At 39.0% G+C, this 48,067-nt stretch carries 39 protein-coding genes and 2 pseudogenes (1 of these 41 running past the window's edge); 7 read left to right on the top strand and 34 right to left on the bottom strand.

Annotation, left to right across the window (positions count from 1 at the left end; genetic code table 11):
* The 3 genes from IEX12_RS08170 to IEX12_RS08160 form a co-directional block, all read right to left on the bottom strand.
* Nucleotides 1–1,153, bottom strand: a 1,153-nt coding sequence (locus tag IEX12_RS08170; protein ID WP_371871287.1) for a DUF6792 domain-containing protein, incomplete at its 3' end; no start/stop codon positions are given.
* Nucleotides 1,153–1,770, bottom strand: a complete 618-nt coding sequence (locus IEX12_RS08165) for a YvcA-related protein (RefSeq protein ID WP_102415622.1) — start codon at nt 1,768–1,770, stop codon at nt 1,153–1,155. The genes IEX12_RS08165 and IEX12_RS08170, both read right to left, overlap by 1 nt.
* Before the next feature lie 213 nt (nt 1,771–1,983).
* Nucleotides 1,984–2,592 (bottom strand): YvcA-related protein, encoded by a 609-nt coding sequence (locus IEX12_RS08160; RefSeq protein WP_188724937.1) that lies wholly within the window; start codon nt 2,590–2,592, stop codon nt 1,984–1,986.
* 493 nt (nt 2,593–3,085) lie between these two features.
* On the opposite strand from IEX12_RS08160, the gene IEX12_RS08155 reads away from it, so the two are divergent.
* Together IEX12_RS08155 and IEX12_RS08150 are read left to right on the top strand one after the other, a co-directional pair.
* Nucleotides 3,086–4,000 carry a class I SAM-dependent methyltransferase gene (locus IEX12_RS08155; protein WP_088049474.1) on the top strand — a complete coding sequence of 305 codons (915 nt, stop codon included), beginning with the start codon at nt 3,086–3,088 and terminating at the stop codon, nt 3,998–4,000.
* Nucleotides 4,001–4,752: 752 nt separating this feature from the next.
* Nucleotides 4,753–4,914, top strand: coding sequence for a cysteine-rich CWC family protein (locus IEX12_RS08150; RefSeq protein ID WP_188724940.1), 162 nt, complete (start codon nt 4,753–4,755; stop codon nt 4,912–4,914).
* Between the two features lie 206 nt (nt 4,915–5,120).
* Here the strand turns inward: IEX12_RS08150 and IEX12_RS08145 are convergent, their stop codons facing one another.
* Nucleotides 5,121–8,411: an efflux RND transporter permease subunit gene (locus IEX12_RS08145; RefSeq protein ID WP_188724936.1), complete on the bottom strand. Its 3,291-nt coding sequence runs from the start codon at nt 8,409–8,411 to the stop codon at nt 5,121–5,123.
* Between the two features lie 354 nt (nt 8,412–8,765).
* Between IEX12_RS08145 and IEX12_RS08140 the strand changes: the two genes are divergently transcribed.
* Nucleotides 8,766–9,653: a TetR/AcrR family transcriptional regulator gene (locus IEX12_RS08140; protein ID WP_088049472.1), complete on the top strand. Its 888-nt coding sequence runs from the start codon at nt 8,766–8,768 to the stop codon at nt 9,651–9,653.
* Between the two features lie 284 nt (nt 9,654–9,937).
* On the opposite strand, the gene IEX12_RS08135 is transcribed toward IEX12_RS08140, so the two are convergent.
* Nucleotides 9,938–14,851, bottom strand: a complete 4,914-nt coding sequence (locus IEX12_RS08135; protein ID WP_188724935.1) for a 5'-nucleotidase C-terminal domain-containing protein — start codon at nt 14,849–14,851, stop codon at nt 9,938–9,940.
* 1,003 nt (nt 14,852–15,854) lie between these two features.
* On the opposite strand from IEX12_RS08135, the gene IEX12_RS08130 reads away from it, so the two are divergent.
* Nucleotides 15,855–16,739 carry a fructose bisphosphate aldolase gene (locus IEX12_RS08130; RefSeq protein ID WP_102415627.1) on the top strand — a complete coding sequence of 295 codons (885 nt, stop codon included), beginning with the start codon at nt 15,855–15,857 and terminating at the stop codon, nt 16,737–16,739.
* 250 nt (nt 16,740–16,989) lie between these two features.
* Here the strand turns inward: IEX12_RS08130 and IEX12_RS08125 are convergent, their stop codons facing one another.
* The 4 genes from IEX12_RS08125 to IEX12_RS08110 all read right to left on the bottom strand — a co-directional run bounded on the left by IEX12_RS08125 (nt 16,990) and on the right by IEX12_RS08110 (nt 22,560).
* Nucleotides 16,990–18,891, bottom strand: coding sequence for a PTS fructose transporter subunit IIABC (locus IEX12_RS08125; RefSeq protein WP_188724934.1), 1,902 nt, complete (start codon nt 18,889–18,891; stop codon nt 16,990–16,992).
* Between the two features lie 35 nt (nt 18,892–18,926).
* Entirely contained in the window at nt 18,927–19,796 is an 870-nt protein-coding gene (locus IEX12_RS08120; RefSeq protein ID WP_188724933.1) for a ketose-bisphosphate aldolase, read from the bottom strand.
* Nucleotides 19,797–19,814: 18 nt separating this feature from the next.
* Nucleotides 19,815–21,668, bottom strand: coding sequence for a BglG family transcription antiterminator (locus tag IEX12_RS08115; protein WP_371871286.1), 1,854 nt, complete (start codon nt 21,666–21,668; stop codon nt 19,815–19,817).
* 466 nt (nt 21,669–22,134) lie between these two features.
* Nucleotides 22,135–22,560: a MarR family winged helix-turn-helix transcriptional regulator gene (locus IEX12_RS08110; protein ID WP_088049466.1), complete on the bottom strand. Its 426-nt coding sequence runs from the start codon at nt 22,558–22,560 to the stop codon at nt 22,135–22,137.
* A 161-nt stretch (nt 22,561–22,721) separates the two neighbouring features.
* Between IEX12_RS08110 and IEX12_RS08105 the strand changes: the two genes are divergently transcribed.
* Complete coding sequence (locus IEX12_RS08105) at nt 22,722–23,759, top strand: LLM class flavin-dependent oxidoreductase (protein ID WP_088049465.1); 1,038 nt, start codon at nt 22,722–22,724, stop codon at nt 23,757–23,759.
* Nucleotides 23,760–24,068: 309 nt separating this feature from the next.
* Here the strand turns inward: IEX12_RS08105 and IEX12_RS08100 are convergent, their stop codons facing one another.
* The 4 genes from IEX12_RS08100 to IEX12_RS08085 form a co-directional block, all read right to left on the bottom strand.
* Nucleotides 24,069–25,556 carry a sodium:solute symporter family protein gene (locus IEX12_RS08100; protein WP_188724931.1) on the bottom strand — a complete coding sequence of 496 codons (1,488 nt, stop codon included), beginning with the start codon at nt 25,554–25,556 and terminating at the stop codon, nt 24,069–24,071.
* A gap of 3 nt (nt 25,557–25,559) precedes the next feature.
* Nucleotides 25,560–25,811 (bottom strand): hypothetical protein, encoded by a 252-nt coding sequence (locus IEX12_RS08095; protein ID WP_088049463.1) that lies wholly within the window; start codon nt 25,809–25,811, stop codon nt 25,560–25,562.
* Between the two features lie 65 nt (nt 25,812–25,876).
* Nucleotides 25,877–26,782 carry a hydroxymethylglutaryl-CoA lyase gene (locus tag IEX12_RS08090; RefSeq protein ID WP_088049462.1) on the bottom strand — a complete coding sequence of 302 codons (906 nt, stop codon included), beginning with the start codon at nt 26,780–26,782 and terminating at the stop codon, nt 25,877–25,879.
* Nucleotides 26,783–26,798: 16 nt separating this feature from the next.
* Nucleotides 26,799–27,995: a CaiB/BaiF CoA transferase family protein gene (locus IEX12_RS08085; protein WP_088049461.1), complete on the bottom strand. Its 1,197-nt coding sequence runs from the start codon at nt 27,993–27,995 to the stop codon at nt 26,799–26,801.
* 229 nt (nt 27,996–28,224) lie between these two features.
* Here IEX12_RS08085 and IEX12_RS08080 point away from each other — a divergent pair, with 229 nt between their 5' ends.
* Nucleotides 28,225–28,896, top strand: a complete 672-nt coding sequence (locus tag IEX12_RS08080; RefSeq protein ID WP_188724930.1) for a GntR family transcriptional regulator — start codon at nt 28,225–28,227, stop codon at nt 28,894–28,896.
* 281 nt (nt 28,897–29,177) lie between these two features.
* On the opposite strand, the gene IEX12_RS08075 is transcribed toward IEX12_RS08080, so the two are convergent.
* Together IEX12_RS08075 and IEX12_RS23800 are read right to left on the bottom strand one after the other, a co-directional pair.
* Nucleotides 29,178–29,948 carry an SDR family NAD(P)-dependent oxidoreductase gene (locus IEX12_RS08075; protein ID WP_188724929.1) on the bottom strand — a complete coding sequence of 257 codons (771 nt, stop codon included), beginning with the start codon at nt 29,946–29,948 and terminating at the stop codon, nt 29,178–29,180.
* 317 nt (nt 29,949–30,265) lie between these two features.
* Nucleotides 30,266–30,473 (bottom strand): annotated as a pseudogene (locus IEX12_RS23800) (spore photoproduct lyase family protein); the annotation flags it as partial.
* Between the two features lie 308 nt (nt 30,474–30,781).
* Here IEX12_RS23800 and IEX12_RS08070 point away from each other — a divergent pair.
* On the top strand, nt 30,782–31,108 hold the full coding sequence (locus IEX12_RS08070; RefSeq protein ID WP_188724928.1) for a DUF378 domain-containing protein: 327 nt from the start codon (nt 30,782–30,784) through the stop codon (nt 31,106–31,108).
* Between the two features lie 116 nt (nt 31,109–31,224).
* Here the strand turns inward: IEX12_RS08070 and IEX12_RS23795 are convergent.
* From IEX12_RS23795 to IEX12_RS07990, 19 genes and pseudogenes are all read right to left on the bottom strand, one after another.
* Nucleotides 31,225–31,323, bottom strand: a pseudogene (locus IEX12_RS23795) (DUF3813 family protein); the annotation flags it as partial.
* A gap of 210 nt (nt 31,324–31,533) precedes the next feature.
* Complete coding sequence (locus IEX12_RS08060) at nt 31,534–31,935, bottom strand: DUF2383 domain-containing protein (RefSeq protein ID WP_286171020.1); 402 nt, start codon at nt 31,933–31,935, stop codon at nt 31,534–31,536.
* Nucleotides 31,936–32,018: 83 nt separating this feature from the next.
* Nucleotides 32,019–32,189, bottom strand: coding sequence for an asparagine synthase (locus IEX12_RS08055; RefSeq protein ID WP_188724926.1), 171 nt, complete (start codon nt 32,187–32,189; stop codon nt 32,019–32,021).
* Between the two features lie 465 nt (nt 32,190–32,654).
* Complete coding sequence (locus IEX12_RS23790) at nt 32,655–32,729, bottom strand: integrase core domain-containing protein (RefSeq protein WP_371871289.1); 75 nt, start codon at nt 32,727–32,729, stop codon at nt 32,655–32,657.
* Between the two features lie 91 nt (nt 32,730–32,820).
* Nucleotides 32,821–33,063 (bottom strand): DDE-type integrase/transposase/recombinase, encoded by a 243-nt coding sequence (locus tag IEX12_RS23785; protein ID WP_371871288.1) that lies wholly within the window; start codon nt 33,061–33,063, stop codon nt 32,821–32,823.
* A gap of 154 nt (nt 33,064–33,217) precedes the next feature.
* Nucleotides 33,218–33,454: an IS3 family transposase gene (locus tag IEX12_RS23780; protein WP_371871285.1), complete on the bottom strand. Its 237-nt coding sequence runs from the start codon at nt 33,452–33,454 to the stop codon at nt 33,218–33,220.
* A 41-nt stretch (nt 33,455–33,495) separates the two neighbouring features.
* Nucleotides 33,496–33,765 carry a transposase gene (locus IEX12_RS23775; RefSeq protein WP_371871284.1) on the bottom strand — a complete coding sequence of 90 codons (270 nt, stop codon included), beginning with the start codon at nt 33,763–33,765 and terminating at the stop codon, nt 33,496–33,498.
* A gap of 31 nt (nt 33,766–33,796) precedes the next feature.
* Nucleotides 33,797–34,636, bottom strand: a complete 840-nt coding sequence (locus IEX12_RS08045; protein ID WP_188724925.1) for a PfkB family carbohydrate kinase — start codon at nt 34,634–34,636, stop codon at nt 33,797–33,799.
* Nucleotides 34,637–34,689: 53 nt separating this feature from the next.
* Nucleotides 34,690–36,432 (bottom strand): hydantoinase B/oxoprolinase family protein, encoded by a 1,743-nt coding sequence (locus tag IEX12_RS08040; RefSeq protein ID WP_155554677.1) that lies wholly within the window; start codon nt 36,430–36,432, stop codon nt 34,690–34,692.
* The gene (locus tag IEX12_RS08035; RefSeq protein WP_155554676.1) at nt 36,416–38,503 is read right to left on the bottom strand and encodes a hydantoinase/oxoprolinase family protein; all 2,088 of its coding nucleotides are present in this window, start codon (nt 38,501–38,503) and stop codon (nt 36,416–36,418) included. The genes IEX12_RS08040 and IEX12_RS08035 overlap by 17 nt, the downstream gene beginning before the upstream one ends.
* Nucleotides 38,504–38,608: 105 nt before the next feature.
* Nucleotides 38,609–39,592 (bottom strand): SIS domain-containing protein, encoded by a 984-nt coding sequence (locus IEX12_RS08030; protein ID WP_155554675.1) that lies wholly within the window; start codon nt 39,590–39,592, stop codon nt 38,609–38,611.
* A 204-nt stretch (nt 39,593–39,796) separates the two neighbouring features.
* Nucleotides 39,797–40,531 carry a GntR family transcriptional regulator gene (locus IEX12_RS08025; protein WP_155554674.1) on the bottom strand — a complete coding sequence of 245 codons (735 nt, stop codon included), beginning with the start codon at nt 40,529–40,531 and terminating at the stop codon, nt 39,797–39,799.
* A gap of 235 nt (nt 40,532–40,766) precedes the next feature.
* The gene (locus tag IEX12_RS08020) at nt 40,767–41,753 is read right to left on the bottom strand and encodes an ABC transporter ATP-binding protein (RefSeq protein WP_188724924.1); all 987 of its coding nucleotides are present in this window, start codon (nt 41,751–41,753) and stop codon (nt 40,767–40,769) included.
* Nucleotides 41,753–42,736 carry an ABC transporter ATP-binding protein gene (locus tag IEX12_RS08015; RefSeq protein WP_188724923.1) on the bottom strand — a complete coding sequence of 328 codons (984 nt, stop codon included), beginning with the start codon at nt 42,734–42,736 and terminating at the stop codon, nt 41,753–41,755. The genes IEX12_RS08020 and IEX12_RS08015 overlap by 1 nt, the downstream gene beginning before the upstream one ends.
* A 144-nt stretch (nt 42,737–42,880) precedes the next feature.
* A complete protein-coding gene (locus tag IEX12_RS08010) occupies nt 42,881–44,509 on the bottom strand; it encodes an ABC transporter substrate-binding protein (protein ID WP_155554671.1) in 1,629 nt (542 codons plus the stop codon).
* Nucleotides 44,510–44,532: 23 nt separating this feature from the next.
* The gene (opp4C, locus tag IEX12_RS08005; protein WP_188724922.1) at nt 44,533–45,399 is read right to left on the bottom strand and encodes an oligopeptide ABC transporter permease; all 867 of its coding nucleotides are present in this window, start codon (nt 45,397–45,399) and stop codon (nt 44,533–44,535) included.
* Nucleotides 45,400–45,415: 16 nt separating this feature from the next.
* Nucleotides 45,416–46,369, bottom strand: coding sequence for an ABC transporter permease (locus IEX12_RS08000; RefSeq protein WP_188724921.1), 954 nt, complete (start codon nt 46,367–46,369; stop codon nt 45,416–45,418).
* 68 nt (nt 46,370–46,437) lie between these two features.
* Nucleotides 46,438–47,691: a metal-dependent hydrolase family protein gene (locus IEX12_RS07995; protein ID WP_188724920.1), complete on the bottom strand. Its 1,254-nt coding sequence runs from the start codon at nt 47,689–47,691 to the stop codon at nt 46,438–46,440.
* A gap of 43 nt (nt 47,692–47,734) precedes the next feature.
* Nucleotides 47,735–48,067: the 3' end of a M20 family metallopeptidase gene (locus IEX12_RS07990; RefSeq protein WP_188724919.1), read on the bottom strand. Its footprint extends 870 nt past the window's final position; the window shows 333 of its 1,203 coding nt (coding positions 871–1,203); the start codon falls outside the window, past its right edge — the gene reads right to left on this strand; it ends in the stop codon at nt 47,735–47,737.

The raw sequence follows: 48,067 nt of genomic DNA, 5'->3' as shown, positions 1-48,067 counted from the left end.
GAATGTTGGTAAGTTCGGTGACGATTAAATCCTTTTGATCAACACTGATATATCCGGCATCTACAAATCGCTGAAAGATTACATCAGCATTCGTTGTGACCGTTTTTATTTGTGCGAGTAGTCCGGGAAGCTTATCATTTACATCACGAATCATTGTATCAATCTCGGACTGGTTTGTCGCATATATCTTTGCCACACTCCAAATTCCATCAAATTGGTTAACGACATCCATGTTTACGCCCAACAAATCCTGAATAGCAGCATTTGTCCCGCCATTTTGGGATGAGACAGTGTATTGAATAGCAAGCTCCTGCAGATCCTTCACTACATCATCCGGAATGTCATCCATGATGGAACGCAAGCCTGGATAGTCTGGAATAGTATCAATAGGTCTCACATCACCAAGAGTGAAGAATCCGCGTACACCGCTGACGGCGTATAGTGGGTCATCCTCTGAAATAATTTGGTGGATGTTTTTGGCTTTGTCTTTGTAAAAGTCTTCAGCGAATGTGCGTAATTTATCTGGGTCGATGTCATAAATAGCGTCCGGATCTGTTTTGGAGATCGAAAATTCCCTATTTACAGCTTCTTCAAATCTAAAATCGGCATTATAGATCTGATAATAATTCGTCTGTGCACCATTTACACTATACACCTCATCGAATGTATCGTATAATAAATGGGCTGTTGTATTATTATTATGTGCTAATGAATGTGATAAACCAATAATAGGTGTGGAATTTTCATCTTTTTTTCCATTTTCAACTTCGTGAATATTAAAATGGTTCTTGACATCTTTTACAAATTCAGCCGCATCTTCTGCCTGACTAACATTTTGCCCTGCTAACATTGCTTCCAAATTATATTCCCAATCCTCCATGCCCCTGCTTCCTTGTGATATAACATATAATTCTTCAATATTCTTTTCCATGGAATCTAAATATAATGCAGTACCATCATACCCAGATTCAGAACCAATATTAGCCTCTTCTGACGTGCGTACCTTAATATCTGCCTTCAGTTCCTGTCCCGTTTCTTCTAAATATATCCTCTTGACTTTCTTTATGACTTCGGCCTCAGATAAGTCATCGTCGTACCCTAATTGGATCAACCTTAAGCGCATTTCAGGCGAATTTATAATTGTATCGCTCATTAACCACTCACTTCCTCATCTCCATTTATAAATTGAATTGATTTCATCCATTCAATAATACGATCTTTGACAGCCTTTTTGTTTTCTTTACATACTTCTTCTTGGCGTCCACCACAATCGATTTGATAAACGGCCTGAATTCCGCCATGATTTTTTTCATTTTGCAAATAGCCTGCATACGTATAAAACCCATTCCGCTCAAAATAAGCGTAATAAAGTGATTGTTGGTCATCTTCAATTTCCAACTTTTTAAATTCTACTTCTTTACCTAGTCTATCTTTGAGATTATCCAAATAAGATTCCACATGATCCTTTATTTTAAAGGAATCATAATTGATTGTAATTGACGATCCCGTACCATTTTCATTTTCAATGCCAACTAAATATCCTTCTTTTTTCTTTTTTATGCGTCCGTACCCTTTTTCACCAACAATCCCACCAGCTGGAAAATCCATCTTATAAGCTCCTGTCCCTGACAAAAACGGATAATACCCTGGTCTTGTTTCCTCCGTGGATTGCAAAAACCCTCGAGTAAATTCATCATGAAACGCTCGCACATCCGGCAAGTCTTCCGGATTCATTTCGGATGGTTTTGTATTTGTTTTATCATTATCCATTTGACAACCTCCCAGCAGTATAATCGATATGGATAATAAGACATGAATCCAATATTTCACAATTTCAGCCTCCAATATCCTTCTAGTCGTATAGCTATCATTTCTACACATACCTAATCTTAGTATACATAGAGGCACAGAAGAAGTGTAGTTCTGGCATGAATATTCGTAAAAATAATTCTATTGACGCAGGAATTTTGATCTATGTATTGATTAACCACTGTTGGCATCTTTATTTACAAACCGGATTGATTCCATCCATTGAATGATACCTTCTTTATCCTTCTGTTTATTTCTTTTACAAATTTTTTCTAATTCCCCTCTGCAATCTTTATTATAAATTATCTTAATTCCTCCATTATTTATTTTATTTTGCACATAACCGGCATACGTATAAAATCCATCTCCTTCATAGTTGGTATAATAAACAGATTGCGAATCTCCATTGATTTTTTTAAAGTCAACATTCTCCCCTAATCTGTGCTCCAAACTATCCAAATAAGAGTCCACATTTTCAGTCCTGTGATAAGAATAATAATTAATGTTAACCATTGATCCAGTACCATCCTCATTTTCAATGTGAACAGGATACTCCTCATAACCTTTTTCCTTTATTGCATATGCCCTTTCACCAATAACCCCACCAGCTGGAAAATCCATCTTATAAGCCCCTGTCCCTGACAAAAACGGATAATACCCTGGTCTTATTTCCTCCGTGGTTTGTAAAAAATCTCGGGTAAATTCGTCATTAAATACTCTTACATCCGGCAAGTCTTCCGGATTCATTTCGGATGGTTTTGTATTTGTTTTATCATTATCCATTTGACAACCTCCCAGCAGTATAATCGATATGGATAATAAGACATGGATCCAATATTTCACAATTTCAGCCTCCAATATCCTTTCCGTTGTATAGCTATCGTTTGTAAACATACCTAGTCTTAGTATACATAGTGGAGTAAAAGAAGCGTAGTCCTTGAATGAATATTCGAAAAAATAATTCTATTGTCATAGAATTTTTAGATCTAGATACGAATTTCCATTGTTGGTATCATCATCTATGAACTGGATTGATTTCAACCATTCAATGACTCGATTTTTATCATCCATTTTACTTGACGGTCACATGAGGAAACCTATCTAATATAACGAAATAAATACAAACACAATTGATCATTCAATTTGGGGTGCATTTTAATTGACAAAAAATTTTATTTATGCTATAATTTACAATTAACATAATAATGTATATAATAGGATTCTCCTGGCCAGGGGAATCCTATTTTTTTTGATATAAATGAAGGAGTGTGTTTGCATGAAACAAGACGAGTCCAGTATCACTTCACTAATCTCTGCTTTTGGCAGAGCTTATCACAGCCAATTCGATACACCTAAAATTTTTAATGACTTTATCGCTAAAGATTTAATTTCAGAAGAGGAATTCAACGATGTTAAAGAGAATATGGTTGGGGGTATACAGTTCTTCAACAAAGATATAGCAGAAAAATTCAAAGGAAACAAAGAAGAAATATTGAAATGGATTACCCAAGTTCAACTTTCTCCAACGCCCTTGGCACGTGCTGCATATTGCGAACAAGTATTACGTAATGAGGTCCGGTTAGGTTTAAAACAATACGTCATACTTGGTGCCGGATTAGACACTTTTGCTTTTCGACATCCGGAATTGGAGAAAGTCTTGGAAATCTTTGAAATTGATTATCCCGCTACTCAGGAATTTAAACAAAAAAGATTGGATGAAGCTAATTTCAAGATACCGAATAACCTTCATTTTGTTTCGATGGACTTCACCGAGCTCTTTTCCTACAAGAATCTATTAGATGAAGGGTTTGCCAACAAAAAGACATTTTTTAGCCTTCTAGGAGTTTCCTATTACTTAACGAAAGAAGATCTTTCCGGCTTGATCGATCATTTAATTTCCAACGTTCCAACAGGTAGCTCTATCGTTTTTGATTATGCAGACGAACAACTATTTGAAGAAAAAGGGCTATCCAATAGAGTGGAAAACATGGTAAAAATGGCTGCAGCAGGCGGAGAGCCAATGAAGGCTTGTTATTCCTATTCGGAAGTAGAAAAGCTGTTGGAGAAATCAGGTCTATTAATTTACGAACATTTATCACCCGCTGACATTAATAAACGTTATTTTAGCGATCGAAATGATTACCTGTCAGCCTTTGAAACGATTCATTATATTCATGCTGTGAAAAAATAACACGCTGCAGAAGCACGATATGCTAAAACTGAGCATGTAGAACGGCCGAACAACCTTTTACCTGGGGTTGTTCGGTTGTTTTTTAAGATAAATACACATAGGATCCTGGCGTCCTCTTAATATGTCAGCCCGCCTGCATCAGCACGAATGACATCCCCATTAACAAAACAGGAATCGTCCGAAACAAGGTAATAATGCAATACTTGCTACTTCCTCCGGCTCTCCGTTTCTTGGTAATTTGGAAAGGGGGATCTCATGCAATCAAGGTATCCTGTTTGTAATAAACCTAGCATCTGCGGAATAGGCGTCGGGAAAAGGATTGCAGATGCGCAACGATCATTTTCCTGTAGGGGTTTTTTCGAAAATTCCTAGAAGGATCTTAGAAAGGTATGTATATGCTGGAATGTGTAAGGAAGACTGAAAATAAATAACTAAAGGGCCGCATCTTCCCCCATAATAATCTCATCCACCACCTTCTTAATACCCCCGTAAGATGTTGGCTTACAAACTTCTCTTAATGAAACCCGTTTCGCCGACCCAAGGGGATATCTAAGAAGTTCAAATTGAAGAAATATACTAAAATACTATTACTATTTGCCTGTTATTATACTAGAATGAATGTTCTTGCCAACAACAAATTTCGCTATTTTTCTAACTTTTATTAAGTCTTGATTTTGATCCAAAACATGGTAAATTAAACTTGAGTACTAAAATCGACTGGAAGTGAGTATTCTCATGCAAAACGTTGCCCCATTTGCCATAAACCAAATAACTGTGGAGTAAATAATCAGGAAAAGGATTGCTGGTGCACAACTGTCGATTTCCCAACCGAGCTATTTTCGAAAATTCCTGAGGAAGATCTCGGGAAGATATGTATATGCATGGATTGTGTGAGGAAGGCGGGTGAGGAATAGTTATTGAAAGGTTCCTCCACTTCATCGAGACTCATTATCCCTTTCCCTCATCCGACATTCAGAGTTACCTCTGCCCCTCCAAGACTCGCTATAAGGTGAATAGCTAGTTCTTTACTGTTGTGGTTCCCATCCATTATTGGATATAACCTAAGATCTTTCTTATCTTTAGAAAAAGGCAGCCGGTCACATAACCAGCTGCCTTTTTTTTACATTTCTTTCTTTCGGAACTTGGCAAGTACTTCGTAAACAATTGGTACGATGACAAGTGTTAATAGCGTTGAACTTATCAAGCCACCGATAACGGTAATGCCTAATCCTTTGGAAATCAGACCACCGCCTTCTGCGCCAATGGCCAGTGGAATCAGTGCACCAATCGTTGCAAGTGCTGTCATCAGGATTGGACGCAGCCTTGTAGCGCCTGCTTCCAGTAACGCTTCTCTTGTCGTAAGTCCCTCTTTTTCTTGATGGATGACACGATCAATCAACACAATCGCATTTGTCACGACAATACCGATTAGCATCAGCGCACCGATCATCGCCGATACGCTCAATGGCTCACCCGCAATCCATAAAGCGACCAGACTACCGATAACCGTAAACGGCAGCGAGAACAAAATGGCAAATGGAGCCAGTGCGCCATGGAAGGTCACGACCAGCACAAAGTACACAATTGCAATTGCCGCAAGCATCGCCAGACCAAGTTGTGAGAAGGATTCATTGATTTGTTCTGTTATCCCACCAAAATCTACGCTAACACCACTTGGCAGGTCAAGTTTGTCAATTTTCTCCTGCACCTGATTAGATACCGCTCCTGCATCATCGGTCTTGATGTCTGCTGAGACGGTGGCGACCATTTTATTGTCTCGACGCTGGATGGTCTCCGGAGATTTTCCTTCCTTGACATCCATCACGTCGCCTACTTTAATGGTTGTTCCCAGTGGTGTCTGGATCTCGACGTCAGTTAAATCCTTGACATTCTTGTAATCTTTTTTCTCTACTTCCACATAGACGTCCACATCCTCCCCATCATGTTTTACCGTGGTGAGCGGAGAATTGTCGCTCGTCTCACCTAAACTCATGCCGACTTGCGCTGCAGTCAAGCCATATTTGCTCAATTTTTTCTGATTGGCCACAAGCGTATATTGATCATAAGCTTCGGTAATACTGGAATCCACTTTCTCCAGATCTTTATTATCTTTCATGATGGATACAACGTCATCAGCACCTTTTTGGATGTCCTCAAGATTATCCCCATAGACATACAACTCCATTCCGCTGCCCATGCTCGAAAAGTCCATGCTCTTCCATTCGCCGATATCCGTTTGTTTGTTGAGATCTTTGATGATCTTGGAACTTTCCTCATCGAAGTTTTCATAATCCTTGTCATATTCGATGAAAAATAGTGCAGCATTATCTCCGCCACCCATTCCCATCATCGACAATGGACTATCTCCGCCGAGTGAATATTGATAGGTAGTAATACCGTCGCGATTACTAATTAAATCTTCGGCATCAGCAGCAATATCTTCGGCTTCTTCATGGGTTTGACCAGGTTCTGGTGTATAGGTTGCCATGACCATTTTTTGTTCTTGGTCAGCCAGAAAATTGACGCCGATGACTGGGAGCAAGAACAAACTCAACACAAGTACGACAACTGCACCACCAAAGGTGATCACTTTATGGTTCAAAGCCCATTCCAAAATACCCTTATAAAAATGAGCCAGTCTGCTCGGTTTCTTCTCCTGTTTTGGTTTGCCAGCAGCCGTGCCATTGTTTAATTGTTTTTTAAACAAGGAATGGGCCAGCATCGGAACAACCGTAATTGCCACAAGCAATGATGCAGCTAGTGCAAATACGACAGCGAGCGCGAATGGCATGAACAATTCGCCCACTTGCCCTTGTACCAAGCCCATTGGCAAGAACACGGCAATCGTGACGATGGTCGAAGATAGGATCGGGATGAACATTTGCCGTGTTGCTTCCCTAATCAATTCTTTGCCATGCTGTTGCTCATTTGGCAAGGCCATACGCCGGTAGATATTTTCCATCACAACGATCGAGTCATCGATGACACGCCCGATTGCGACGGTCAACGCGCCAAGCGTCATGATATTCAACGTGATGTCCATATAATGGAGCACGAAAATCGCAATCAACAGTGATAGTGGAATCGATACAATCGAAATCAGTGTCGTTTTAAAACTCCGCAAGAACAGCAAAATGATGATAACGGCAAAAAGGATACCGAACAATGCCTTATCCAGCATTGTGCTGACCGACTCTTCAATTGGTTCACCCTGGTCAAATGTGGATACAGAGGTGATCCCCAAGTCGTCTTCAAATTCATCTATCTGATCTTTTACTGCATTGACCACATCAACCGTATTCGCATCCGCCCCTTTGACAACTTGAACACCGATCGAATCTTCACCATTTGTTCTGGAAATCGATTCCGATTCGTTTACGAGTTTGATGTCAGCCAGTTTATCCAGTGTAACAGTTGGGATTTCAGGCGTCATTTGTGCTTGGCCGGCTTGATCCGCGTTAGGCATCTCGCCTTGTTGTGCTGATCCTTGTGCCTGAGCACCTGCATCCGGCATTTGTCCTTGCTGCGCGGCGCCTTGTTCGGATGCATTGCCTTGTTGCCCATCACCGCCAGGCATCTCGCCTTGCATGTTTTCCATTTGTCCTTGACCAGCCTGGCCTTGTTCCATTTGACCTTGTCCCGCAGCCGATCCTTGTCCTGCTTGTGGAGGGGTGTATGGTATTTTCAATTTCTTTAGATCCTTGGTACTAGCAACGTTGCCGTCAATTATGAGGTTTTTCACCTCGTCATCAAAATTTGTCAGCCCTAGCGGATAGGTGATATCTGATCCTTGGATCAATTGTTGCACGGTCTCTTCCGTCAATCCGTACTTGTCCAGTTTCTTTTTGTCAAAATCGATGGTTACTTTTTGCAATTGCTGTCCGGTTACCTGGACATCGGACACCCCGTCGATACCTTTTAATCCAGGCACGACATCATTTTCCACTGTATTTGTCAATTCCTCCAGTGACTGATCCGGGTTGCTAATGCTTAACGCGATGACCGGAAAAGCATTGATACTCAGACGTGATACATCCGGATCTTGTGCACCATCAGGCAGATCTGCTTTTGATACTGCCTCTTTGACGTCGTTGACCGCATTATCCATGTCGGTGTCAAAGTCGAATTCCAACTGGACGGAAGATGCGTTCTCCATGGAAGAAGAGTTAACCGTTTCCACTCCCTGTAGATTTTGCACGACTTGCTCAATGGGTTCTGATACTTTTTCCGCCACTTCATTCGGTGCCGCACCCGGATAAGTCGTCACAATCGATATGTTTGGCATGGTAATATCTGGCATGGTTTCCTGCTTCATATTCATGCCGGAATAAAGTCCTGTAACAACAACCAGTATGGTGAGAATCCATATAGCAAACTTGTTGTTCAGGGCAAAGTTGATGATGCTTTTCAAATTTCCCACTCCTCCATACGTACATTATGTTTTTATCTGCATGATTCATTTTTTCTCTATGATTCAGCTTATTTTCCAAAAAGGTGACAGCCAAAACCCGACTAGTCGGTCAAAAATATGGCGTAATTCCAAATACCTTTTGAAAAGCAATACAAATCCAAAGCATATGCGGATAATTAAAAATCACATTCCCTATATTAACCGACTCGTCAGTCTAAATCAAGTGCCAAGCACCATATTTTTTATCTTTTTGTTGACAGGATATGACTGATTGGTCATAATAAATGCAATGAGAAAAAATGTACGTACCTACAGGCTCTGAGCTTGGAATGAAACGAAACGGGTGAGGATAAAATGAAAAAAGATAAACGACAGGAAATCATTGAATCATCCATCAGGCTGTCTGCTGAAAATGGATTTTTTAACACGTCCGTTCAAGACATTGTCGATGTTTGCGGCATCTCCAAAGGGGCATTCTATCATTATTTTTCATCAAAAGAAGCGTTACATGTCGCGATTTTCCAATATTATTTTGATCAGATGAACGAAGCAATCCTGGCAATCGATCAAGCTGGCTTAGAGCCACGAGAAAAAATGAAACAGCAGTTGCGTGTACCATTTGAACAGCTGAAGAAACAGCGTGCGTTTTTCATCGTCTATTTGCGTGAACAGAATTTTTCCATCAATAAGGAACTGCGCAATGTGATAGAACAATCCAGAAAAGACACGATTGCCTGGTACTACCGGAATTTAATGGAAACCTATGGCGAGAAAATCAAACCCTACATCGCTGACATCATTATGCTGACGGAGGGCATGCAAAACAGCTATCTGGGAGCGATGTTATTTCACGATTTGAACTTGGACACCGATCGTGTTGCGGGATTTTTACTGAACCGGATTGATGATATCGTCCAAGCCTTTGAAAATGGGGAAAAATCCATCATCCATCCAAGCAGTTTCCAGCATTTGCTGCCGGAGCAAACATTTTCGCCTGTGGATGCAAAAAGCCAAGTTGCCGCCTTGCTGACAGACATGGAGGAAAAGCTGGCAGCAATGCCTCTTTCCAAAGTGCAAAAGAATGGGCTTCATCATGTAGTGCATTTTCTTCAAAACGAACTGGAGAAGCCCGAATTGGATCGGTATGCGTTTCAAGGGATGCTGGCTAATTTAAAGGAGGTTGGGGAGTTTGATCGTTATCGGGGAAAAATAGCTGGTCTTTTGGGACTACAGCTTTTGTGAGTGTATTTATTGAATACCCAAGAATCTGACGTAATATGTTACAACAGATTCTTGGGCTATTTATTTTTTCCATTAGTTAAAGTCGTATATTTTCCCTACCCTTTACCTTTATAAAGAACGAGCACCGGACCGGAAGATAAACATTAGGAACAGCCCCCTCCGTAAGGGGCTGTTCTAATCTTATCTGCCGCTGATCTATCAATGTTCAGCTTACATCAAATACTTATTCCAATTTTTCAAAAGAAATTCGTTTACTGTCTGTTAATGGTGAGCTCTTCAAACCTTTATCGGAAAAGCCGCCGTCTGTAAAGCAGGATCACACCGCCTGCTGCAATAAGTACACTCCCAATAAGCAAGTACATAAACATGTTCGTAGCTGTATCTGGCAAAGCTGCACCATTCCCGGAATGATCTTCAGGTGATGTGCCGTTTCCAGAATGATTCCCTGGTGGTGTGCCGTCCCCGCCTGAATTATTTCCATTATGATCTCCAGGTGGTGCACCATCTCCGTCTGAACCATTTCCTCCAGGCGTTGTTCCACCCTGATCAGAACCGGGATCTTCCCCATTACCATCACCAGGGTCCTCGTTATCACCCGGATCTTCAGGAAGCCCCTCACCCATCAAATCGACAATCCGCCCTTCTCTTTCAGGGTCGACAATGCCACCCAGATATTTTTCTTCGACCATGTAATCAACCAATTGCTGCCAGTCACTTTCACCAATGTCTTTGACGCGCCCTTCTTCATAGGCCTTTTTAAACGTTTCAAATCCATCACCGCCCTGACCGGTAAAAGCATTCGTTGTAACAAGATATTCTTGATCGAGCTGAATTTCTTCCAGTTCCCCGTCATTCTCGACATACATTTGAACAATACGGCTGCCCGGTTCTTTTTCACTGTCATAATAGAAACGCATCCCGGAAACGTGCAGGAATCCACCGTTTTCAGCCGGGGCCTGACGGACACTGTGTTCCAAAATATCCTTGATTTCCTGACCGGTTAATGTCGCAATGACCGGATTATTGCCAAACGGCAGGACACTGATGACTTCTCCGGAGGTAATCGGCCCTTTATCAATTGACGTGCGGATACCACCGCCATTTTGAAAGGCAATGACCGTTTCGGGATACTTTTCTTTTGCCTTGGCGAGCATGGCATCTGTGACCAAATTTCCAAGCTCGGTTTCATTAGCTCTGACACTGTCATCGCCCGGAGCATTCTGGCGCGGGTTCGTCAAATCCTTCATAGCCTCTGCGCCGATTTCTTCGTTCATTTTTTCGTCAACTTGATCTTTAAACGGTTTAAGCACTTCTGTCGCTTCCGGATCTTCCTCAAAACCATCTACCTCAAGCAATTCGCCTTGATAACCGGTAACGACACCGTTCTCGTCAAATGTCACATCAAGTGTGCCAAGATATTCCGCATATTGACCTGCCTGAACAATCACGGTTGGTTCTTTGTCTTTCCCGTCTCCATCGACAACAACCGGTTCTTCCAGCACGGTGTGAGAATGACCGCCGACAATAACATCAATCCCATCGACTTCTTCAGCCAGGCGCAAATCATTGCCCACTTCTGGTGCACTGTCATAACCAAGGTGTGTGAGCGCGACGATCTTATCAATGCCGGCATCTTCAAAGGCCTCCACTGTCTGCTCGGCTGTCTCCTTAAAATCGGCAAATGTGACGTCTTCAGCATTTGAAACATTTTGCGTATCCTCGGTTGTCAAGCCGAAGATCCCCACTTGTTCACCGTCAATTTCTTTGACAATACTGTTATAAATTTGTCCGTTTTCCGGATCATCGACCAGTGATTGATTTGTTTCAAGATTTTGCATAAATGAATCCTGCGAAAAGTCACTATTCGTACCCAGGAACGGGAACTCGGCATTTTCAACAAATGCTGACAAAGATTCATGACCGCCTTCTTCAGCACCAAGATCAAATTCGTGATTGCCGAAAACCATGGCATCAACATCCATCATGTTCAGTAATGCCAGATCAGCTTGTCCCTTGAACTCATTGAAGTACAGGGTTCCGGAAAAAACGTCCCCGCCATGAAGAAGCAGCGAATCCGGTTTTTCTTCCCTGAATTCTTTGACCGCTGTCACCATTTTGGCAAGCGGTTCAACGTGGGCGTGTGTATCGTTCATATGCATGATCGACAAATCAAATGGCTCATCAACTTCTTCGGTTCCTGCTAAATCGATTTGTGTCAAGATTGGGTCATGATCGCTGGCCCGTCCATGCATATCGGTAAAATCTGCATTCACATGCAGCACGTCAGCCTCAGTGGAAGCAGCCAGATGATCTGAAACGAGAACATGATCAAGCACCTGTGAATTGCCTTGATAAACATATGTGTACCGATCCGCTTCCGGCACATCCATCATTTTGTTGGTCAATTCCTTGCCAGCAAGGATTTCAAGCGGCTCAGAAAATTCAAAGTCATTCATATCTCCTAAAACAATGACATTTTCATCTGGGTTGTCCGCTTCGATATCTGTAACAAACTGATTGACAAGCGCTGCCAATTCACGCCGCTGTTGTTCACTTTTTAATACAGGCGGCTGGTTTTGACCGAATGCACCATCATCACCGGTTTTGGAATTCAAATGATTCGCGATGACAACAACACTTTCCCCATTAAAACTGAACTGTGCCGCCAACGGCTTACGTGTATTGGCAAATGCGTCAGCGCCTGGAGCGATACGCCCCGGATTCAGCGTCAATTGTCCATCCTGATATTCCGTTGCTTCCGTAGCAGTCCCGTGCTCACCGTCCATCAATGATACACGCTCCGGATTGTAAAGAAACCCGACACGAATATTGCCATTCGGTGCGCCACCATCCTGATTATATTCAGGGTCAATATTGGCATAATCGTAATCTGGTCCGCCCTGAGCTTTGATTTCAGCAATGAGCCGCTCATAGCTTTCGGAAGCATCCGCATCTGATGGACCTTGATCCTGTCCATTATTGTCCATAACTTCAACAATGCCCACAATATCCGGACTGTTCATATCACTTACAAATGCACGGGCTATATTTGTGGCTTTTTGGGCTGACGTCTCGCTTTCGTTTGCCGAAAAATTCTCCACGTTATAGGTGGCAACCGTCAGCTTGTCCTCATCTTTAACGATGCTCGTTTGCTCCGGCTGTGTATCACCCTCGGAAAAAACAGCTTCGACATCGTCCAGATCGCTATAAATTTTATAGTTGCCATAACCGTAATTGACAACACCATCAATGGCCTCCGTGAACTGGTCACCCGTTTTGACGGCAAAATCCCTGGCCTCGCCGTTCGGGTGCAGCTTAAACTGGATCGTTTGCGCATTTGGTCCCTGCTCGGTCAAGCGGATACCGCCATTGTCCGTTGTGTTTTCCGGCATAAATTCGTCTGTCACAACAACAAGATCCCCATGCTCCTGTGGTGCAACTGCCCTGGATGGTGCCACTTCCACACGCATTCCTTCTATGCTTTCCCAGTAATCAATCGCATAATCAGCAGGTTCAAAACGATCAAACCCACCTTCCCCAATAATGTCTTCCGGGATATCGCTTGAGGTTATCTGGACAGGTTCCGGTAATACAACGTTGCTTTCTATTATTTCAACAGCGTCGCCTTGATCGTCACGTGCATTGATTTCGGTAACCGGCAGATCCGTCTCAGCCCGATCATCATACCCATCAATATGATATTCATCGACTTCTCCGGTTACACTGACGAGATCACCTACTTCAACATCCTCTGCTTTCCCTGTGTAAACAACTATGCCCTCAGATGTTTTTTCATTTCCATCATAATCTTCTTCCGGTGTCTGCATATGAAAATAGTTCGAACCTCTGATTTCATATGTATACGTAACGATACCCTCGACATCCTCAACAGTCATGCCTTCCATCGGTGATTCGTGACCTTCTCCCTGAATATCATGAATCATGACACCGTCTTCCGGATCATAAACAGAATAGGTAAATTCAGCTGTTTTACTCGCTGTTAAACCATCTTTTTTAGCGATGGCTTTGATCGTAACATCCTCATCGACGGTGATGGCACCATTGTAACGTTGATCATTTTCCGTTGGATCACTGCCATCTGTCGTGTAAAAAATGGCCGCACCATCTGTAGCTGTTTTCAGTGTGACAGCTGTACCTGCTGCAATCGTACCCGGTCCAGGGCTTGCGGTAACCGGCTGAACAGCAGATTTATCGCCAACAATATCCGACTGGCTGCGGGGAATAAGTTGCTGATCCGAATCAAATTGTGTCACAATGCCGGTAATGGAATCATATGTGACACCTACCTCAAGGGTTAGCCCGCCTGTCTCATCACGAACGATAAACGTGTTCCCACTTTCATCCTCAGCAGTATAGTTGGCCCAATCGCCAGCATCATTTACGTCGGTAAGCGTTACATTTTTGATGACAGCAAGTTTCGATTGATGATTTTCAAGTTCACCACCAGTTAGCGTCAAAGGATCAGGAACACCTACATTCGCAGTTTTATCTTCAATCGTTGTGCCATCCAACTCCAGCAATCCATGGTAATCTCTCAAACTGCCGGTTACCGTGATTTCGTCCCCTAGTTGCACATCGAGTGATGCAGGGCGTACAGCAATCGCTGCGGTGTCATCCTGAATCTGAATCGTATTTTTTAATTTAGCCGTGACAACACCTTTTGTTTTGGCTTCACCCGTAGCCTGCGCCCTTACTTCCGCGATTGACTGAAGTTCAAGCGGTTGTTCCGGCTCCTCAGAAGTGAACCTCACATCACTTGGGTTCTTCAGGCCGTTATGGTTGAAGTATTCTTTCATCGTTCCGGTGACAACAATCTCCTTGCCCAGATTATCAGGGTTGGTCTTCAGCCCGAATGTGTCGCGAAAATCTTTGGTCAGCTGAACAAACAGCATTTTATCAGGATCAGTTTCGCCAGCCTCATCCGCCAGTGCTACATTATGATCCTCGCGAAAATCCGTTTGCGTTACATTGTTAGGACTAATGACATACCCGACAATGTACCCTTTCACAGTCTGTTCACTGCCATCATTACCCTTTTCAATTGCTTCCCCGACAGTTAATGACTCGTCCGCTGCAGCTGCATATGTACCCATCGGGGCTGCAGGTGTTAGCATACTCACCATTAATATAAAAATCAGCATGATGCTGTAATATTTTCTTTTGATCGGTGAATTCATCTGTGTCTCCCCTTTCCGAATTTGTCTCTCAAAATCTAGCTAAATTCAAAGTCTCTTCCCAATACCTTTTGAAAACACCCCCATTGACAACGCATCATGTAGCCCAGTTATGTATTTCTTTTTTAATCCAGTGCAGTCAGTTTATTTAAAGTACTGCTAAACTGCCCTCAGGCAGCCTGTTTTGCCTGTTCAAACTTATCATAACGAATTGGTTTTAATCCTTTATGAATAGATTGTAAAAACAATATAAAGTTGGTAGATTCATTAAATGGATCCTTCTCCTATCCGCAATCGATGAAAATATAATTTTATTAAAAATGAATGCCGCTTTTCATAACCATCATACGATTGCAGTTCTGGAATGAGGAAATTTGTCAAGGTTGACGGTGTTGATAACTGATTCGACTATCCATGACAACTATCTCCAAAAACCTGTCCTGTCTCTTAAACTTTGAAAAATGCTGCTCGAGTACCTCCTTCTAATAGGTGTTATGACTTAATATTCAATCATATTTAATATAATATAGTTTTAAATAAATATGCTAGATTCAAAAGTACCGAATCATAAATAAAACAGCCTTATCATAGGTAAAAAGTCTGGTGATGATCAACATAGGTGGCTTCAAAAGGTAATAGGATTTCTTTGGAGGATGCCTAAGCATATTATCGTACAGCAAATAGGTCGCCTCCCAAGAAACACAGAAGGATGTTGCCCAACTTTTATTTTGGTAAAACAGAAAAACATATCCCAGCTGGTTATTAAGTAAATATCCATTTGAACAAGCTGTGGATGTGCTAAAAAAGACGGAAACAAGACATGCAAGAGGGAAACAGGTCGTTATTGGCCCAGCAGGCGATGACAGCTGATAAAAAAGAAATTATTGCATAGGTAAAATATCTATGCGCATAACTATAACGTTTTTACCATTAGTGCTACAATTGAGTATGAAGGATGTTTTCCATGGTAATAAAGCTGGCACTATTACGTAGAGGAGTGAAAATAATGCAACAAAGTCAATTTGAAAAAATGAAAAACGGAAAAGGGTTTATTGCAGCACTGGATCAAAGTGGCGGCAGTACGCCAAAAGCATTAGCCGCTTACGGAGTCACAGATGATGCGTATGCAAACGAGGATGAAATGTTCGATTTAGTTCATGAAATGCGGACACGGATTATTACATCGCCTGCTTTCGATTCCAATTATATTTTGGGTGCAATTCTTTTTGAACAAACGATGGACCGTGAAATTGAGGGATTGTACACCGGCGATTATCTGACTGAAAAGAAAGGCATTGTCCCTTTTTTAAAAGTGGACAAAGGCCTTGCAGAAGAATCTAATGGCGTACAGCTGATGAAGCCGATCCCCGACCTTACCGAAACACTTAAACGTGCAAATGAACGCCATATCTTTGGTACAAAAATGCGCTCCGTTATTAAAGAGGCCAACCCGGAAGGCATCAAGGATGTAGTCGATCAGCAATTCGAAATCGGCAAACAGATTATCGCTGCCGGACTTGTGCCAATTATTGAACCGGAAGTAGATATTAACAGCCCGGAAAAAGAAAAATGCGAAGAGCTATTAAAAGCGGAAATCCTGCGCCATCTAAATAATTTAAATGAGAATGAGCACGTAATGCTAAAATTATCGATTCCTACGCAGGCAAACACCTACAAAACGTTAATCGAACATCCAAATGTAATTCGTGTTGTTGCCCTTTCCGGCGGTTATTCGAGAGACGAAGCGAATGAAAAGCTAAAAGAGAATGATGGGCTGATTGCCAGCTTTTCAAGAGCGTTAAGTCAGGATTTGAATGTCAGCCAAACGGATGAAGAATTTAATGCTGCGCTTGAGGCGGCAGTGAAATCTATTTATGAGGCTTCCGTTTAGATTATACGGGATTTAGGGAAGCATCCTGGAAATTCCGTACAGTGTTTAAATAAATAAACCCGCAAAAAGCGCTTAGTTGCCGTTTTTTGCACGCTTTGAATCATCTGGGAGCATTTGAAATGGGCTTCCTGAGGATTAAATCGATAAGCATAAAAATACTCCCTTAAAAAGTTTCTGTCATTACTTTTTTAAGGGAGTCACTTTACTTTATTAACACATTCATCTCTAACAAAAAATATATGGAAGTTTTTTAAATAATATTACTCATTTGTTTTGCATTGTTTCTTTCTTTCTCAGACAGAGGTTTTTTCAAAAAGCCAATAATTAAGCAGGTAATGAAAGAGCCTAGAAGTATACATCCAATGTACAATAATGGTTTATTGCTGGCAATAGGGATAACAAAGATTCCACCATGAGGTGCCTTTAATGAAATATCCATTGCCATACACAATGCCCCACCTACTGCCGCACCGATTATATTTGCAGGAATTATCCTTAATGGATCTGCAGCAGCAAAAGGAATCGCGCCTTCTGTAATAAAGCTTGCTCCTAGTACATAACTTGCTTTTCCTGCTTCCGCTTCTTGAATAGTAAATCTGTTTTTAAAGATTGTTGTGGCAAGCGCAATGCCAATCGGAGGTACCATTCCGCCAACCATTAAAGCAGCTGATGGTTCAAAAATGTTTGCAGCAAACATTGCTAAACCGAAAGCAGAAGCCGTTTTATTAATCGGTCCGCCCATATCAGAAGCCATCATTCCAGCTAACAAAGCTCCAAGAATAGCTGCATTAATTCCAGTAAGACCTTTTAACCAGCCCTCCAAAAATTCATTTAGCATGGACATTGGCGTATTTAATACAAAGAACATGAAAGCACTAACAATAAATGTACTTATTAAAGGAACAATTAAAACAGAAACTAATCCCTGGAAGGACTTTGGTATTTTAGCCATAGATTTGCCAATAAACTTCGCAGCAAAACCACCTACAAATCCAGCTATCATTCCGCCAAGGAAACCAGATCCACCTATGCTGGCCATCATACCACCAATCATTGCCGGGGCTAGTCCTTGTTTATCTGCAATACTAAATCCAATAAATCCAGCCAGGATTGGAACCATTAATGCAAATGCTGCTTCACCACCAACCTGATTAAAGAATTGGGCGAAAACATTAAATTGATCACTCTCAGGATCTGCCGCATAAATACCGAACATGAAGGAAATTGCGATAAAAATTCCTCCGACAACGACGAATGGAATCATATAGGAAACCCCACTCATAATATGCTTATAAAAATTCAATCCTGATTTTTCTTCTGGCTCCGGCTTGTCTTCCATCGCTGGCTCATCAACATTATTTTCTTTTATATTATAGGACAAGGCTTGATCAATTAATTGATCAGCATGACTAATTGCTTTTTTTACAGGTACATCAACATATCGTTTACCTCGTAACACGGAGGCATCCACTTGCACATCGTGCGCTATCACAATGGCGTCTGCCTTCTGGATATCTGCTGCAGTAAGCTTGTTCTCAGGACCATTAGCACCATTGGTCTGAATTTTGACCTTCATGCCTCGTTTTCCAGCAGCTTCTTTTAAAGATTCTGCAGCCATATACGTGTGTGCGATTCCAGTCATACATGCGGTTATTCCGACTAAATATTTTCCAGAAACAGATTCCTCATCAGAAGTTGGTTCTTGTAATTTTTCTTGTTCCTGGATAGCTTTTATAACCTCAGCCTCTGATGTCGCTACAATTAACTTTGCTCTAAATGTTTCACTCATTAAGAAAGTTGACAGTTGAGACAAAAGTGATAAGTGTTCATTTGAAGCATTTTCCGGTGCTGCAATCATAAAAATTAAATTGGTATGTTGACCACCGTAATCAATTCCTGGCAATGTTCTCCCCATTATAATAGTGGGTTTGGTCACAGATTCAGATTGTGCGTGAGGAATGGCTACTCCATAACCTACAGCAGTTGAAATTTCATTCTCCCTTTTGTAAATTGCTTTTTTGAATCGTTCAGCGTCATTGGTGAGCTGGTTTTCAGCTAATTTATTTACCAACTCATCAATGACAGCCGCTTGATTATTCCCTTTAAGATTCAAAATAATATTATCCTGGGTTAGAATATCTACGAGTTCCATCTTATTCCCTCCCTGTAAACGTTTTGTCATTTCGGTTAATTAAAATAGAAATTTGCTTTATTTGTTGAGTTGAATAGGTCCATTTTTTGTTTTACTATTTCTTGTGCTGCTTTTCTGGCACTTGGCATAATGACATCCGGCTCATATGCCCCGCGATTATCAGTCAAGAAACGACGCATCTCCTGGAAGAAAGCACTTTTCATATCCGTTGATAAATTGATTTTTGCTACACCGTGAAGGTACGTTTGAGAAATTTCCTCATCTTTATTATCACTTCCTCCATGAAGAACAAGAGGAATACCGACCTTTTGGTTTATTTCAGCAAGCAAATCCAGTTTTAACTCTGGTTTTCCAGCATGTTTATACTGTCCATGTGATGTTCCAATTGCGACGGCCAATGTATCGATATCTGTTTCTTCAACAAATCTTTTTGCATCGTTTGCATCCGTATATAATATTTCATCAGCACCGGCTTCAGAGCTTCCTTCATTTGATCCGATCGTTCCTAATTCAGCTTCTACCGACACATTCACGTCATGTGCAAGTTTGACAACTTCCTTCGTAATGGATATGTTATCTTCAAATGAAGCGTGTGAAGCATCGATCATAACCGACGTGTAACCATTTCTAATAGCTCTCATCACATCTTTTACAGATGAGCCATGATCTAGATGAATAGCCATAGGCACCTTTGTGTTTTTACATTTTTCTCGAACATATGCAATAAAATCATCTCCAACTAACTCAAGCTCATTCGGGTGAATTTGGATGATAGCTGGTGCATTTTTTTCCTCAGCAGATTCAATAACAACTCTTACAAACTCACTATTTGCCACGTTAAAGGAACCTACCGCAAAATTATGTTTGTACGCTACTTCTAATAGTTCTTTCATATTCATTAACATTTTTCATCTCTCCTCGTTTTATATCTGATTCCAAATATCTTTAAATTCTTTATCTGTTGCAGCATGAACAAGTTCTCTTACATTTTCGATGTTCTTGGTTTTTTGAAAGAATTCGGTAAAGGCGTATTCATTTCGTTCAATATCTGAAGATGGAATGTAAATAATGATCAGTTGAACGAGTTCATTTCCCCATTTTATCGCTTGCTTATTAACCCCAATAATGACTTTCTCTTTATATCCTTCCTTTTCAAAATAAGGATGAGGTATAGCCATTAAATTGCCTATTGAAGTATAAGAAATCCGCTCTCTTTTCATAATAGGTTCATAAAAATGCTCTTGATTATTTAGTGAAAGCAGATGGAGAATAGCTTCCTCAGGACTTTTTGCATGAATCCAGTGAATAGCTGCCTGCTCAATGATTGAATTTTGTGCTTCAAGAAAGAATCTAATTTTCTTTATATCACTACTTTGAAAGCCGCTTTGGATCATCATAAAATTTGCTGTGGTTTGTGGTGTGTCTGCCAGGTTTATTCCAATGTATAAATAGGAATGATCAAAAACATAGTCCGCAGAATATTTTTCTATTTTACAAATTTCAAGTTCATCAAAGTACGTTGCTATTTTAGCAGCAAGAAGCTTTGTCCGCTCATAGCTTCTGCTATAAAGAATAATTGTTTTTATTTTCTTCTTATCTTGCGAATCAAGAATAACTTGAATATGATAGGCTAAATAAGCAATTTCACTGTCTTGAATTTCCACAAGAAACGCCTTCTCAATTTGTAAAGCGATATTCGAAGCAATACTAAATGAAAAAAAGTATTCCGACTTCGTTTCTTTTACAAATGGATTATAAATAAGCAAGTTATGTGATGCGGGATAGATAATTCGATAAATGTGATTTGCAATGTTATTTCTAAAACGCTTTGTTGAATAAATAGGTACATGGTAGACTTGTTCTACTTGAAGTAAAATGGCTTCTATTTTACTTACAATTTCTTGGTCCTTATTCTCGATTATTGATTTATCCAAATCCAGTTGTAACGATATCAAATAATTGACCAAAAAAATCGCTTCATCATCCGTCATTTTTACATAATCATGTAACTTTGACCGAAAGGCTTCTTCGACTTCGAACTCTTTAAAACGCCTTAAATTAGTTAGTTCTGTATCTTCCATGTTAACTAGATGGTGGTGGTTTATTTGATGAATGATGATAATTAATTGAATCGCAATTTTCTTGTACATCGAGAATTCCAGATTTAGTTGATGTTCTATATTGATTTGATCAACAATTTTAAAAACGTTTTCAACCACTTCCATATCTACCCATGAACGGAAACCATTTACTACAAAATCCTTGTACATTTCCTTCTTAACAGAAATGGATGTAAAGAAGCTTTCTAATAGAATTCTTTTTTGTATTTCTGTCCCGGTCAATTTAATACCTTTAAAAACTTTTGTATCGATGGCGACATCAATACCTAAAGCATGAATGTTCGCTGCAAGATTCTGGATACGGCTTCGAATTGTCTGTGGTGAATAAAAGAATTTATCGGCAATTTCATCATAAGCAGTGTAGTCATTTTCATTCATTAAGAACTGAATAATTTCAAACTCCAAGAGTGCTTCTTCTAACTCTTTTTCATTGGATCCTAACCTCTCTTCGCTATTGTCTGTGATAATCGCATACCCCTCGGGTGATGAGGTGATGACAACGTCACTGGAGTTATCGTTAATGTCCTTAATATAGTTTCTAATTGTGCGATCAGTCACATTCAATATTTCAGCTAACGTTGTAGCGGACACATACTCTCCGTTTTGGTTCAATAGAAAGTCAATTAATTGATTATGCTTTTTATGCAAACAAACCACAACCTTTCTATGTCTTTATTTTAAAATACAACTATGGTAAGCGCTATATCAGTAAATTTTCCTACCCTTAGGAAAATTAGTATTCCAATTTTTTATGTTAATTCAAGTGATCATCTGTTGTAATAGATATATCTGACAAGTAATATTATCTCTTTATCTCAATCTTTTTATCAGCTAATTAAAAGAACCAACCCTTTGTTTAGTTCCGGCTGGTTCCTTACATATTTAAAATAGTTAATAACTTCCGTTGAACGGTTGATGCATGTCTTAAGGAATTTTTGTACCACCCGTTCTTCTTGGTTCAAAGGATTAAATAGCAGAAGAAAAGCATTTGCGAAAAAAATCGCCTTAACATCAGCAATAAATAAAATTCATGTTCTTTAACTATAGTCACCATTGAATTACCAAATAATTCGTTACACATAACCTGCCACAGTGTTTGCTAAAGGAATAAGTACCTGATCCCTTAATCCCCTTTAAAAAGATTCGCTTCCATCTGCTTCAAAAGTCGCCGCATCAATAATAATTCTTCTGGCAGAATTCCATTTAGCATTTTTTTCTGTTGCGCTTCCCAGATTGCTGTTACTGGTACCCGCAAATTCTTCCCTTTTTCCGTCAGAAACACCTTGTAGATCCTTCCATCCTCCTGTTCCTGCTCTCGGTAAATAATCTGATCCTGTTCAAGCTTTCGCAGCATATTACTGACAGTGGATGATTTACACCCCATTTTGTCACGTAATTGAGACTGCGTGATCCCATCCCCCTGCCAAAGATGACACAGAGCCGTTTCCTGTCCTATATACAGATCCACATCACGAAATTTGCTCGCATATTCTTTTCGGGACTTCACTGCAATGCTATGAAGCAATTCTCGAATCTCTTTTTCAATCATGTTAAAACACCTCTCCCGAAATAAATTAGTATGCTAATTATATAGATAGATCCATAGACTGTCAAAATCAATTCATAAGTCCATTTTGTTGACATAGAATGCTCTTTCTATTTTAATTAGGCTACTAACAATTTTTTAACGTATACATGGGAGGTTAACATATGAATGCTGACGCAAAGGATAATCCATTAAAGCTCTCCATTCTTGACCTGGCAACTATCTACAATAGCGAATCTGCCACAGAGACATTACAAAACTCAACGGAACTTGTACAACTTGCCGACAAACTTGGATACACCAGGTACTGGTTTGCTGAACATCATAATACGAAACACCAGGTAAGTACATCGCCAGACTTACTTGCTGCTCATGCCGCGGTGCTTACAGAAAATATTCGTATCGGGTCCGGAGGCGTAATGCTGCCTAATCACAGCCCACTGAAAGTAGTAGAAAACTTCTCTCTATTAGAGGCGTTGCATCCAGGGAGAATCGACCTTGGAATGGGCCGGGCTCCAGGAACAGATGGAATTACCGCACTGGCATTGCGCCGTTCCCGTGAGGCAGTTGAAGGGAATGATGCAGGTGAACTGCTTCAGGAATTGCTTGCCTATTTTACGAGGAAGTTTCCAGAAGATCATCCATTTGCCCAAATCACCCCATCAGCGGATCCGTCCCTTATACCGGAATTATTCATGCTTGGATCCAGTGACGGTGGAATGCGAATTGCTTCACAGCTCGGCCTTGGCTATGCGTTTGCCGCACAAATTAATCCGGACTGGGCTATTCCGGCATTACGCAGCTATCGGGAAAAATTCCAGCCATCGGAATTCCTGGCCGAACCATACAGCATCATGTCCATTATCGTTGTGTGTGCGGAAACGGATGATGAAGCTGCCTATCTTGCCGGACCAGCAGAACTGCAATGGGTACGCTGGGGAACCGGGCAATTTCAATATGCACCGCCGACGCTTGATGAAGCAGCTTCCCACGCATACACACCGGAGGAAGAAATGATCCGCAAGCAAAACAAAGGGCGTTTCGTGATTGGCAGTGTGGAAGCGGTAAAGAAAGAGCTGCTCCATCTGCAAAAAGAGGCGCAAATCGATGAAATCATGATTCTGAATATGATTACTGATAAGGAAGCAAGACATCAATCCTTTACATTGCTTGCGGATGCCTTTCAGCTTTCTGGCAAGTAACCTGAATCAATGTGGTGTACTGTAAAATTCCCTTCATTAGCGATACAATGAGTTGTGAACGCCGTTTTCTATCCTAATAAATTGGCACTAATACGTAGAGGAATGGAAGGATGCAACAGATGGAGCAAAGTCAGTTTGAAAAAATCAAAAACCCGCAAAAATAATTTACTATTTTTGCGGGTTTCACATATGCCGAATGGTGCTCGGATACATGGCGAAATTGATCGTGTGCCGCCCGAAGTCGATCGAACCCATCGTAAAATCGATCGCGAGCTGCTCGGCATCAATCGAGGCATGCCTACCTACTTGTTATATCCCAATTACTTCCTTCATTTCATTTTCCTCCACTGCAGAAACCGTCGCCACAAGACTGCCAACGATACAGATGACTGTGTTTAGAAGAAGTCCCCATAATCCGCTGGCAACACCGAGTAAAGAAAGATCAAAAATAGTCATCACTGAAGCGACTAACGTACCTGCAACCATGCCGGCAAAGACAGTTTTAGAGCGCAGGCGTTTCCAGTATAGTCCGAGGATCAGACCCGGTGCAATCTGGATCAGTAATTCAAACTTCAAGATAAAGATCTGATAAAGCGTTGCAGGAGGGAACCATGCAATGATAATCAGAATACCGACAGCTACAACACCTAGCAGTTTGCCGACAAGCAGCTTTTTATGCTCAGAAGCCTCGGGATTGATGTAGTTTCCGTATAAATCATTTGAAATAATCGATGAAAATGTCAGCAATACAGAATCGGCGGTGGAAACAATCGCTGCAATGACCCCGCCAAATAACAAAATCATGGCCCAATAAAAAACAGTGTTTTGACTTGCAATGCTGCTTGCCATCATTCCTACTAGCTGTTCGGATTCTCCAGTAGATAACCCGGGGAATGCATTAATACCAATAATTCCGATGATAAACACTACCCCCGCAGTTACAAATGGCATCCACGCCATTCTGCTGAAGGAGCGTTTCAGGGTTCTTTCATTTTTTGCCGCGAATATCCGCTGAATCGCATGAGGATAAACCGCAGCACCAATTCCGATCAACACAAGCAGGCTGAACCAGTTCACTATACCTGGCCCATCGGGTATCCCTAATTTCTCGGGTGAATACGCTTGCATATAATCTGCTGATGTGGGCAACCCGCCGAAATAGATGATGGATCCGATCAAAAGCATGAAAATCCCCACAAGCAGGGCGATCCCCTGCATGGTATCCGTATAAGCAACAGAGCGCATCCCGCCAAGCCATCCGTAAATCAACATGATGACGACAAAGAAGATAACCCCTACCTGATACGGAATCGTTCCTCCTGTTAATCCGGAAACTCCTTGTCCGATAGCTACCAATTGCTCGAGCAAATAATTACCCAGGCCATAAAGCATTAGTAAAGATGCCAAGATAGTAACTGCTTTTGATTTATATCGTTTTTCAAACCACTGGGCAGGTGTAATTAATTTATATTTCTTACCCATTGCATAAAGGCGTGGAGCGAATAAAAGATATGCCATGATAATCATAATAAAATACGGAACAGATACTAGATATTCGAATCCTTGACGATACGCTGTAGCCGGATAACCCACGACCGTGTTCCCACTATATTGTGTCGCAAAAAAGGTAAAAAACAGAACCATGACACCGAGTCCCCGGCCGCCAAGATAGTACTCATCCAGACTTTCATGTATATTCCTGTTTTTGAGGTAGGTCACAAGGCCAATCCCAAGCATAAGCAAACCGTACGCCAACAGAATCAATACACCTGACCAACCTGAGAATGCCAAATCCATAACTTAATTCGCTCCTTTCGCTTCCTCTTCTTCGTTTTCTTCTTCTATCGTCCAGTGGTAACGAATGACGTAGGATAAGAATGCAGATAACAAGATAGATGCAACAATAATGATGACAGCCCATAGTGGTATTCCATAGATTAGAATTTCTCCAAAGCTTTTTGGAAAATACCACGGAGTTATTAACGCCAGTAAAATCCCAAACACAATCCATATTTTGCCATTTTTAATCGGTTCCTTTTTCGATTGGTTCATATTTGCTCCTCCTTTGAATCCTTAATATTCTGACACAAAATAGAAATCTTCATTTCCCCCTGCTTTTACACAGGATGCAAATCTGTTATTTTGCCAGCTTTTATAACTTGTCCTGGAACATCATGTCCTAAAATCGTCTCTAAATGTTTTGCAGTGGCAATCAGTTGGTCAAAATCTGTTTTCACATGATAACCCATAAAGATGAGCATATGGACAAGGTCCTCGGTACAAATGTTTCCTGTGGCTCCCGGGGCGAATGGACAGCCGCCCAGGCCGCCAAGAGAAGCATCAAACCTTGTCACCCCTGCCCGGATTCCTTCCACTACATTCGCCAGACCCATGCCGCGAGTATTATGGAAATGCAGCGTTAAGGGTAAATCCGGCCAGTGATCCAGTACTTTCCCGCAGAGTTGAAAGACCTGCTTTGGGGTTGCCATCCCGGTCGTATCGGCAAGCGTTATCCCATCTGCTCCCAATTCCAGATACTTATCAATCAACCCCAGGACCCTGTTTTCAGCGATCGTACCTTCGAATGGGCAGCCAAACGAGGTAGCTAACGACCCATTAATTCGGATCCCGGTACCGGCCAGGAAACGGGTAATATCCGTAAAACCGGAAAACGATTCGTCCACTGATTTCCGCACATTTTTCTGGTTATGCGATTCGCTGGCAGACACAACCAGGTTTACCTCATCAACCTTACAGGCAGCAGCACGTTCTGCCCCCTTCACATTTGGGATCAAGGCAGTATATGTAATATCCGGCTTTCGGTCAATCCCCAGCATGACATCCTCCGCATCCCGCAAATTAGGGATAGCTTTTGGAGATACAAATGAGGTCGCTTCAATTTTATCAACCCCCGCCGCAGACAGCCGATTAATTAAATCAATTTTTTCCTCCGTTGGCACGAATTGGTCCTCCATTTGCAGACCATCTCGTGTCACGACTTCCTGAATATAAATGGTCTCCATTCGTCTTCCCCCTTTTTTAAATAATCCCTTGTTCTTTCAGCTGGGAAATTTTTTTATCATCATAGGAAAGCAGCTTCTTCAAAACCTCATCTGTATGTTGCCCAAGGTCAGGTCCAAGCCATTTTGTGCCCCCAGGTGTTTCGCTCATTTTCGGCACAACCCCCGGTATTTTCAGAGACTCTTTTTCGTTCAATTTAAAATCCTCGATCATACCTCTGCTCAAGTAATGCGGGTCGTTCACAATATCCTGGATACTGTAAATCGGACCAGCGGGAACTCCTTTCTCATCAAGCATCTGCAATGCCGTTTCCAAATCGACCGTTTTTGTCCAACCCTCAATCACTTCATCAAGATAATCAGCATGGGAAGCCCTGCCGCTGTTATGTTGAAAACGTTCATCTTCCCCTAACTCAGGCCGTTCAACCGCTTCCATCAGCCGTTTGAAAATAGCATCTCCATTCCCACCGATGACGATATATTTTCCATCCTTGCACTGGTATGTGTTGGAAGGTGCGATACCTGGCAGCGATGACCCGGTCCGTTCCCGAATGGCACCAAGCTTATCAAATTCAGGCAGCGCCCCTTCCATCAGGCTGAACACCGACTCGTATAATGAAACGTCAATCATTTGTCCTTTCCCTTTACCTTTCACATCACGATGATACAGTGCCATCATCGCTCCGATTACCGAATACATCGCAGCTAGAGAATCGCCAAGGCTGACCCCAACCCGTACCGGCGGCTGATCAGGATACCCCGTAATATAGCGAAGCCCGCCAATCGACTCCCCAACACTGCCAAAACCAGTCTTATCACGATAAGGACCCGTTTGACCATAACCGGAAACCCTAACCATTACTAAGCCAGGATTGATGGCAGACAGTGTTTCATATCCCAAATTCCATTTTTCCATTGTGCCGGGTCGGAAGTTTTCGACAAGGATATCGCATTCCTTAACGAGTGATTGAATGATTTCCTGTCCCTCTTCACTTTTTAAATTGACGGTGATCGACTTTTTATTTCTGGATTGCAGTCTCCACCATAAGGAAGTGCCTTCATAGATATGACGCCAGTCTCTTAGTGGGTCCCCTTTTCCCGGCGGTTCCACTTTGATAACGTCTGCGCCAAATTCCGCCATCAATCTTCCGGCAAAAGGACCAGCAATCAGACTGCCTAATTCCAACACCTTAACACCTTCTAAACTTTGTCCCATAAGCCTTCACTCCTTTTTCTAACAAGAACCACTTGTTGTTATGAATTGGGTGATAAATCGAAATCTTATGTATGGTTTTTCATATTTTAACAGCTTGTATACAAAAACGCAATATATTTTTGAAAATGTCTGTATTCACATAATAAATACACCTGTTTGTATACAAAGAGGACAATAAAATTGATGAACGCCTTTGATTCCTATACAATAATGAAAAAGAGGTGGTTAAATGGATGCTTATACATATATCAAAAAGGCAATTTTACACGGAGAATTTCCGCCAAACATGCGGCTTACTGAGGAGTATTTAGCAAAAGAATTGCAACTAAGCCGTACACCGATCCGCGAGGCGCTGAAACGATTGGAATCAGAAGGACTGACGGTCTCGCTGAAAAGAGGGGTTCGCGTCCGTCATTATACGAAAGAAGATATTCGGCAAATATACGATGTCAGGACACTTTTAGAAGGATACGCAGCTGCCCAGGCTTCCATTCACCGCACCGATTTGGATTTACAAGAAATGAAAGCAGCCAATGCATCCTATGAACAGGTGATCAATGTTCATTTTAAAACCGGCGAATCAACCATTGAGGATATTTTGGAAATCAACCGCAGATTTCATGATTGTGTGATAAAAGCTTCCCAAAATCAACATATTCAATCCCACATATCCAAAGTGGTCGTGTTGCCATTGATCTTCCGTTCTTTCTATTGGTTTAATGAAGAACAAATGCGAAACTCTCTAGAGACCCATAGCACTATCCTTAAGGCAATTCAGGAACAGGACGTGGAACGGGCTCGTGTTGCGATGCATGAGCATATTTATCATGGGAGGGACCAGGTTTTGCATCATATAAAGAATATTGAGGAGGATTATTCAATTTCGAGGAAAACAAAGTGATTACATACCTAAGAAATGGGGGAATTTATTTGACGATTACCAATGTAGTCTACCGTATTTCCTTGTACACGGAAAAACGATGCCCTCCCTTTTAGAAAGACATCTTTCCTAGCATTGTATTATTAGTATCGATGAGGAAGTACGTCTGAACCAGTTCAACAAAGGATAGCCTGTCTGCTAACAGGACCTGTGCTATAAAAAGCATAAAAAAACCTCTCCCTTGAAATGTTCGTTAGGAGAGGTTTGTTGTAAATGTATATTATTTATGTCTTTTACCGCATTTACCGACTCGTATACCCAGCATCAGCGTGTATAACTGTACCTGTTACATAAGAAGATTGATCCGAAGCTAACCATAGACTTGCTTGGGCAATTTCTTCCGGCTGACCAAATCTGCCTAATAGACTAAGCTGAGGTGCAAATTCTTCTTCCGTTTGGCCCGTTTCCTCCAATGCTCCTCTTAACATAGGAGTGTCAATTGCTCCTGGTGCTACTGAATTAACGCGAATATTTTTATCACCGTTTTCTAGCGCAGCAACCTTCGTCATTCCTACTACTCCATGTTTAGCTGCAACATACGCAATATTATTCGGTTGAGGACGGAAACCACTTACGGATGATATATTAACAATACTTCCGCCTTGTCCCTGTTTAATCATTTGTTGCAACTCATATTTCATACATAATGCAGTTCCTGTAAGATCAATGGAGATTAGCTTATTCCAATAATCTTCATCAAACTCTGCCGCCGGGGCATTGTCTGGAGTTAATGCAGCATTATTAACGGCCACGTCAAGACGCCCATATTTTTCAACTGTTTTAACAACCATATTTTGCACTTGATCAGATTTAGAAATATCAACTTTTACAAAATATGCTGTTCCTCCATTTGCTTCAATTTCCGAAACTGCTGCTCTTCCTTTTTCTTCGTTAAAGTCTGCTACCACTACGTTTGCTTTTGCTTCTGCAAAAAGTTTTGCTGTAGCAAGTCCCATCCCCATTGCTGAACCTGTTACAATGGCCACTTTACCCTCTAAAATTGGAAATGTCATATGAATCCCTCCAAAAAATATCTTTAATTTCAATACTTACTAGCTATAGTCTCATAAAAAATAATTACTGTCCTTTTTAAAACAAGAAGGATACTCTAATTTCCCAAGTATAACTAGACATTATTTCTACCCTTGTTCTAATTATAAATTTACTCGATCTAAAGTGTTTTATATTGTTTCCCTATCTAATGACAGGGGGCAGTTTAAAGATTAGTCCCCACATCCTTGAAAAAAACGATAGACGGATTTAATATCTGTACTATTTTGTTCACAATCTAATTGTACTATTCTGTTCACATTCAACAATCATTGATGTAATCAAACTTTAAGGTTTTTTGAATGCCGATAACAAGTGTATTAAGCTATACGGTATTTTTGGAAATTGTTTTCACTAGTTAAGTTACGAATTATTGTGGGATGCTGTTTTTGATTTCTATCCTCATCTTTTCAATTTTCAGATATAAGTTCCTTCCCAAGTGGATAATCCAATGCCCGAGGTTCCACAGGAATGAAAGGTTTAACCATAGAATTCCCCGCCATTTCTGGACATCTATGCCTCCTGATTTTAATCTTACTGCCCTTGTATAACCTTTTCTCTTTGGAAACATTACCTCTCTCCATTTATCAAATCATTAAAGGTAAAACCGTATTCATGACAAAAATCCATGCCATTTTCCTAAATCCCTTGTTTCTTAATTACCGGTTCTTATTCGGGTATATACATTATTTATCAGCTGTTAAACATAACCTTGAAAGATAATTGATTGTATGAAATTGCGTTTAGGGCAAAAGATAATGTTGACTTTAATCTGTACGGGAGGTGAAACAGTTAAATGAGTACTTTAAAACGTATTGCTTTAATTTTAGTTATAGTCGGCGCAGTAAATTGGGGTTTAATTGGTTTTTTTCAATTTGATTTAGTGGCAGCAATTTTTGGTGGACAAGAAGCTGCTTTATCGCGTGTGATTTATAGCCTTGTCGGATTAAGTGGTTTATTCTGCTTAACAATATTATTTGACCCCATGTCTGAGACAAATAGTCAGTTAGACAATAATCAGCAAATCCAATCCAACAATGTAAATTATGGTGTGGAATTTGGAGAGGACACAGATGATGATTATAAATCAACAAACCGGGATACCAACCCGGAACGCAAATAAAAATTCTTATTAAATATTAATCCTCCCCCGTCTTATTCTAATTCAAGACGGGGGTTGCTTGTCTAATCGTTTATGGAAGACCGGTTTTATATTGACGGATCACTATAAACCCGTAATTAACTTAGGTAATTTTTAGTCTTAAATTGCTGTTCTAATCGATGTAGTTGTTGCTGTTCGTCAGAAGAAACATTTGCATATGCGTTTTGAATAGTGTTTTTCTGCTGCTTATTTTTCTTGTGTGTTTTTTACTTGTTGGAAATTTTTCATTTAAAAACACTCCTTGTATACATGGTTAACCACATTTATTTTTGATATGTGGTTCGCGACTAGGGTTTTGTTGTTACTTGGAAGGCAATAATTACCACACTTATAGTATGGAGGATAACTGTTATATAAGGGCCGGGAATAATCCCTGCCCTTTCGAACTATTGCAGCAAATTGTTTAACTGCTCAATATGTGCTCTGTCTTCAGATAAATTATTTTCAACAATTTGCTGGCTTTCAGGATCCAAATCTCCCCGCACTATTTTCTCCGTAGTTTGGATACCCATTTGTTGTCCTTTAATTGCGCCTTTTAAAATTTCCTTTGTCTCATCTGGAAAACCTTTGAGATTCATCATGGCTTCACTAACGGAGCCCATGAAGCCATTATCTTCGTCTGCCTTCCCCCCAAGATTTTGGATCCTTTCAGCGATCTTTGCGGCATGTTGTTTGTGATCCTGCTGGATTTGTTGTAATGCGGCTTTGATGTTTGAATCCTGTGCATTTTTAATGTAATGTTCATAAGAATGGATCCCCATGTATTCGCCTCTTAAATATTCATTCAATTCCTTAACCACATTGCTTTCATTCATAGCTGATACCCCTTTCTTGTGTTTTGTTTATGTGGGCAACATTATCCCCCAAGACTTTAGCGTTCAAGTTGAACAAGATCAATTTCGCCGAGTACGACATGAGCCAACCCGAATCCAATTCCCCCCAATCCAGGGTTGGAAATCCTATGTTTTTTTCGAAATAAGACACCTGTAGTTGTAACAACAGAACTTAACACGGAAGGGATGATACCTTCACGAGTGTTCATCATGATTGCCCTCCTTATATTCGAAAAAATGAAAGTACATGTTTATTTTTAGGCTGCGTTCAAAAAATATTCCTGTTTGGTATATGTAATTTAGCGCTTATGTTGAAGAGAATAAATTTAAAATTTATCCTACTGGAATAGTTTTGGTCAAACTTTATTTAAATGTAGAAAAATGTTTAACTTTGAAGATATGTAGTTAAAGTTATAGAGGTGATTTTATTTGTGGTTTTTTAACTTTACTATTGATAAGATCTAAACCAAGTCAAAAGGATATACATGTAACGAAATAAAGTGGACCCCATTGTCAAGACACTAATTATATAAAAATAAGGTGGGGCATCAGTTTTGTTCCTTCCCATCTTACAGCCAGGCCTTTCCTATGTCAGGTTCTGTCAAGGGCGTACTTTCCCTTGACAGAACCTGACATAGGAAAGGTAATTGCTCAAAGATGGAAAGGACAATGAACTATTGAAAATAGATGGCACCTGGCGTTTTATAGTCTAATGACTGATGAGGCCGATCGTGATTATAAAGGTCCATATAGTCTATTATATTGTTTCTTGATTCCCTTGGCGTGCCGTATTCTTTTAATTGACTTCTTCGTATTTAAGGCTTCGCCAAAAGCGTTCTATCATATGTTATCCAATGCACGACCCCTACTGTCCACGCTGATTTGGATAGATGGTTGTTCTTTTAAGAGATTAATATATTTAGGACTAGTAAAATGGCTTCCTTGATCACTGTTGAATATTTCAGGTTTTCCTAAGTAAACGCACGTTGAACAGCGTCTAAAACAAAGCTTATTTCCAGTCTGATCTAGTTCCCAGCTGATAATATAGCGGGAATACCAATCAATAATGGCGGTTAAATACATCCAGCTTTGTTGTAAACGAATATACGTAATGTCGACACTCCAAACATGATTTGGGCGTGTAATGTTCACTCCTTTCAGTAGATATGGATAAATACGGTATTGCAAATTGCGTTTTACTTAAATTAGGTCCTAGATAAACGGTTTGTATTCCCATTTAACGCGTGTGGCGCTGCACCCTTTTGCGATTGATGTTCACTCCTTCATCCTTTAATTTTTCGGCAATCCTGCGTGAACCGTAAAATGGGAATTTCGTATAAATCTCATCAATCCGGTATTTAATAGCAACCTCTTCCGGGGATGGCTGAACAGGCTTGTAGTAAAGACTGGTCCGATTGATCCCTAATAGCTCAGCCTGTTGGATGGGTAGTTCGCTGTCTTTCCATTCCACCATCTCCAGACGCTCTTGCCTAGTCGCGGTAGATGCCAGACTTTTTAGAGCCACGACAATTGCGTGGTTAATTTTCTGACTTCTGCATAGAGGTTTTCCGGTTGTTCTTCATAGTCAGCTTTCATTTTTTTCTGATCCTTGTTTTGTTTTTCAAAAACATGTGGCACTTCTTTTAGGAATTGAGTTTTCCATTTATGTAGCTGGTTCACATGGATCCCGTGTTCAGAAGCAATTTGGCTCATTGTTTTTTCTTCCTTCAAGATTTCCAACACGATTTGAGTTTTGAATTCGGGTGTATATCTTTTTCGTTTCATATACCTACCTTAACATCTCCTTTTTTCGTGTCTAAAATCTTGGGTCCATTATAGTTTTTTCTTTAGGATAGCCTATTGATCCAAAGTGACTACAAGTAATGGAGGCTGATTTAGCAGCTTGTATTAATGCAGCTTTTGGTTCTAAATAATCGGTATAGTTAGTTAAAAAACCAGCAATAAATGAGTCTCCTGCCCCCATTGTATCCTTTAAATCTGTATGCAATGGGTTTTGTTCAAAAATTTCACCTTCTATTGAAAAAATTGCTGTCTTTTCTCCACGGGTTATACCGACTACCTTAACTCCAAAACCATGAACAAATTCAAATAAATCACGTATTTCATAATCTGTAAAATCACTACCAGAGAAAAATGAATATGTTAAAAAAGGAGCGATTTCCCTTATTAAATTATAATCCCATTTATTTGGAATAGAAAAATCGTATGAGATTGCTTTATGGGATATTTTATACAATTCATCCTTTAAATCACTGTTAATACTAGTGTGAACAACATCAAAATCGTTAATATAACTAATATCATCTTCTTGCAAATTTAATCTCAATAATGATTCAATCCTTGTTCTTTGATTAGTGCCGACAAATGTTCTATCTCCATTCTCAATTGAAATTGTGGCCTCTGCACATTCGCCAATTGCATATCGACTCCTACTTATATCAATATTCTCTTCCTTCAAACATTCAATTACATGTTGAGACGATCCATCACTTCCAAATATACCCAAGTATGCCGATTTTTCCGCACCATTCCTTTTTCCAAGTACTGCAACATTTAATGCATTACCACCTGGAAATATTATTCCCCGATGTTTATAATAATCAACGACGTTATCTCCAATACCTATTATCTTCAAATAATACTCCCTCTCCAAGGTAAATAAAGATTTTTTCCAGCATTTAATCTACATTAGCTACATCGTTCATCTCTAACTCGAGTAGTTGCTTCCGAATCTACTTCTTTTACATCGTCTGTCAAAATCACACCATAGTCATCTCTAGCTGAAGCAACAGATACCTTTCCTTCTTTTACATCTTGAAATACTTTTTCAACATCCCTAAATAAGGGATTTCCATAACCTCCTGCACCTGGAGTAAATATGGTAATCTGATCCTCTTTATCTAATTCTATATCCGATATTTTTGAATTGAGTTTTTTAATTTCACTGTTTGCTCTCTTCAACCAAAAACTACCCGAGCTACCGTTTTTTCCGCCAGCGATACCCCATGGTGAAAATACATGTCTCTCCCCTAATCCAGTGAACAACAAATTATCACCTAACATTCTAAACTGCCTTTTTAATCCTAATCCACCCCGATATAAACCTGGCCCTCCCGAATCCGGAGCAAAATTATAACTTTCTACCATTATAGGGTATTCACGTTCCAACGCCTCTATAGGTAAATTAGAAGTATTTGTCATATGGACCTGTACTCCGCTTAATCCATCATTATTTTTATGTGCACCTGAGCCACCAGCAATTGTTTCCAAGTAAACAAAGTATTTGTCTGTTTCTGGATTAACTCCAGAAAAAATAGCAGAAGTTACCGAACTATTACATGCAGCTATTACCCGATCCGGAGCAGCCTTTGCCAATGCTCCAAAAACAACGTCTGCGATTCGCTGTGCAGCATCAATTCTAACCCCTACTGGCGCAGGAGGTGAACAATTTACAATAGAATTATCCGGGGCAACAACCTCTATAGCCCGATAAATGCCTTCATTGGAAAATATCGATTGACCGGCTAATGCCTTAAAGCAATAAAACACTGTTGTAAGTGTGCCAGATAAAACTAAATTTAATGGTCCTTTAACCTGTGGGCTTGTACCTGTAAAGTCAACGATTGCTCGATTATTCTCAATAATAATGTTCACTTTAATTGGAACTGGTTTATTCAACTCTACACCATCGTCATCTAAATAATCTTCAAAAGAGTACTCTCCATCAGGCAACTTTTTAATTCCCATCCTCATTAGATTCTCTGCATAATTTATAAGGCCGTCTGTATATGTTGAAAATTTGTATTTTCCGTATTTATTAATTACATCTCTCATACGCTTTGTGCCAGCTTTATTACAAGAAATCTGTGCATAAAGATCTCCTTTTCTTTCTTCAGGTGTTCGAGTATTATTTAAAATGAACTCCATAGTCTCGTTCACGATACTGCCATTTTTGCATATTTTAACTAACGGAATTCGAATACCTTCTTGAAAAATACTATTTGCATCTGAAGAGGTACTTCCTGGGACCTTTCCTCCGATATCTGAGTGGTGTGCAATATTAGCAACAAAAGCAGTTATTTCTCCATTGTAAAAAACTGGCTCAACCATTGTTATATCGGGAAGATGGGTTCCTCCACCAGTATATGGGTCATTTGTGATAAACATATCTCCTTCCTTAATGGAAGAAATGGGGAATTTCTTCAATACCTCCGTAACTACACTTAACATGGAACCTAAATGCATCGGAACATGCTCAGCTTGTGCGATCATACGTCCCTTCATATCAAATACGGCTGTCGAAGCATCTTTTCTTTCTTTTATATTTGTTGAATAGGCAGTTTTAACTAGTGTAACACCCATTTCTTCAGCAACTGACAAAATTAAATTTCCCATAATTTCGAGTGTTATTGGACTAATATTGTTTTCCATCGGGTTTCACCTCACCATTTACCTTAATAATCAAGTTTTGATATGGATCTACTATCGCTTGTTGATTTGGTAGAATTAAAATAGTTGAATCCAATTGATCTACAATAGCTGGTCCATTTATTTTATCCCCAGTCACAAGTTCTGATCGTTGGAAAATATCTGTTTCATAGTATCCCGGTTCCTCTACTTCAGAGAAGTAAACTTCCCTTTTAGATTTAGAAATTACTATTTCCCCTTCCCCCTTGTTACCTTTATTTAGCGGGACTTTAGGAAGGTTTCCACAAGCAGTTAGACGATAATTTACAAATTCTACCTTAGCTAATTTATTAGAGTAACCATATGTTTTTTCGTGGGCTACGTGGAATCTTTCCACTATAAAGTCTATATCTCTATTGTTTAATTCATTTATATGAATGGGAACTGATAATTCATAATTCTGCCCCTTAAAACGAATATCGATAGTGCAAATAAAATTTCGTTTATCTTCTTCAATATTTTCTGCTTCCAATAGTGTAGTACCCTCTAGCATCATTTCTTTAAAATGTTCAATTATTACATTTAAATTCTGTTCTTTAGGCTCTAATAGCTCTGTTCTGACATAATCCGATTTTATATCCGTAACAAGTAAGCCCATGGAACTAAATGTTCCTGGTGACGGTGGTACAATAACCGTGGAAATATTTAATTCCTTTGCCAAGGACCCGCAGTGTAACCCTCCACCCCCTCCAAAAGATACAAGGGCGAACTCACTAGGAGAATAGCCTTTTTCAACAGAAATTAGTCTAACACCACGAGCCATATTTGCATTTACCACGGACAGTATCCCGCTAGCGGCCTCAATTAAAGATAGATTCGTTTTATCACAAATATGTTCTTTAATTGCTTTTTTAGAGGCATTAACATCCAAATCCATTTTCCCATTTAAAATCCCGTTCGGATTCAATCTTCCTAAGACAACATTAGCGTCCGTTACAGTAGGTAGTGTACCTCCACGACCATATGCAACTGGACCTGGAATCGCCCCAGCGCTTTCAGGTCCTACTTTCAAAGCTCCTCCATCATCTAACCATGCAATAGATCCTCCCCCAGCCCCATAGGTATGAATATCCAACATTGGAACCCTTGCTGGAAACCCTTCTATTTCTCTTTCCATGGATATTTTTGGATTTCCATTTTCAATTAGACTGAAATCCGCCGATGTTCCGCCCATATCAAATGTAATCAAATTATTATATTTAGTTAATTCAGCTATATAAGAAGCTGCTACTACACCCGCAGCAGGCCCTGAAAGGGCTGTTTTAATTGGATTTATTACGGATTCCTGGATCGAAATAATTCCACCATTTGATTGTGTAATATATGGTTCAACAGGAATATTTGATTTCTTAACAGAGCTTCTAAAGTTTTCCATATACTTTTTCATGACTGGACCTAAATAAGCGTTCATAACAGTTGTACTTAATCTCGGATATTCACGAAATTCAGGAACGATTTCATGGGAAGCGGATACATATGCAGAAGGATACAATCTTCCAATTTCTTCCAAGGCGATTTTTTCATGCATGATGTTTTTAAATGAAAATAGAAAACAAACCGCAATGGAAGTGATACCCCTCCGTTTAATATCTGTAACTATTTCTTTAAGCTGATCCTTATTAATCGGAGTTCTAACTGAACCATTAGCATATAACCTTTCTTCGACTTCATATCTTATATCTCCTGATATTACTGGTTCGGGTTTTTCCTTAAATAAATCATACAGACTAGGACGTGTTTGGCGCCCAATTTCTAATAAATCTTTAAAACCTTTTGTTACGATTAAGGCTGTTTTTGCTCCTTTTCTTTCAATAATGGCATTAGTCGCTACAGTTGTTCCATGGGCCAAGTAGGTCACTTGATCATTAGGAACGTTATGTAAAGCTAATAGCTCTTCAATACCTTTCATAATTGCAATGGACGGATCCTCAGGTGTAGACGGAAGCTTATGATTATTGACATTTCCAGTAACAGAATCTATCATCGTAATATCAGTAAATGTTCCCCCCACATCAACACCAACCATATAACGCATAAAAATTCCTCCTTTTCAAGTCTTTAAGATACGGTTAAAATTAACTCCTATAATATGATTTAATAGGAGTTAATTCTAACTCACTACACATAATAATTTTTTATACTAATATTCTACCTTATGCATATATCTTCTTGTTTCCAAAGGATGATTACGTACTTTTGCGAATTCCCTTGATAAGGCACGTAATACATAAAGATGAAGAACAGAAGCAATTTCACCCTCTATGGCTATATCAATTTTAGATAAGTCAAAATCTTTGGCATCCAATATAAATAATTTTTCTCCGTACTTATTTAAAAATTTCTGTGCACGTTCTTCCATATATCTTGTCTCATCTAAACCAAGCAATAGAACAAACGGAGTATCCTTATCAACAACCTCAAACGGACCATGGAAAAACTCACCAGCATGAATTGCATGTGAATTAATCCATTGAGCTTCCATTAATATACAGATAGCAAATGTATAAGCTACCCCAAAGTTACTGCCACTAGCCATTGTATAAATCATTTTTTCATTTTGATATTTCGTGGCAAAATCTATAGACTTCTCTGTATATTTTTCGATCGCTTTATCCACTGTATACTGCAAACCAGGTAAACTAGATACTAATGCATCATATTTATGGTGTCCCTCTTTAATTTTCAGCAAGCCAAGGGTAAGTTGAATAATAAGTATATTCCTGGAATCAGCTGGGTTTACTTGTGGGCCGTATTGATAATCTATTCTAAAGTCTGATGCCTTAGCCAGTGGCGATTCATTTTCGTATGTAAAAGCAACCGTAGTAGCACCTTTATCACGGGCAAATTCTGCAGCCGCTGTCGTTTCCGGCGTATTCCCAAGGTGAGAAATGACGACTACTAATGATTTTTCATCTAGTGTTGCTGGCGACCGGTAAATAAATTCATTTGAATTGTATACTTCAGCAGCCAATATTTTTGAATCACGTTCAATTATATATTTGCTTGAATAAGTTAAGGCGGATGAACCCCCACATGCTACATAAAATACTCTGTTGATATCCTTATCTTTTAACTCCTCCAAAGTTTTAGAAATTGCTGTTTGTCCTGTATAATTTTTTATCATTTTGCTCCTCCTAAGAACACATTTTGAATTATATTGTTTGATAACGTTATATGACGTATTGGTTAATGTTTTACCTTCACTATTATCTATTCTTCCAAAAAAACATGTGCTATTTATTACATTGAAACCCCATAAATCTAAAGATGGAATAATCCTTTATAGCTATGGAGGTATAAAAAGTGTAAATTATTATTTGTATATCTTTTATTCTATATTTTCTACGGTAAAAGTAAACGTAACTTTTGAACCAAGGATTAAAGAATTTGAAACGTGAACAACTTCATTGTTTGTATCATATGCTGTTTTTCTTAATAGATACATAACAGAGTTTAAATCACACTCAAAAATAGCTGATTGTTCTACATCTGATAATGTTACATCTAATGTTTTTTCTGCTTTATTAATCTCAACATCATAATAATCCCTTAATATCTTATATGTTGATACATTGCTGCCTATATAGGTTTCTAATTTTGGGAAACGAGAAATTGGATAATATGATGTTTCAATAATAAATGGTTTGCCATTTATACTTAAAAGTCGCTTTAATTCCAATACATTATCCTCTGGCATGATTTTAAATAAAGAACATAATTCCCCATTTGGTTTCTTAATCTTATTTTCCAAAATTTGTGTACTGGGTTCCTTGCCAGATTGGGTGGTAATATCTGAAAAACTACCTATGGAAATTAATTCTCTTTTAATCTTTGATTCACTTACAAATGTTCCTTTACCTTGTTTTCGATAAAGAATTTTTTCGTCAACGAGATCTGAAACCGCCCTTCTTACGGTTATTCTACTTACACCATACTTTTTACATAGTTCCATCTCCGTTGGCAGCTGTTCACCTGTTTCATATTTTCCGCTTTCAATATCTTCTATAATTATTTGCTTTAACTGATGGTATAGTGGTATTTGACTTGCATTTTTTAATTTCATTTTTTAACAACCTTCCCAAAAATTTTTACACCATTCAATATAGTACAGTAGTAATCAATATTTATCAATCCTTTACGAGTAAAATAACACAAATATTGGTCAAAATACAAATTTTCTATATTCCGTAATAAATATTATACTACTTTGATGCGTGTAAAATATTCTGGTCAGGCAGGCTACATTTCATAAGATGCTATTTCTCTCAAGAACGCATTTCTTAAAGTAAAACACATTCTTACCCGTTTTTATGATATAAATGACAGGCAACGAAGTGATTGTCATCTATTTTATCAATTGAAGGATAAATTGATGCACATTTTTCCATGCGATATTGACATCGATTATAAAATCGGCATCCTTTTGGTGGGTCTGTTGGATTTGGAACATCCCCTTCCAAAACAATACGTTCCCTATTTATGGTCGGATCGGGTATAGGGATTGCCGATAATAAAGCTTTCGTATACGGATGACTTGGATTATTAAATAATTTATCGCGGTGGGCTATTTCAACTATTTTACCCAAATACATAACGGCAACTCTATCACAAATATGGTTTACAACACTTAAGTCATGGGATATAAAAAGATAAGTTAAATTAAGTGTTTCTTTTAATTTTTTCATTAAATTTAATATTTGCGATTGAACAGAAACATCTAAGGCGGACACCGGTTCATCACAAACTAAAAATTTTGGATTTACTGCCAAAGCCCTTGCAATTCCAACTCTTTGCTTTTGACCTCCCGACAATTCATGAGGAAACCGATGAATATAACTCTCGTTTAACCCAACTAGATTTAATAATTCTATTACTCTCTCTTCCACTTCTGTTCCTTTTGCCAGTCTAAATATTTCTAACGGAGTTCTGATAATCTCTCCCAATGTCATACGAGGGTTCAGGGAGGCTCCCGCATCTTGAAATATGATCTGCATTTCGCTTCTCAATGAACGTACTTCCTTGTTGTTATAGGAAAGTATATTATTCCCATTATATAAAACACTTCCGGATGTTGATTCAATTAATCTTAAAATGGTACGTCCAAAAGTCGACTTTCCACAACCACTTTCTCCGACAAGCCCAAGAGTTTCTCCCTTTTTTATAGCTAAGTTGATGCCATCAACCGCTTTAACCACTTTTTTATCCTTATTAAGAAAATTTGATTTAACAGGGTAATGTTTTTTAAGATCTTTTACAGTAAGTATATTTTTATTATCGCTGACCATTACATTTCACCCTTTGTTCTATCATCATATAAAAAACATCTTACCTTATGGTTATCCTTTTCAAACATGTCTGGTCTAGTCGTTTTACAAATTTCCATTGCATAAGGACATCTTGGCCAAAATTTACATCCAGCGGGCATTTTTGAAAGACTTGGAACCGCTCCATCTATCGTATTTAATTCTTCCTTTCGTTCGTCCACTTTTGGTAAAGAGTTTAATAAACCCTTTGTGTAGGGATGGAGTGGATTTTCAAATAATGTCTTTACATCACAATTTTCAACCACCATACCCCCATACATTACGAGAACATTGTCTGTCATTTCCGCAATTACCCCTAAATCATGGGAAATCATAATAATCGAAGTATTGAAATCATTTTTAAGGCTCTTCATTAATTCTAAAATTTGGGCTTGAATAGTTACATCTAGTGCAGTAGTTGGTTCATCGGCAATTAATAAATCCGGATTACAAATCAATGCCATGGCAATCATTATTCTTTGCCTCATGCCACCACTTAATTCATGAGGATACTCATAGAATCGTTTTTCCGGAGCAGGAATTCCAACTAACTTAAGCATTTCAATAACCCTTTTTTTTGATTGTTTTTTACTTAACCCGTAATGATAGCGTAAAGCTTCACTGATTTGATTACCAATTGTATAAACTGGATTTAAAGACGTCATTGGTTCTTGAAAAATCATCGATATTGCATTTCCTCTGATCTTAGTCAATTGCCTTTTCGATAGTTCTGTTAAATCACTTCCTTTAAAATATATATCACCATCTACTATTTCAGCTTCTGGAGGGAGTAATTTTAAAATTGACATGGAGGTAATGCTCTTGCCACATCCGGATTCCCCAACAATTCCAAGAGTTTCACCTTCCCTAATTTTAAAATCAACTCCTTCAATGGCTGGTATCCGATTGTTTTTATTTACAAAGTGAACATGGAGTCCCTTTACCTCAAGTAATACATCACCCATATTATCTCCTCCCGTTCATGGATTTATATCCTGTTTGACTTTCTATTTATATATGAATATTTTTCATTTCAAGGACTACCTGTAGGTACGAATTCATACCTACAGGATATCCTCATCATGTAAAGTCACAGTTAAAGGTGACTGCTAATTTGAGAGTTTCCAATTCCATGTTCCAAAGTTCATCCAAACAAAATCATCAATTGGTACATTTGATAGACGTTTATTATATGCCCATAAATTATTTTGATGATAAAGCCATATATATGGTTGATCTTCTGCAAGGGCAATTTGATAGTCATCGTAAACTTCTTTTCTTTCATTAAAATCCGTTAGTTTTGCACCTTTTTCCGCAATATCATACCATTTTGAATCGGTTAACAAGGAGTAGTTTCTCGAATCGCCCGGCTTTAAAATGACACTACTTTCACCGGGGTCTATGTTACTACCGCCCCCCAATAAGCCTAGATCCGCTTCTCCTTCACTTAACATAGATAGAAGGGTAGCAAAATCATATGTCTCGATACTAATCTTAACTCCTATAGCTGCTAAATCCTGTTGAATTAACAGCGCTGATTGCTCTCTGACTTGATTCCCCTGTGGAACAAGCATTCTATACTCTCTATTAAAATCAAACCCAGATTCTTCTAACAGCTTTTTTGCTTCTTCTGAGTTATAACTATTTCCTGACAGTTTTTCGTTAAAGTAAGGATGGTATTCAGGCATTGGACCAACAGCTACCTTTCCTTCTCCTAACATCAATTTATCTACAATTTGTTGTTTATTAATTGCCATGTCAAATGCACTTCTAACTCTTGAGTCGTGAAAAGCATCATTTGATTCTGACAAATTAAATAACATATATTGGTATGTGTAGTCTTCTACCGGTGCGGCCACAATATCTTCTGCATTTTTTACTGAATCCCAGTCAGATAAGGGAATACTTCCCATTGCCACAACATCAATATCCCCCTTAATTAAACCGGGTGTTAAATTTTCAGCTGATACTACACGAATAACCAGCGTTTTAAAGTCAGGGCTTCCTTGATAATAATCTTCAAACGCTTCTAACTCTAACGACGTACCCGATTCGTCTTTGACGTATTTAAATGGACCAGCCCCAATTGGCGCATTCCAAAATTCCGAATCATTAATGGAAGCATAATCACCTTCGCCAAGTTTATGTTCAGGTAAAATATACAAAAAGCTTAAGAAGGCATTAAGTATTCTATCCTCGTTTACAGCCTCTTTAAATTCAAATTTTACAGTATGCTCATCAACAGCTTCAACCCCAACATTATCGGATTTTTCAGCAACTCCATTTTCATCAGTTCCTGCAAGTACAGCAAATTCAGAGCGATAATAATTATCCACTGATTCATCTGTCATTGCCTTTACTGTAAATACAATATCGTTAGCGGTAAGTTTTTCACCGTCATGCCAAATCGCATTATCAGCTAATTCAAACGTCATGGATTTCGAATCCGTTGCCATTTCCCATGATTGAGCAAGTCTTGGTTTAATTTTACCGTCGTGGGTTCTATAAACAAGCCTCTCAAACAACTGATCCGCTACTGCATTCCCATAGTTGCCAGAGGTATTGTAAACATTTAATGTATCCCATGTAGAAATTATTGCCATCGTTACTACGTCATCATTACTTCCACTATTATCATTTTCTTTACTAGCTTCACTATTACTATTACTGCTACATGCAGTAGTGATTAGTAAAACAGCTATCAAACAAGTTAAAACAGTCATCCAATTTTTAATCATTTTTCCATCCCCTTTCTAAATTATTAACCAATTTTTGTTTTTGGATCTAAAGCATCCCTTAATCCATTACCGATAAAATTAATGGAAAGTATGGTGACTATAAGAGCTATTCCCGGTGGCAGCCACATCCATGGTCTTTCTGTTAAAATCGTAATTGATTGAGCGCTGTACAGCATATTTCCCCATGAAGCTGCTGGTGGTTGTACACCCATTCCTAAGAAACTTAATGACGATTCTAATATTATCGCTGCGGCAATCCTAAATGTAATTTGAATTAAAATTGGGGCAATTGCATTAGGTAATATATACTTAAATACGATTCTGCTATTCTTTTCCCCAATTGCTATCGCACCTTCAACGAAATCCTTTTCTTTAACACTCAACACATTCCCATAGATTAACCTTGCAAAAAACGGCCAACCAAGCACACCAATGACAACTGTAACCGTAATAATAGAAGGCCCAAACATGGATACTAAAAATAGAATTAGTATAATAGACGGAAAAGAAAGGAAAATGTCAGCAAGTCTCATAATGATACTTTCAATGTAGCCTCTATAATAGGCTGCTAATACTCCAAGCGGTATACCAATTATCACGCTTATAAATGTGGAAATAATCCCCACAAACAATGAAACTCTCCCACCATAAATTAAACGACTTAATACATCCCTACCTACGTCATCACCACCTAATAAATGTTCTGAGCTGGGTGGCGCATTAAATGCTAGCGCATCGATTTCAGCCTCAGTATATCGTAAAAAAAATGGTAGAATAATAACTAACAAAATTATCACAATTAGTACAATTAATCCTAAAATTGCTAGTTTGTTTTCGCAATATTTTTTTAGGAAATTTAAGAACAAACTTGGTTTTTTATTATTTTCCATCCTCTTTTTCTCCTAACTAATCATAACGAATCCTAGGATCTAACAACCCATATACTAAGTCTGTAATGATATTAAACAGTAATACAGCGAATGCCACTATAATCGTTATCCCCATTATTACAGGGTAATCACGAGTGTTAATAGACTGAATGAGTAAATTTCCTATCCCTGGCCAAGCGAATATTTGCTCTGTCACAACCGCCCCACCCAATAATAATGGGATTTCCATACCCAAATATGTTACAACCGGAATTAATGAATTTCTTAAGATATGTTTGATTGTTACAATGTATTCTTTAACTCCTTTAGCACGTGCAGTCCTAACATAATCTTCCCTTATAACCTCCAACATACTGCTTCTTGTAAATTGAATCAGAGGTCCAACCATATGTAGTGAGAGTACAATGGATGGCATAATCAAATGTTTCAGGAACGATAATATACTAAACTCTTGACCAATATCGTACATACCACCAATAGGTAATATTTTCAATTTAACTGAAAATATAAATAAAAATACCAATCCAATAAAAAAGCTAGGTGTTGAAGTAACGAAAAAAGAAAAAAATGCAGCTATATTATCCCACAATTTATTTTGATTCTTAGCGGAAAGAATTCCCAATGGGATGGCAATAACGCAAGCAATAAGAACAGCTGCAATAGCCAATAAAATTGTAGCTCCAAGACCATTAAGAATCAGATTCATTACCGGTTGCAGCGTTCGGTAAGAGTCACCTAAATCACCCATAAACAATTTACCGATCCAAGAAAAATATTGAATATAAAATGGTTGATCAAGTCCTAATTTAATTTTTTGTCTTTCTATTTCCGCTTCTGAAATATTTTGGTTGCTTAACAATAACTCAAGTGGACTACCTGATGCAAAGTAAGATACCAAAAAAACAAGTAAGGTAATTCCAAAAAAAGTTGGTATAGCGACTAGGATACGACTTAAAATATACTTTTTCATTTTATCACCTGCATCAGCCTATAAGCCTTTAATTTTTACATATTGTTATTCTAATTCGGGCCACGAAATTATGAACACAGTCTATTTTTTATAATTACTCCATCTTTCATAATAAGAGGAATATTTTTTTTATCTTCTAGTAAACTAATATTTTGTAATGGGTTCTTATTTATGATAAGAAGGTCTGCATATTTCCCCTCTTCTATTGTTCCTACTTTTTCTTCCATTTCGAGGCATTCTGCCGCAGTTTTTGTCGAAGCTACTATTGCTTCCATTGGTGTTAATCCAACCTCACATAATAAACCTAATTCCCTAAGATTCGTACCATGTTCCATAACACCAGCATCCGTTCCCATGGCAATTTTCACTCCATTTTTATATGCTTTTCTAATACTTTCTTTATGTATTTCTAATACTTCTTTCGCTTTTTTTAATCCATATTCGGGAATACCAGCATCATTTGCTAATCCTTTTTCAACAACAGTTAAAGGTGCTAATAATGTAGGAACCAGGAAGACATTGTTTTGTAACATTAAATCTATCGCTTCATCATTCAAATAAATTCCATGTTCAATAGAATGAATACCTGCTTTGACTGCATTAATGATTCCTTCTGTACCTTGAGCATGCGCCATTACCTTAATATTCTTTCGAAATTTACCCTCTTGAACAATCGCTTGCAATTCCTTGATCGTAAATTGTGTAAACTGTGGATCATCCGTTGGACTTAATACACCACCAGTTGCATGAACCTTTAGGACATCAGCTCCAGCCCTTAACATTTCTCTTGCTTTTTTTCTAACATCCTCAACCCCGTCACACATACTTTTTGGACTACCTGGATAATTCCAAATGTCTGTATCAACGCCTGAAGGAAGCCAGCCATCTGCATGTCCTCCAGTGATTGACAACGGGTTTATACAAATTTTCAATCTTGGACCAACGATTAAATTATCTTCAATTGCCTGTTTTATACCAAAATCTGCTCCACCAGCATCTCTAACAGTTGTTATTCCTGCTTCAATGGTATTTTTCAAATTGACAACAGATTCATAAAACCGATAAGAAAATGGTTGGTTTAACTTTGCATTCGTATCCTTAAAGTTGAGCATTACATGTACATGAGAGTCAATAAACCCTGGTAATATATACTGTTTATTTAGATCAATAACTTCAACATTTTCAAGGTCGGACAGGGCGATATCCTCATTACCTAATACAATTTTTTCAATCCTATTATCTTTTATTAAGATACCCTTTATTTCAACTGGGTTTTTACCTGTTCCATCGATGAGAGTTCCATTCATTAGATATTTATACATTTATTCATTCCTCCTCTACTTCTAAAAATGCACTCTAGCTTTATTAAGCGGGATAATCCGGGCCAGATTCTGCAAATTCTTTTTGTACACTTTTAAAGTATTCTGAGTCCAATAACAAGTCAGCACCTGTTTTCGCCAATGCCTCCGCCATGTTTAGCATAGCTTGATGGGCCTCGGGACTTTTTGCAGCTTCTCTAAATTCTATTGAATGCCCTGCAACTGCATTTGGAGTTATCTTCAAATAAGGGTGGATAGTAGGGATTTTTAAACTAACATTACCTATATCGGACGAACCCGCCCCTCCCTTAATAACTGGGGCAGTGACCACTTCACCAGTCTGTTCCAAATATCCAGCCATTCGATTAGCCATCATTTT

Origin of the sequence: Lentibacillus populi, assembly GCA_014642895.1 — a bacterium.
In the GTDB taxonomy this organism is placed as follows: domain Bacteria; phylum Bacillota; class Bacilli; order Bacillales; family Amphibacillaceae; genus Lentibacillus_C; species Lentibacillus_C populi.
Note: the sequence above shows the minus strand (reverse complement) of the source record. Positions and strands in the feature narration are given on the sequence as shown.

Excerpts from the sequence above, each read along its gene's own strand:
- IEX12_RS08000 (WP_188724921.1), bottom strand. The coding sequence starts at position 46,369 with ATGAAAAAGTATATTTTAAGTCGTATCCTAGTCGCTATACCAACTTTT.
- IEX12_RS08095 (WP_088049463.1), bottom strand. The coding sequence starts at position 25,811 with ATGAACCAATCGAAAAAGGAACCGATTAAAAATGGCAAAATATGGATT.
- IEX12_RS08160 (WP_188724937.1), bottom strand. The coding sequence starts at position 2,592 with ATGGATAATGATAAAACAAATACAAAACCATCCGAAATGAATCCGGAA.
- IEX12_RS08120 (WP_188724933.1), bottom strand. The coding sequence starts at position 19,796 with ATGTTAATGAATATGAAAGAACTATTAGAAGTAGCGTACAAACATAAT.
- IEX12_RS08070 (WP_188724928.1), top strand. The coding sequence starts at position 30,782 with ATGAGTACTTTAAAACGTATTGCTTTAATTTTAGTTATAGTCGGCGCA.
- IEX12_RS23785 (WP_371871288.1), bottom strand. The coding sequence starts at position 33,063 with ATGTATTTAACCGCCATTATTGATTGGTATTCCCGCTATATTATCAGC.
- IEX12_RS08165 (WP_102415622.1), bottom strand. The coding sequence starts at position 1,770 with ATGGATAATGATAAAACAAATACAAAACCATCCGAAATGAATCCGGAA.
- IEX12_RS08025 (WP_155554674.1), bottom strand. The coding sequence starts at position 40,531 with ATGAAATTAAAAAATGCAAGTCAAATACCACTATACCATCAGTTAAAG.
- IEX12_RS07995 (WP_188724920.1), bottom strand. The coding sequence starts at position 47,691 with ATGTATAAATATCTAATGAATGGAACTCTCATCGATGGAACAGGTAAA.
- IEX12_RS08155 (WP_088049474.1), top strand. The coding sequence starts at position 3,086 with ATGAAACAAGACGAGTCCAGTATCACTTCACTAATCTCTGCTTTTGGC.
- IEX12_RS08030 (WP_155554675.1), bottom strand. The coding sequence starts at position 39,592 with ATGATAAAAAATTATACAGGACAAACAGCAATTTCTAAAACTTTGGAG.
- IEX12_RS08085 (WP_088049461.1), bottom strand. The coding sequence starts at position 27,995 with ATGGGACAAAGTTTAGAAGGTGTTAAGGTGTTGGAATTAGGCAGTCTG.
- IEX12_RS08055 (WP_188724926.1), bottom strand. The coding sequence starts at position 32,189 with ATGAACACTCGTGAAGGTATCATCCCTTCCGTGTTAAGTTCTGTTGTT.
- IEX12_RS08080 (WP_188724930.1), top strand. The coding sequence starts at position 28,225 with ATGGATGCTTATACATATATCAAAAAGGCAATTTTACACGGAGAATTT.
- IEX12_RS08010 (WP_155554671.1), bottom strand. The coding sequence starts at position 44,509 with ATGATTAAAAATTGGATGACTGTTTTAACTTGTTTGATAGCTGTTTTA.
- IEX12_RS23780 (WP_371871285.1), bottom strand. The coding sequence starts at position 33,454 with ATGGTGGAATGGAAAGACAGCGAACTACCCATCCAACAGGCTGAGCTA.
- IEX12_RS08090 (WP_088049462.1), bottom strand. The coding sequence starts at position 26,782 with ATGGAGACCATTTATATTCAGGAAGTCGTGACACGAGATGGTCTGCAA.
- IEX12_RS08020 (WP_188724924.1), bottom strand. The coding sequence starts at position 41,753 with ATGGTCAGCGATAATAAAAATATACTTACTGTAAAAGATCTTAAAAAA.
- IEX12_RS08135 (WP_188724935.1), bottom strand. The coding sequence starts at position 14,851 with ATGAATTCACCGATCAAAAGAAAATATTACAGCATCATGCTGATTTTT.
- IEX12_RS08110 (WP_088049466.1), bottom strand. The coding sequence starts at position 22,560 with ATGATTGAAAAAGAGATTCGAGAATTGCTTCATAGCATTGCAGTGAAG.
- IEX12_RS08140 (WP_088049472.1), top strand. The coding sequence starts at position 8,766 with ATGAAAAAAGATAAACGACAGGAAATCATTGAATCATCCATCAGGCTG.
- IEX12_RS08075 (WP_188724929.1), bottom strand. The coding sequence starts at position 29,948 with ATGACATTTCCAATTTTAGAGGGTAAAGTGGCCATTGTAACAGGTTCA.
- IEX12_RS23775 (WP_371871284.1), bottom strand. The coding sequence starts at position 33,765 with ATGAAACGAAAAAGATATACACCCGAATTCAAAACTCAAATCGTGTTG.
- IEX12_RS08100 (WP_188724931.1), bottom strand. The coding sequence starts at position 25,556 with ATGGATTTGGCATTCTCAGGTTGGTCAGGTGTATTGATTCTGTTGGCG.
- IEX12_RS08040 (WP_155554677.1), bottom strand. The coding sequence starts at position 36,432 with ATGGAAAACAATATTAGTCCAATAACACTCGAAATTATGGGAAATTTA.
- IEX12_RS08130 (WP_102415627.1), top strand. The coding sequence starts at position 15,855 with ATGCAACAAAGTCAATTTGAAAAAATGAAAAACGGAAAAGGGTTTATT.
- IEX12_RS08105 (WP_088049465.1), top strand. The coding sequence starts at position 22,722 with ATGAATGCTGACGCAAAGGATAATCCATTAAAGCTCTCCATTCTTGAC.
- IEX12_RS08035 (WP_155554676.1), bottom strand. The coding sequence starts at position 38,503 with ATGCGTTATATGGTTGGTGTTGATGTGGGGGGAACATTTACTGATATT.
- IEX12_RS08015 (WP_188724923.1), bottom strand. The coding sequence starts at position 42,736 with ATGGGTGATGTATTACTTGAGGTAAAGGGACTCCATGTTCACTTTGTA.
- opp4C (WP_188724922.1), bottom strand. The coding sequence starts at position 45,399 with ATGGAAAATAATAAAAAACCAAGTTTGTTCTTAAATTTCCTAAAAAAA.
- IEX12_RS08125 (WP_188724934.1), bottom strand. The coding sequence starts at position 18,891 with ATGGAACTCGTAGATATTCTAACCCAGGATAATATTATTTTGAATCTT.